The sequence below is a fragment of the Jannaschia marina genome (genome assembly GCF_013404595.1).
Lineage (GTDB): Bacteria > Pseudomonadota > Alphaproteobacteria > Rhodobacterales > Rhodobacteraceae > Jannaschia > Jannaschia marina.
Genome location: NZ_JABVAX010000001.1, coordinates 554231 through 609117 on the forward strand (window position 1 = coordinate 554231; position 54887 = coordinate 609117).

At 69.1% G+C, this 54887-nt stretch carries 55 protein-coding genes, 1 tRNA gene and 1 riboswitch (2 of these 57 running past the window's edge); of the genes, 29 read left to right on the top strand and 27 right to left on the bottom strand.

Features of this window, described 5'->3' with window-relative positions:
* The 3 genes in view from HSX43_RS02870 to HSX43_RS02880 are tightly spaced (at most 3 nt apart) and all read left to right on the top strand, a layout consistent with a single transcriptional unit that may run on beyond the window.
* Positions 1-33, top strand: the end of a protein-coding gene (locus HSX43_RS02870) for a PaaI family thioesterase (RefSeq protein ID WP_179378570.1). Its footprint begins 441 nt before the window's first position; only the last 33 of its 474 coding nucleotides appear in the window; its start codon lies off the left edge, out of view; it ends in the stop codon at positions 31-33.
* Positions 34-36: 3 nt separating this feature from the next.
* The gene (locus HSX43_RS02875) at positions 37-234 is read left to right on the top strand and encodes a hypothetical protein (protein ID WP_179378571.1); all 198 of its coding nucleotides are present in this window, start codon (positions 37-39) and stop codon (positions 232-234) included.
* The gene (locus tag HSX43_RS02880) at positions 231-635 is read left to right on the top strand and encodes an ACT domain-containing protein (RefSeq protein WP_179378572.1); all 405 of its coding nucleotides are present in this window, start codon (positions 231-233) and stop codon (positions 633-635) included. Before HSX43_RS02875 ends, HSX43_RS02880 begins: the two co-directional genes overlap by 4 nt.
* A 4-nt stretch (positions 636-639) precedes the next feature.
* On the opposite strand, the gene HSX43_RS02885 is transcribed toward HSX43_RS02880, so the two are convergent.
* Positions 640-1365: a DsbA family protein gene (locus tag HSX43_RS02885; RefSeq protein WP_179378573.1), complete on the bottom strand. Its 726-nt coding sequence runs from the start codon at positions 1363-1365 to the stop codon at positions 640-642.
* Positions 1366-1522: 157 nt separating this feature from the next.
* Here HSX43_RS02885 and HSX43_RS02890 point away from each other — a divergent pair, with 157 nt between their 5' ends.
* Entirely contained in the window at positions 1523-3526 is a 2004-nt protein-coding gene (locus tag HSX43_RS02890) for a protein-disulfide reductase DsbD family protein (RefSeq protein ID WP_179378574.1), read from the top strand.
* Between the two features lie 6 nt (positions 3527-3532).
* Here HSX43_RS02890 and HSX43_RS02895 read toward each other — a convergent pair whose 3' ends face one another.
* On the bottom strand, positions 3533-4057 hold the full coding sequence (locus HSX43_RS02895) for a gamma-glutamylcyclotransferase family protein (protein ID WP_179378575.1): 525 nt from the start codon (positions 4055-4057) through the stop codon (positions 3533-3535).
* 54 nt (positions 4058-4111) lie between these two features.
* Positions 4112-4201, top strand: a riboswitch (glycine riboswitch).
* Positions 4202-4310: 109 nt separating this feature from the next.
* On the opposite strand from HSX43_RS02895, the gene gcvT reads away from it, so the two are divergent.
* The 3 genes from gcvT to gcvP all read left to right on the top strand — a co-directional run bounded on the left by gcvT (position 4311) and on the right by gcvP (position 8699).
* Positions 4311-5420 carry a glycine cleavage system aminomethyltransferase GcvT gene (gene gcvT, locus HSX43_RS02900; protein ID WP_179378576.1) on the top strand — a complete coding sequence of 370 codons (1110 nt, stop codon included), beginning with the start codon at positions 4311-4313 and terminating at the stop codon, positions 5418-5420.
* A 15-nt stretch (positions 5421-5435) separates the two neighbouring features.
* Complete coding sequence (gene gcvH / locus HSX43_RS02905) at positions 5436-5795, top strand: glycine cleavage system protein GcvH (RefSeq protein ID WP_179378577.1); 360 nt, start codon at positions 5436-5438, stop codon at positions 5793-5795.
* Between the two features lie 72 nt (positions 5796-5867).
* Complete coding sequence (gcvP, locus tag HSX43_RS02910; RefSeq protein ID WP_179378578.1) at positions 5868-8699, top strand: aminomethyl-transferring glycine dehydrogenase; 2832 nt, start codon at positions 5868-5870, stop codon at positions 8697-8699.
* Between the two features lies 1 nt (position 8700).
* Here gcvP and HSX43_RS02915 read toward each other — a convergent pair whose 3' ends face one another.
* Entirely contained in the window at positions 8701-9921 is a 1221-nt protein-coding gene (locus HSX43_RS02915; RefSeq protein WP_179378579.1) for a DUF2254 domain-containing protein, read from the bottom strand.
* Positions 9922-10025: 104 nt separating this feature from the next.
* Here HSX43_RS02915 and HSX43_RS02920 point away from each other — a divergent pair.
* Positions 10026-10101 (top strand) — tRNA-Ala (locus HSX43_RS02920).
* 56 nt (positions 10102-10157) lie between these two features.
* Here the strand turns inward: HSX43_RS02920 and rsgA are convergent.
* From rsgA to HSX43_RS02950, 6 genes are all read right to left on the bottom strand, one after another.
* A complete protein-coding gene (gene rsgA, locus HSX43_RS02925) occupies positions 10158-11231 on the bottom strand; it encodes a ribosome small subunit-dependent GTPase A (protein ID WP_179378580.1) in 1074 nt (357 codons plus the stop codon).
* Between the two features lie 231 nt (positions 11232-11462).
* A complete protein-coding gene (locus HSX43_RS02930; protein ID WP_179378581.1) occupies positions 11463-12401 on the bottom strand; it encodes an ABC transporter substrate-binding protein in 939 nt (312 codons plus the stop codon).
* 35 nt (positions 12402-12436) lie between these two features.
* Entirely contained in the window at positions 12437-13405 is a 969-nt protein-coding gene (locus HSX43_RS02935; RefSeq protein WP_179378582.1) for an ABC transporter permease, read from the bottom strand.
* Positions 13402-14898 (bottom strand): sugar ABC transporter ATP-binding protein, encoded by a 1497-nt coding sequence (locus HSX43_RS02940; protein ID WP_179378583.1) that lies wholly within the window; start codon positions 14896-14898, stop codon positions 13402-13404. The genes HSX43_RS02935 and HSX43_RS02940 overlap by 4 nt, the downstream gene beginning before the upstream one ends.
* Positions 14895-16022, bottom strand: coding sequence for a Gfo/Idh/MocA family protein (locus HSX43_RS19540; protein WP_179378584.1), 1128 nt, complete (start codon positions 16020-16022; stop codon positions 14895-14897). Before HSX43_RS19540 ends, HSX43_RS02940 begins: the two co-directional genes overlap by 4 nt.
* Positions 16019-17077 carry a sugar phosphate isomerase/epimerase family protein gene (locus tag HSX43_RS02950; RefSeq protein ID WP_179378585.1) on the bottom strand — a complete coding sequence of 353 codons (1059 nt, stop codon included), beginning with the start codon at positions 17075-17077 and terminating at the stop codon, positions 16019-16021. Before HSX43_RS02950 ends, HSX43_RS19540 begins: the two co-directional genes overlap by 4 nt.
* A gap of 109 nt (positions 17078-17186) precedes the next feature.
* Here HSX43_RS02950 and HSX43_RS02955 point away from each other — a divergent pair, with 109 nt between their 5' ends.
* Both HSX43_RS02955 and parA read left to right on the top strand, forming a co-directional pair.
* Positions 17187-18185, top strand: a complete 999-nt coding sequence (locus tag HSX43_RS02955) for a LacI family DNA-binding transcriptional regulator (RefSeq protein WP_179378586.1) — start codon at positions 17187-17189, stop codon at positions 18183-18185.
* A 56-nt stretch (positions 18186-18241) separates the two neighbouring features.
* The gene (gene parA / locus HSX43_RS02960) at positions 18242-18880 is read left to right on the top strand and encodes a ParA family partition ATPase (RefSeq protein ID WP_179378587.1); all 639 of its coding nucleotides are present in this window, start codon (positions 18242-18244) and stop codon (positions 18878-18880) included.
* 105 nt (positions 18881-18985) lie between these two features.
* Here the strand turns inward: parA and HSX43_RS02965 are convergent, their stop codons facing one another.
* The 3 genes from HSX43_RS02965 to HSX43_RS02975 all read right to left on the bottom strand — a co-directional run bounded on the left by HSX43_RS02965 (position 18986) and on the right by HSX43_RS02975 (position 23472).
* Positions 18986-20959: a capsular polysaccharide biosynthesis protein gene (locus HSX43_RS02965; RefSeq protein ID WP_179378588.1), complete on the bottom strand. Its 1974-nt coding sequence runs from the start codon at positions 20957-20959 to the stop codon at positions 18986-18988.
* 1 nt (position 20960) lies between these two features.
* Positions 20961-22106, bottom strand: coding sequence for a polysaccharide biosynthesis/export family protein (locus HSX43_RS02970; RefSeq protein ID WP_179378589.1), 1146 nt, complete (start codon positions 22104-22106; stop codon positions 20961-20963).
* 82 nt (positions 22107-22188) lie between these two features.
* Complete coding sequence (locus tag HSX43_RS02975; RefSeq protein ID WP_179378590.1) at positions 22189-23472, bottom strand: capsule biosynthesis protein; 1284 nt, start codon at positions 23470-23472, stop codon at positions 22189-22191.
* Positions 23473-23604: 132 nt separating this feature from the next.
* Here HSX43_RS02975 and HSX43_RS02980 point away from each other — a divergent pair, with 132 nt between their 5' ends.
* The 6 genes from HSX43_RS02980 to nusB all read left to right on the top strand — a co-directional run bounded on the left by HSX43_RS02980 (position 23605) and on the right by nusB (position 28188).
* On the top strand, positions 23605-24207 hold the full coding sequence (locus HSX43_RS02980; RefSeq protein ID WP_179378591.1) for a riboflavin synthase: 603 nt from the start codon (positions 23605-23607) through the stop codon (positions 24205-24207).
* 330 nt (positions 24208-24537) lie between these two features.
* Positions 24538-25098, top strand: a complete 561-nt coding sequence (locus HSX43_RS02985; RefSeq protein WP_208454443.1) for a hypothetical protein — start codon at positions 24538-24540, stop codon at positions 25096-25098.
* On the top strand, positions 25095-25871 hold the full coding sequence (locus tag HSX43_RS02990; RefSeq protein ID WP_179378592.1) for an SDR family NAD(P)-dependent oxidoreductase: 777 nt from the start codon (positions 25095-25097) through the stop codon (positions 25869-25871). Before HSX43_RS02985 ends, HSX43_RS02990 begins: the two co-directional genes overlap by 4 nt.
* A gap of 79 nt (positions 25872-25950) precedes the next feature.
* Positions 25951-27069 (top strand): 3,4-dihydroxy-2-butanone-4-phosphate synthase, encoded by a 1119-nt coding sequence (ribB, locus tag HSX43_RS02995; protein ID WP_179378593.1) that lies wholly within the window; start codon positions 25951-25953, stop codon positions 27067-27069.
* Positions 27070-27072: 3 nt separating this feature from the next.
* Positions 27073-27618, top strand: coding sequence for a 6,7-dimethyl-8-ribityllumazine synthase (locus HSX43_RS03000; RefSeq protein ID WP_179378594.1), 546 nt, complete (start codon positions 27073-27075; stop codon positions 27616-27618).
* Positions 27619-27699: 81 nt separating this feature from the next.
* Entirely contained in the window at positions 27700-28188 is a 489-nt protein-coding gene (gene nusB / locus HSX43_RS03005; RefSeq protein WP_235962452.1) for a transcription antitermination factor NusB, read from the top strand.
* Positions 28189-28283: 95 nt separating this feature from the next.
* Here nusB and HSX43_RS03010 read toward each other — a convergent pair whose 3' ends face one another.
* The 5 genes from HSX43_RS03010 to HSX43_RS03030 form a co-directional block, all read right to left on the bottom strand.
* The gene (locus HSX43_RS03010) at positions 28284-31901 is read right to left on the bottom strand and encodes an efflux RND transporter permease subunit (protein WP_179378595.1); all 3618 of its coding nucleotides are present in this window, start codon (positions 31899-31901) and stop codon (positions 28284-28286) included.
* Positions 31902-33353, bottom strand: coding sequence for an efflux RND transporter periplasmic adaptor subunit (locus HSX43_RS03015; protein ID WP_179378596.1), 1452 nt, complete (start codon positions 33351-33353; stop codon positions 31902-31904).
* A 90-nt stretch (positions 33354-33443) separates the two neighbouring features.
* The gene (gene moaB / locus HSX43_RS03020) at positions 33444-33974 is read right to left on the bottom strand and encodes a molybdenum cofactor biosynthesis protein B (protein WP_179378597.1); all 531 of its coding nucleotides are present in this window, start codon (positions 33972-33974) and stop codon (positions 33444-33446) included.
* A gap of 58 nt (positions 33975-34032) precedes the next feature.
* The gene (gene yghU, locus HSX43_RS03025) at positions 34033-34851 is read right to left on the bottom strand and encodes a glutathione-dependent disulfide-bond oxidoreductase (protein ID WP_179378598.1); all 819 of its coding nucleotides are present in this window, start codon (positions 34849-34851) and stop codon (positions 34033-34035) included.
* 97 nt (positions 34852-34948) lie between these two features.
* The gene (locus HSX43_RS03030) at positions 34949-35752 is read right to left on the bottom strand and encodes a uracil-DNA glycosylase (RefSeq protein ID WP_235962453.1); all 804 of its coding nucleotides are present in this window, start codon (positions 35750-35752) and stop codon (positions 34949-34951) included.
* Positions 35753-35850: 98 nt separating this feature from the next.
* Here HSX43_RS03030 and HSX43_RS03035 point away from each other — a divergent pair, with 98 nt between their 5' ends.
* The 9 genes from HSX43_RS03035 (at position 35851) to HSX43_RS03075 (ending at position 42922) form a co-directional block, all read left to right on the top strand.
* Positions 35851-37209, top strand: a complete 1359-nt coding sequence (locus tag HSX43_RS03035) for a hypothetical protein (protein WP_179378599.1) — start codon at positions 35851-35853, stop codon at positions 37207-37209.
* Positions 37210-37240: 31 nt separating this feature from the next.
* Positions 37241-38170, top strand: a complete 930-nt coding sequence (locus HSX43_RS03040; protein ID WP_179378600.1) for an aspartate carbamoyltransferase catalytic subunit — start codon at positions 37241-37243, stop codon at positions 38168-38170.
* 68 nt (positions 38171-38238) lie between these two features.
* The gene (locus HSX43_RS03045; protein WP_179378601.1) at positions 38239-38781 is read left to right on the top strand and encodes a hypothetical protein; all 543 of its coding nucleotides are present in this window, start codon (positions 38239-38241) and stop codon (positions 38779-38781) included.
* Positions 38782-38939: 158 nt separating this feature from the next.
* A complete protein-coding gene (locus tag HSX43_RS03050) occupies positions 38940-39515 on the top strand; it encodes a hypothetical protein (RefSeq protein ID WP_179378602.1) in 576 nt (191 codons plus the stop codon).
* 35 nt (positions 39516-39550) lie between these two features.
* Positions 39551-40816, top strand: coding sequence for a dihydroorotase (pyrC, locus tag HSX43_RS03055; protein WP_179378603.1), 1266 nt, complete (start codon positions 39551-39553; stop codon positions 40814-40816).
* 111 nt (positions 40817-40927) lie between these two features.
* Positions 40928-41530: a glycerol-3-phosphate 1-O-acyltransferase PlsY gene (gene plsY, locus HSX43_RS03060; RefSeq protein ID WP_179378604.1), complete on the top strand. Its 603-nt coding sequence runs from the start codon at positions 40928-40930 to the stop codon at positions 41528-41530.
* Positions 41527-41967 carry a DUF805 domain-containing protein gene (locus HSX43_RS03065; RefSeq protein ID WP_179378605.1) on the top strand — a complete coding sequence of 147 codons (441 nt, stop codon included), beginning with the start codon at positions 41527-41529 and terminating at the stop codon, positions 41965-41967. The genes plsY and HSX43_RS03065 overlap by 4 nt, the downstream gene beginning before the upstream one ends.
* Positions 41964-42443: a hypothetical protein gene (locus HSX43_RS03070; RefSeq protein ID WP_179378606.1), complete on the top strand. Its 480-nt coding sequence runs from the start codon at positions 41964-41966 to the stop codon at positions 42441-42443. The genes HSX43_RS03065 and HSX43_RS03070 overlap by 4 nt, the downstream gene beginning before the upstream one ends.
* A gap of 98 nt (positions 42444-42541) precedes the next feature.
* Positions 42542-42922 (top strand): DUF805 domain-containing protein, encoded by a 381-nt coding sequence (locus HSX43_RS03075; RefSeq protein WP_179378607.1) that lies wholly within the window; start codon positions 42542-42544, stop codon positions 42920-42922.
* Positions 42923-43066: 144 nt separating this feature from the next.
* On the opposite strand, the gene HSX43_RS03080 is transcribed toward HSX43_RS03075, so the two are convergent.
* Genes HSX43_RS03080 through HSX43_RS03100 form a run of 5 tightly spaced genes read right to left on the bottom strand, consistent with a single transcriptional unit; the run spans position 43067 to position 46887 of the window.
* Positions 43067-43345: a hypothetical protein gene (locus HSX43_RS03080; RefSeq protein ID WP_179378608.1), complete on the bottom strand. Its 279-nt coding sequence runs from the start codon at positions 43343-43345 to the stop codon at positions 43067-43069.
* Between the two features lie 57 nt (positions 43346-43402).
* Entirely contained in the window at positions 43403-44773 is a 1371-nt protein-coding gene (locus HSX43_RS03085; protein WP_179378609.1) for a glutamate--cysteine ligase, read from the bottom strand.
* A 55-nt stretch (positions 44774-44828) separates the two neighbouring features.
* On the bottom strand, positions 44829-45341 hold the full coding sequence (locus HSX43_RS03090) for a hypothetical protein (RefSeq protein WP_179378610.1): 513 nt from the start codon (positions 45339-45341) through the stop codon (positions 44829-44831).
* A complete protein-coding gene (locus HSX43_RS03095) occupies positions 45338-46153 on the bottom strand; it encodes a GNAT family N-acetyltransferase (protein ID WP_179378611.1) in 816 nt (271 codons plus the stop codon). The genes HSX43_RS03090 and HSX43_RS03095 overlap by 4 nt, the downstream gene beginning before the upstream one ends.
* Positions 46150-46887 (bottom strand): 16S rRNA (uracil(1498)-N(3))-methyltransferase, encoded by a 738-nt coding sequence (locus tag HSX43_RS03100; RefSeq protein ID WP_179378612.1) that lies wholly within the window; start codon positions 46885-46887, stop codon positions 46150-46152. Before HSX43_RS03100 ends, HSX43_RS03095 begins: the two co-directional genes overlap by 4 nt.
* Before the next feature lie 15 nt (positions 46888-46902).
* Here HSX43_RS03100 and ubiA point away from each other — a divergent pair, with 15 nt between their 5' ends.
* From ubiA to HSX43_RS03115, 3 genes are read left to right on the top strand one after another with little or no spacing between them, the layout of a single operon-like run.
* Complete coding sequence (gene ubiA / locus HSX43_RS03105; protein WP_179378613.1) at positions 46903-47844, top strand: 4-hydroxybenzoate octaprenyltransferase; 942 nt, start codon at positions 46903-46905, stop codon at positions 47842-47844.
* 57 nt (positions 47845-47901) lie between these two features.
* The gene (locus HSX43_RS03110; protein ID WP_179378614.1) at positions 47902-49866 is read left to right on the top strand and encodes an OmpA family protein; all 1965 of its coding nucleotides are present in this window, start codon (positions 47902-47904) and stop codon (positions 49864-49866) included.
* Positions 49863-50186: a hypothetical protein gene (locus HSX43_RS03115; protein WP_179378615.1), complete on the top strand. Its 324-nt coding sequence runs from the start codon at positions 49863-49865 to the stop codon at positions 50184-50186. The genes HSX43_RS03110 and HSX43_RS03115 overlap by 4 nt, the downstream gene beginning before the upstream one ends.
* Before the next feature lie 7 nt (positions 50187-50193).
* On the opposite strand, the gene HSX43_RS03120 is transcribed toward HSX43_RS03115, so the two are convergent.
* The 3 genes from HSX43_RS03120 to HSX43_RS03130 form a co-directional block, all read right to left on the bottom strand.
* Positions 50194-50964 carry a hypothetical protein gene (locus HSX43_RS03120; protein WP_179378616.1) on the bottom strand — a complete coding sequence of 257 codons (771 nt, stop codon included), beginning with the start codon at positions 50962-50964 and terminating at the stop codon, positions 50194-50196.
* A gap of 5 nt (positions 50965-50969) precedes the next feature.
* On the bottom strand, positions 50970-51242 hold the full coding sequence (locus HSX43_RS03125; RefSeq protein ID WP_179378617.1) for a hypothetical protein: 273 nt from the start codon (positions 51240-51242) through the stop codon (positions 50970-50972).
* A 110-nt stretch (positions 51243-51352) separates the two neighbouring features.
* Complete coding sequence (locus HSX43_RS03130) at positions 51353-52114, bottom strand: DUF1013 domain-containing protein (protein ID WP_179378618.1); 762 nt, start codon at positions 52112-52114, stop codon at positions 51353-51355.
* Positions 52115-52242: 128 nt separating this feature from the next.
* Between HSX43_RS03130 and HSX43_RS03135 the strand changes: the two genes are divergently transcribed.
* Positions 52243-52875, top strand: coding sequence for a ribonuclease T2 family protein (locus HSX43_RS03135; RefSeq protein ID WP_179378619.1), 633 nt, complete (start codon positions 52243-52245; stop codon positions 52873-52875).
* On the opposite strand, the gene HSX43_RS03140 is transcribed toward HSX43_RS03135, so the two are convergent.
* On the bottom strand, positions 52872-54206 hold the full coding sequence (locus HSX43_RS03140) for an EAL domain-containing protein (protein ID WP_179378620.1): 1335 nt from the start codon (positions 54204-54206) through the stop codon (positions 52872-52874). The two genes, HSX43_RS03135 and HSX43_RS03140, sit on opposite strands and share 4 nt — an antisense overlap.
* A gap of 87 nt (positions 54207-54293) precedes the next feature.
* On the bottom strand, positions 54294-54887 hold the 3' portion of the coding sequence (gene recR, locus HSX43_RS03145; RefSeq protein ID WP_179378621.1) for a recombination mediator RecR. It continues 3 nt past the right edge of the window; the window shows 594 of its 597 coding nt (coding positions 4-597); its start codon lies beyond the right edge, outside the window — the gene reads right to left on this strand; it ends in the stop codon at positions 54294-54296.

Genomic DNA, 54887 nt, shown 5'->3' on the forward strand with positions numbered 1-54887 from the left:
GGCTCGACCACCTGCCTGGTGATGGCGGGCTGACGCATGGACCTGCGGGCAAGGATCGAAGCGAGCTTCGCGCGGCAGGGTATGATGCGCACCCTCGGGGCGGAGCTTCTCTCGGTCGAGGCGGGCGAGGTCAGGGTCGGTGCGGACGTGACGGAAGGCAGCGCGCAGCAGCAAGGGGCGGGCCACGCGCAAGTGGCCACGGCGCTCGGCACGATGGTTCCGGTCCGGGCATGACGGGTGAGCGCGACATCGACGTCCTGATGGCGACGCTGGAACCGGTCCTCGACCCGGAAATCTGGGTTTTCGCCACGCTGACCGACCGGGCGCGCGCCCACGACATCGAGGCGATCCTGCGGTTCGAGGAGGCGGAGGGCACCACGCTCGTTGTCACGGAAACCACGGCGCAGAGTGAGGGTCTGGACGCCGTCTTCCGGTCGCGGCGGATCACGCTGAACGTGCACTCGGCGCTCGACGCGGTGGGGTTCCTCGCGCCGATCGCGACGCGTCTGGCGGCGGCTGGGATGGGTGTGAACCCGGTTGCCGGGTTCTTCCACGATCATCTGTTCGTGCCGGCCGACCGGGCGGAGGATGCGATGCACATCCTTCACGAGATGCGGGACGCCGCGCGGCGCTGAGGCGTCAGCCCTCCTCGCGCGCCGCGTCGACGATGCTCTGCAGGCGGTCGGCATCCACGAAGCCCGGCACCAGCGTTTCGCCGATGACGAAGCTCGGCGTGCCGGTGAAGCCAAGAGATTGCGCCAGCTCGCGCGTCGTGGCGAGGTGTTCCTCCACCGCGTCGCTGTCCATGTCGAAGCGCAGCTTCTCCGTGTCGAGGCCAAGCTCCGTCGCGATCTGCATCACGCTCGCCTCGTCGATGCGCGCGGAACTACTCATGAGCGCCTTGTGCATCTCGTCGTACTTGCCCTGCTCGCGGGCGGCGAGTGCGGCGCGGGCTCCGAAGATCGAGCCTTCCGACAGGATCGGCCATTCGCGGTAGACGATCCGGACGTCGGTATCCGCGGCCAACAGCGCTTCGACCTCGGGGCTGGCGCGGCGGCAGAAGCCGCAGTTGTAGTCGAAGAACTCGATCAGGGTGACGGAGCCGTCGGGGTTCCCCGCGACCGGGGCGTTCGGATCGTTCTCCAGCACGTCGCGGCTCGACGACAGCGTCGCCTCCGCCTGAGCCTCGGCATCGGCCGCGTCGCGCGCGCGCAGGATCTCGACCGCCTCCATGATGATCTCCGGGTTTTCCAGGATCGCTTCGAGTGCGAGCTTCTTGACGTCGTTGGGCGTCAGCTCCTGCGCCGTCGCGGGAAGCGGGACGGCGAGCGCGGCAAGGAGGGGCAGGGCGAGAAGGGGGCGCATCGGTTGTCCTTTGCGAGGGATGGGTCACGTGTTCGTGAAAAGGTGACGTGCCCGGCCACCGGGTGCAACCGGGCCCGAGCGGGACAGATGGTCACGTTCCCGTCAAATAGGCGCGCTGGCGCTCGCCCCCGCCCGGCGTCTCGCCTATTCGTCCGGCATGTTGCGCGCGCTGTCCTTCCTGCTCTGCTTGGCCGCCGGCCCCCTTTCGGCCGCAACCTCCGAGGTGGCCCAGGGCAATGTCGCGACAGCCCGGCTCATTTCCGCCGAGAACGGCATCGGACCGGGCGGCGAGACGATTTCGGCCGGGCTCGACGTGCGTCTCGAAGACGGCTGGAAGACCTATTGGCGCAGTCCGGGAGAGGTCGGCCTCCCGCCCGAGCTGAACTGGGAGGGGTCCGAGAACATCGCGTCCGTCGAACTCGCCTATCCCGCCCCGACGCGCTTCGTGGCCTTCGATATCCAGAATTTCGGCTACGGCGAGGAGGTCGTCTATCCGCTCACCGTCCGCCTCGAAGAGCCGGGCGCGCCGGCGCGCCTGTCGCTCAGCGCGACGCTTCTCGTCTGCGAGGAGATTTGCGTGCCCGAAACGCTGGACCTCGTGCTCGACCTCCCCGCCGGCGGAGGGCTCGACGCGGAGGCGGCGGCGCGGCTGGCCGACTGGATCGCACGGGTGCCCGGCGCGGGACCAGAGGCAGGCTTCGCGCTCGATACCGTGCATCTCGACGAGACCGCGCTGACGGTGAAGGCCCGTGCCGATGTGCCCTTCGCAGACCCCGACATCTTCCCGGAACAGGGCGACTGGGCATCCTTCGGGGCCCCTGAGATCACGCTCGCCGAGGGCGGGCGCGCGCTCCATGCGGTATTGCCGGTCATCGCGCCGGGGCAGGGCGATCTGGCTCTCACTCTGGTGGATGGCGACCGGGCCGCGACCCTGCCCGCGACGCTTGCCGCGAGCCCGCCGCCCGCTCCGGCGACGGGCGGCGGGCTCGCCTGGACCCTCCTGATCGCGGCGCTCGGCGGGCTCATCCTCAACGTGATGCCCTGCGTCCTGCCGGTGCTGTCGATGAAACTCGCCGGGGCACTGCAGGCCCGCGACCGCCCGCTGCGACAGGTGCGCGCGGGCTTCCTCGCCTCGGTCGCCGGAGTGCTGACGTTCTTCGTCGGTCTGGCCGGCGTGATCGTCGCGCTCAAGGCCGCGGGCGTGTCGGTCGGCTGGGGCGTGCAGTTCCAGCAGCCGGTGTTCCTCGCGCTGATGATCGGCCTGATCGTTCTCTTCGCCGCGTCGATGTTCGGCTGGCTGGCCTTCGGCCTGTCGTCCGACGCGATGACGCGGATGGCGCGGACGGAGGCGCGCGGTGGCCTCGGCGGCGACTTCGCGACGGGCATGTTCGCGGCGGTCATGGCCACGCCTTGCTCGGCCCCCTTTCTCGGCACGGCGGTCACCTACGCGCTGACCCGGGGCGCGGTGGAGACCTTCGCCGTCTTCGCGGCCATGGGCGCGGGGCTGGCGCTCCCGTACCTGCTCGTCGCGCTCAGACCCGCGCTGATCCGGCACTTGCCGCGCCCGGGGGCCTGGATGCGGACGGTTCAATACGTCCTGGGCGGGCTTCTCCTGCTGACGGCCGCGTGGCTCGTGACCGTGCTGGCGGCGACTGCCGGCTGGCGCGTCGCTGGCGTGGTCGGGGGGCTTGGGCTGGGTCTGCTCGGGACGTTGGCCTGGCGGCGCGGATCCTGGTCCCTGGCCGCGACGGGCCTTGCCACTGTGACGGCGGCGGCGCTCCTGCTGCCGGTGGCGGAGCGGGGTCCGGGCGCGGTGGACGCGGGCTGGGAGGTCTTCGCGATGGATCGGGTCACCGCCGAGGTCGCGGCCGGGCGCGTGGTCTTCGTCGACGTGACGGCGGACTGGTGCCTGACCTGCAAGGCGAACAAGCGCCTCGTCCTCGACGGCGAGACCGTCTCCGCGGCGCTTGCGCAGACCGTCGCGCTGCAGGCCGACTGGACGCGGCCCGACGCGGCGATCGCCGCCTACCTGCAGTCGAACGACCGCTTCGGCATCCCCTTCAACGCGGTCTACGGCCCCGGCGCGCCCGACGGCATCGTCCTGCCGGAGCTCTTGACCGAGGCGGCGGTTCTCGACGCGCTCGACCGCGCCGGGGGCTGACGCGGCTCAGGCGCGGCGCTGTCGCATCCGCTCGACATAGCGGTCGACCAGCGCCATCTCCTCGGCCGACAGCGTTTGCGCGCGGGGATATTCGGGGGCACCCCTGTCGTTACGGATCGGCGTCTCCCATCCGGCGGTCGTGTCGAAGAACCGGGCCACGCCCTCTTCGCCGAACTCCCGCAGGAAGCCCTGCACCACCACGTCGAGATAGCTCTGCAGGATCGGGCGCGGCCCGTCTGCCGGGCCATGCAGGTCGTGCGGGATATGGTAGATCTGCGGCCCTTCGGGCAGCTTTGCGCGCAGATAGCCCGTCTCCCGTAGGTCGAGCGCGGCCCAGTCGCCCATGGGCACATCCGCCGAAAGACCCTCGATGACGCTGCCCTCGCAGGGTTCCCCGGTCAGGAAGGACACGTGGTTGATCGGCGTCGCGCGCCAGACCCTGCGCCAGCCTGCTACGCGCATCCGTTTCGCGCCCGGGTAGACGTGCGTCTGCCGGTTCACGAGGCTGCCATATCCGAAAAAGCGATTCATCGTCGCCTTCCGTAATCTTCCCTTGCCTGCGGGTCGAGTGTTTCGTATCGGAAACATGCACGCCCGGGAGACTCTGTCGTACCGACAGGGCCGAAGGAGCAACCGCCCCGGTAAACTCTCAGGCAAACGGACCTGGCGTGCGAAGAACTCTGGAGAGTGCCCCCATGCGGGGCCGCCGAAGGGATAGCGATCTCAGGCGAAAGGACAGAGGGGGCATCGAAGCGGGCCGGTCCGGCCCCATGGAGGTGCCGTGATGTCCGACCCGATCGACCTGCCGCTTGCGGCGCTTCACACCGAACTTGGCGGCAAGATGGTACCCTTCGCGGGCTATTCCATGCCGGTGCAATACTCGCTTGGCGTGATGGCGGAGCATCTGCATGTGCGCGCGAAGGCCGGGCTCTTCGACGTGTCGCACATGGGTCAGGTGATCCTGCGCGGGACGGGCGCGGCGGCCGCGCTGGAAGCACTGCTGCCGATCGACGTGATCGGGCTTTCCGAAGGACGGCAGCGCTATGGCCTTCTGATGCTGCCCGACGGAGGCGTGGCCGACGACCTCATGGTGGCGAACCGGGGCGATCACCTCGTCGTCGTCGTGAACGGCGCGATGAAACACGCCGACATGGAGATCCTGCGTGCGGGGCTGCCGGACCTCTCGGTCGAGCTGCAGGAGGATCGCGCGCTCCTTGCCCTGCAGGGGCCCGCGGCCGAGGGCGTGCTCGCCGCCCTCGTCCCCGATGTCGCCGCGATGCGGTTCATGGATGTCGCCACCTTCGACTGGTCGGGCACAGACCTCTGGGTCAGCCGGTCGGGCTATACCGGCGACGACGGTTACGAGATTTCGGTGCCGGTCGCTGAGGTCGAGGCGCTGGCCCGTGCGCTCCTGTCGCATGAAGATGTCGAGCCCATCGGCCTCGGCGCGCGCGACTCGCTCCGGCTCGAGGCGGGGATGCCGCTTTACGGACAGGATCTGACGCCAGAAATCTCTCCGGTCGAGGCGGGCCTCGGCTGGGCGATCCAGAAGGTCCGCCGCACGGGGGGCGAGCGTGCCGGCGGCTTCCCCGGAGCCGACCGCGTGTTACGCGAGTTGGCAGAGGGCACCGCGCGTCGCCGAACGGGCCTCCTGCCGCAGGGCCGCGCACCGATGCGCGCCGGCGTGATGCTCTACGATGCGCCCGGTGCGGTCACTCCCGTGGGCACCGTGACCTCCGGCGGCTTCGGCCCGTCGGTGGGCGCACCCATAGCGATGGGCTATGTTCTCGCGGGGGCGGCCGCCGGCGCGACGCTTTACGGTGAGGTCCGCGGCAAGCGGCTGCCGGTCACCGTGGCCGACCTGCCGTTCCACACACCCCGATACAAGCGCTGAAGACCAGGAGGTTCCATGAAGTACACCGAAGATCACGAATGGCTCGACAACGACGATGGCGTCGTCACCGTCGGCATCACCGAACATGCCGCGACGCAACTCGGCGACGTCGTCTTCATCGAGCTGCCCGAGGTCGGGCGCACGGTGACGAAGGGCGAGGAGATCGTGGTGATCGAAAGCGTCAAGGCAGCCTCCGACATCCTGTCGCCGCTCGACGGGGAGATCACCGAGGTGAACGAGGCGCTGTCCGATACACCGGGTCTGGTGAACGAGGACGCCGAAGCGGCGTGGTTCTTCAAGATGACGACGACCACCCCCGAGGAGATGGACGGCATGATGGACGAGGATGCCTACAAGGACTTCGTGGGCGACTGAGGCACCGCCCTCGCCGTGCCCGCAGGGCGGGTCGAACCCCGCCCTTACCTTCGCGAAAACCCGGAGCGACCGATGCCCCTGACCGACTACGACACCTACGATTTCGCCAACCGCCGCCATATCGGGCCCTCGCCCGACGAGATGGACGAGATGCTCTCCGTCGTCGGTGCCGACAGCCTCGACGCGCTCATCGACGAAACTGTGCCGAAGTCGATCCGGCAGGCCGAGCCGCTGCCCTGGCCGCAGATGACCGAACACGCGATCCTCGGGCGGATGCGGGCGCTGGCCGCGAAGAACCGGGTGACCGTGTCGATGATCGGGCAGGGCTATTCCGACACGGTGACGCCGCCCGCGATCCAGCGGAACATCCTCGAAAACCCGGCCTGGTACACGGCCTACACTCCCTATCAACCCGAGATCGCCCAGGGCCGGCTCGAGGCGCTGCTGAACTTCCAGACGATGGTGAGCGACCTGACGGGCCTGCCCGTCGCCAACGCCTCGCTTCTCGACGAGGCCACGGCCTGCGCCGAGGCGATGGTCATGGCGCAGCGGGTGGCGAAATCGAAAGCCACCGCGTTCTTCGTGGACGAGAACTGCCACCCCCAGAACATCGCGGTCATGCGCACGCGGGCGGAGCCCTTGGGCATCGACCTGCGGGTCGGTCCGATTTCGGAGCTCGTGCCCGGCGACGCCTTCGGCGCGATCTTCCAATACCCGGACACGACCGGGGCATTGCGCGACCTGACGCCCCAGATGGAGGCGCTCCACGCCGAGAAGGCGCTCGGCATCGTGGCGACGGATCTGCTGGCGCTGTGCCTGCTGAAGGAGCCGGGCGCGATGGGGGCCGACATCGCCGTCGGCTCCGCGCAGCGCTTCGGCGTGCCGCTGGGCTACGGCGGTCCGCACGCCGCCTTCTTCGCCTGTGCCGATGCGTACAAGCGGTCCATGCCCGGCCGCATCGTCGGCGTGAGCGTTGACAGCCATGGCAACAAGGCCTACCGCCTGAGCCTGCAGACGCGGGAGCAACACATCCGACGGGAAAAGGCGACGTCGAACGTCTGCACCGCGCAGGCGCTGTTGGCCGTGATGGCGAGCTTCTACGCCGTCTTCCACGGGCCGAAGGGCCTGCACCACATCGCCACCCATGTTCATGCCCACGCCGTTGCACTCCGCGATGCGCTTCGCGGGGCCGGGTTCGAGGTGGCTGCGGGGTCAATCTTCGATACTCTGACGGTCCACGTCGGGCCGATGCAGGGCGTCATCTGGCAAGCGGCCCGGGCCGCCGACATCACGCTGCGCCGGGTTGGCACCGATCGGCTGACCATCGCCTGCGACGAGGTGACGGACGCTGACATCCTCGCCCGCCTGCTCGGGGCCTTCGGTGTGGACGATGTGCCGGAGCCGCGCACCGACATTCCCGCCGATCTGGCCCGCACGACAGAATACCTGACCCACCCGATCTTCCACATGAACCGGGCCGAGGCCGAGATGATGCGCTACATGCGTCGTCTGGCCGACCGCGATCTCGCGCTCGACCGCGCGATGATCCCGCTCGGCTCCTGCACGATGAAGCTGAATGCGGCCGTCGAGATGATGCCCGTCACCTTCCCCGAGTTCGGGCGCATCCATCCCTTTGCGCCCGCCGAGGATGCTGCCGGTTACCGCGAGATGATCGAGGAGCTCTCCGACCGGCTCTGCGTCATCACCGGATACGATGCGATGTCGATGCAGCCGAACTCCGGCGCGCAGGGCGAATACGCGGGGCTTCTGACCATTGCCGCCTATCACGCCGCCAACGGTCAGGAGAACCGGCGCGTCTGCCTCATCCCGACCTCGGCCCATGGCACCAACCCGGCTTCGGCGCAGATGGCGGGGATGAAGGTGGTGATCGTCAAGGCGGCGGAGAACGGTGACGTCGACCTCGACGACTTCCGCGCCAAGGCCGAGGCGGCGGGCGATGACCTCGCCGCCTGCATGATCACCTATCCCTCGACCCATGGCGTCTTCGAGGACACCGTGCGCGAGGTCTGCGAGATCACCCATGCGCATGGCGGGCAGGTCTATCTCGATGGGGCGAACCTGAACGCCATGGTCGGCCTGTCGAAGCCCGGCGAGATCGGCGCGGACGTCAGCCACCTGAACCTGCACAAGACTTTCTGCATCCCCCATGGCGGCGGCGGCCCGGGCATGGGGCCGATCGGCGTGAAGGCGCATCTGGCCGCGCATCTTCCGGGCCATCCCGAAACGGGTGGCGCGACCGGGCCGGTTTCGGCCGCGCCCTTCGGCAGTGCGTCGATCCTGCCGATCTCCTATGCCTACGTGATGATGATGGGCGGCGCGGGTCTGACCCAGGCGACGAAGGTCGCGATCCTCTCGGCGAACTACATCGCGCGCCGGCTCGAAGGGGCCTACGACGTGCTCTATAAGGGGCGGAACGGGCGGATCGCGCACGAATGCATCCTCGACACCCGCCCCTTCAAGGAGGCGGCGGGCGTCACCGTCGATGACGTGGCGAAGCGGCTCATGGACAATGGATTCCACGCGCCCACGATGTCCTGGCCGGTGGCCGGTACGCTGATGGTCGAGCCGACCGAGAGCGAGCCAAAGCCCGAACTCGACCGCTTCATCGACGCGATGCTTGCCATCCGCGAGGAGGTGTGGGCGATCGAGACCGGCAAGATCGACGCCGTGAACAATCCGCTCAAGAACGCGCCGCATACGATGGAGGATCTCGTCCGCGACTGGGATAGGCCCTACACGCGCGAGGCCGGGTGCTTCCCGCCGGGGGCCTTCCGGGTCGACAAGTACTGGCCGCCGGTCAATCGCGTCGACAATGTCGCGGGCGATCGCAACCTGATCTGCACCTGCCCGCCGGTCGAGGACTACCTGGAGGCGGCGGAATAGGTCACGGGGCCGCGGCGCGCACGGTGTCGCGGTCTTCCTGCAAGGCGAGCGCCGCATCCGATCGCTCCAGCGCGCGGACGGAAATGCGCTCGGCGGCCAGGCGCATTTCCGGGTCTTCGTGATCCATCAGCCGTGCGAGCGCGGCTTGCAGGGCGTGCTGCACTTCGACGAGGGTGGCCCCGTCGCGCGCGATGCGGTCGAGCGCGACTTCGACCGCTTCGGTCGGCGAGGTCCGCGGCACCCTCAGGCCGGGCAGCGGATCCTCGGCCTCGGCCCCCGTCCAGAGGTGCAGGAGGCGCGACTGCCGCTTGATGACATCGACGGCCGTCTGGGGGTCGTTCAGGCCGGGTGAGAGTGCACGCTGGCCGATTTCCGACATGACCTGCAGTCCGAAGATCGGATCCTGGTCGAAACTGCGAAGGTCCCCGACCACGATGTCGTCGAGCAGCTCCTCGTCGTCGACCTGCGCCGCCCCGACGCGCAGGACGGGGTCGCCCGGCCCCACCCAGTCGCCCGGCCGGACGAGAACGTCGACTTGGCCCTCGGGGCCCGCGTGCTCCGAGAGCTTCTCGAAGTCGACGTAGCGCACGTAGCCGAATTCCTGCGCCGCGACGGGGCGGCCGCGGGCGGCCTCGTCGGTCGGGATGGTGGCGCAGCCGAAATTCGGGTTCGCCGCCATCGTTTCCATTGCCGCCCGCGTCGCGGCCTCGACCCGGCCCGTCGTCTTTTCCATCGACCCGAGGGCGGCGAGTTGCTGCACCCAGCGGATGAGCGCGACGATGACGGCCAGGAGGACGAGGATCGTGGTGCCGTAGATGATGGGGAAGTCCTGCGCGTCATAGGCCCCTGCATTCACCAGCACCCGGGACACGATGGCGAAGACGAACGCCCCGATGAAGGTGGCGAGTACCCGCTGCGTGCGCCCGTCCTCCCGCAGGAGGCGGTGGGAACGCGGCGTCGCCTGGCTTGCGGCAAACTGGTGTGCGGCCACCATCACCGACAGGGAGAAGGTCGAGACCGTCAGCATCGAATTGGTCAGGACCGAGAGGAGCTGCAAGGTCGGATCGCGACCCATGAGATCACGCAGGCTATCGGGCATCAGCGGCCCGAGGAGCGGTGCGAGCCCGGCGCTCGCGACGGCGAGCAGGGAGTAGAGAGCGACCCGCACCCAGACCTGACGCAGCAGATCGCGCAGGAACCACAGGCCTTTGGACAACGTCATTACATCGGAACTCCGGGTTATGCCCGGAGTAACGCGCAGGCCCGCGATTCGGGTCCGCCCATCCGCTTGACACGCCTTTCGCCCGCCGCCATACGCGTCGCGTTGGGGTCGTAGCTCAGTTGGTAGAGCGCGTCGTTCGCAATGACGAGGTCAGGGGTTCGATTCCCCTCGGCTCCACCAGGTTTCTTCCTGATGCCCGACGAACGGCCCGCCGCCCGAAGGCGACGGACCAGGCCTCACCGCCTGTTCGGCTTCTCCTTCATCACGCGCCGCACCATCCGAGTGAAGTCCCTGTCGCTGGCCCGGCGCTCCGCGAGGGACGCCGCATTGAACCGCTCCTCCGCCTGAAGCTTGCGCCACCGGGCCAGTCGCGCGGCATCGAGCGTTCCCTCCGCGATGGCCGCCCGGACGGCGCATCCGGGCTCGCTTTCGTGGGCGCAGTCGCGGAAGCGGCACTCGGCGGCCAGCGTCACGAGGTCGGCAAAGAGATTCCCGATCCCGTCGGCGACATCGGTCAGGCGCAACTCCCGCATGCCCGGCGTATCCAGCACGCAGCCGCGGCCCGGGATGCGGTGCAATTGGCGCGCCGTGGTCGTGTGGCGGCCCTTGGCGTCGTCTTCCCGGATGCCCTGCGTCGCGAGGGTGGCCCGCCCCAAGAGCGCATTCGTCAGGGTCGATTTCCCCACCCCGGAGGAGCCGAGGAAGGCGACGGTTCGCCCGGGCTTCGTCCAGGGGGCGAGCCGGGTGTCCGGGTCCGTGCCCCGCGCGTCGAGCGTGACGACGGGGACCCGCTCCGAGATCACACCGGCCTCGGCCGCGTAGCGGTCCGCGTCTTCGGCCAGGTCAGCCTTCGTCAAAAGGATGACCGGGTCGATCTCGGCCTCGAAGGCGAGGGCGATGTAGCGTTCCAGCCGTGCAACGTTGAAGTCGGCGTTGCAGGAGGTAACGACGAAGAGCGTGTCGATATTGGCGGCGATCAACTGGACCTGCCGTCCCGTTCCGGGCGCGCGCCGCCGGAGGAGACTGCGCCTTTCGAGGAGTTGGCTGTCGCCCGGGCGCTCCGGATCGAGGAGGAGCCAGTCGCCCACGGTGGCATCGGGGCGCGGGGGCAGGGTGGTCTCGATCCCGTCGCCGGCGACGGTCAGGCCGCTGCGCTGCACCTCGGTCACGCGGATCGGCGGGCGGGCGTCGAGGTCGCCGCTTTCGATCTGCGAGGCGAAATGGGGATGCCAGCCGAGGGCGAGCAAGGGGTTTGCGGTGGCGGGCGTCTGCGCCGCCTTGGGAAAGAACTGGGAATAGTCCCGTGTCATCGGATCTGCTTTCATGTCGTGCCGTGCGGGCACTGGTCAGTGTGAGGAGCACAGTAAGACCCTCGCCACGCGGGCGAGTGCGGCGGTCGATCTGCACCGGGAGGACATCGGCCTCCCCACATTACCGGGACATGAAGACTCCGTGTTGGGTGCTGTGGGCCTAGCAGGCCCGGTCGCCAACGCAAAGGGCCGCCCCCGAAGGTGCGGCCCCCGTGTTGCAATCCCGTCCGATCAGAACGGGCTGTCGGGGTAGTAGAACTCCATCGCGTTGTCCTGCGTCACGAGGACGGAGCCGATGGTGAAGGTGCCCGCGACGGGGGCGGTCGAGGTCAGGCCCACGGCCGTCATCTCGATCGCGGTGGCGATCATCGAGGGCGGATAGGTGACGTTCGCCGGGATCATGGTGTCGCCGTCCGCTGTGCGCTTGATCATCTCCTTCATGCCGGCCCCACCCAGCACGAATTGGATGTCGTCGCGCCCCGCCGCCTCGATCGCGGCCAGCACGCCGATCGCCATGTCGTCATCCGAGGCCCAGACGGCGTCGAGCTCGGGGTGCTTCGACAGGAAGTCCTGCATGACGGTGAAGCTGTCGTCGCGGTTCCAGTTGCCGTGCTCCATGTCGAGGATCTCGATGCCCGAACCTTCGATCGCCGCCTGGAAGCCCTCGACCCGCTCGTTGTCGATGGTCGTCGGGATACCGCGCAGGGCGACGATCTTGCCGCCCTCGGGCAGGGCCGAAACCATGTATTCGCCCGAGACGCGGCCGAAGCCGGGGTTGTCGCCCGCGACGTAGAGATCCTCGATCCCTTCCTGCGCCAGGCCACGGTCCACCACGGTGACCCACGCCCCGCTGTCGGCGACGGCCTTCACGGGGCTCGTCAGCGGCTCGCTCTCGAAGGGCAGGACGACGAGCGCGGAGATGTTGCGCGTGGCCAGCATGTCCTCGATGTCGTTCACCTGCTTTGACGGGTCCGAGGCGGTCGCGAGCACGAAGTCGAGCTCGGGATAGACCTCCTCCAGTCGATCCACGGCCTCCTGCGCGTGGAAGTTCATGCCGCCGGCCCAGCCGTGGGTCGCCGCCGGGATCGAGACCCCGATGACCTTCGTGTCCTGGGCGAGCGCGGGCAGGGCCGTCGCGGCCATCAGGGTCGCCAGTGCGAGATGTTTCATGGTCTTTCCTCCCTTGGTGTGTCCCGGGGGCCTCCTCAGCTCCCGGCTTTGCGTTCCCGCTGCAGGATCACGGCGAGAATGATGATGACCCCCTGGATCGCCCCGTTGAGATAGGGACTGACCCCGTCGGTCAGGTTCAGGATGTTGTCGATGAGGCTCAGGATCAGGACGCCGATCACCGTGCCCCAGACGCGGCCGAAGCCGCCCTTGAGCATGGTTCCCCCGATGATGACGGCGGCGATGGCCTCCAGTTCCCACAGGACGCCCGTGCTGCTCGACGCGGAGCCGAGGCGGGGGACATACATGATCGTCGCCACCCCAACGAGGAGCCCGAGGAAGACGTAGGTCAGCATCCTCACGCGGTCCACGTTGACCGATGAATAACGCGCCACCTGATCGTTCGAGCCGACGGCCGCCGCGTGCCGCCCGAAGGCCGCGCGCCGCATGACGATCTCGCCGGTGATGGCGACGAGGGCGAAGACGATGATCGGCCAGCTGATGCCGAGGATGCCGCCGAAGTAGATCGGCCGGATCACGGTGCGCATCCCGAAGTCGAGCGAGAGCGTGCCGCCGTCGGCGAGCCAGGTCACGAGGCTGCGGTAGATGCCCATGGTGCCCAGCGTGACGATGAAGGCCTCGATCCGCATGGTCGTGATGAGGAAGCCGTTGACGAAGCCCGCCACCGTCCCGGCCAGAAGCGCGGCCAGTATTCCGACGAGGACGAGCGCGACGCCCGGCCCGAGCGTCGGCAGAAGCCCGTTCATCACGAGGATCATCAACCCCGCGATGAAGGCCGCCATGGACCCGACGGAGAGGTCGAGCCCTCCGGACGTGATGACGAAGGTCATGCCGACCGCGATGATGCCGATGAAGGCCGAGCGCGAAAGGACGTTGGTGACGTTGCCCGCGCTCAGGAAGTTCGAATTGAGCAGCGCGCCGACCACGATCAACGCCACCAGGGCGAGGATCGGGCCCAATACGCGCAGGTCCAGCTTGGCCATCATGCTGCGGCCCCCTTCAGCCCATCGAGCCCCGTGGCGAGGCGGATGATGCGGTCTTCGGTGATGTCGTCGCCCGAAAGCTCGCCCGTGATGCGGCCCTCCCGCATCACGAGGACGCGGTCGGAGAGGCCGATGACTTCCTGCATCTCCGACGAAATGACGATGATGGATTTGCCCTCGGCGGCGAGGGCGTGGATGAATTCGTAGATCTGTTGCTTGGTGCCGATGTCGATGCCGCGCGTCGGCTCGTCGATGATGACGATCCGGGGTTCGGCCAGCATCGTCTTGGCCAGAAGCAGCTTCTGCTGGTTGCCGCCCGAGAGGTTGCCGACGTCCACGCCCCGGTGCGGCGCACGGATGTCGAAATCCGCGATGGCCTTGGTCAGCGCTGCGTCTTCGGCGGACTCGTCGATCAGGAGGCGGGTGAAGTCCGACAGCGATTGCAGCGTCAGGTTCTCGCGCATTCCCTTGCGCAGCAGCAGGCCGCGTTCCTTGCGGTCTTCCGTCAGGTAGGCGACGCCCGCGTCGAGCGCGGCGCGCGGGGTCTGGAAGGACGCGGGCCGACCGTCGACGGCGATGTCCGCCGTTGCCGTCCGCAGGCCGACGAGGCCCTCCATCGTCTCCGTCCGGCCCGAGCCGATCAGGCCGGCGAGCCCCAGGATCTCCCCGACGCGCAGTTCGAACTCGATGTCGCGCGCATGGCCCGGCACCTGGAGATTGCGCACGCTCAGAACCACCTCCGATCCCACGGGTCCGGCCCGCTCGGGGTAGAGCGAGGAGACGTCGCGCCCGACCATCGCCGTCGCCATGTCGTCCTCGCTGAGGTCCGCCGTCGCGTGCTGACCCACGACGCGCCCGTCCCGCAGGATCGTCACGCGGTCCGAGATACGCTTCACCTCGTCGAGCTTGTGCGAGGTGAACAGGATCGCCACGCCGTCCGCGCGCAGCCGGTCGACCTGCGTAAAGAGGCTCTCGGCCTCCCGCTCGGTCAGCACGGCGGTCGGCTCGTCCATGATGAGGACGCGCGCATCGCGCGACAGAGCCTTGGCGATCTCCACCATCTGCTTGTCGGGGTTCGAGATGTCGCGCACGGTCGCCGTGGGCGCCACGTTGCAGTCGAGCCGCTTCAGGAGCGCGGCCGCCTTCTCGCGCATCGCCGCCTTGTCGAGGAGAAACCCGCGTTTCAACTCGTGGCCGAGGAAGATGTTCTGCTCGACCGTCAACTGCTCGGCGAGGTTGAACTCCTGGTGGATCAGCACGACGCCCCGTGCCTCCGCATCCTGGCTGCCCGCGAAGGTGACCGGCGCGTCGTCGAGCGCGACCTTACCGGCCGTCGGCGCGAGATAGCCCGATATGATCTTCATCGTCGTCGACTTGCCGGCCCCGTTCTCGCCGATGAGGGCATGGACCTCGCCTGGCTGCAGCGTGATGCCGATGCCGTGCAGCACCTGCACGGCTCCGAAACTGCGGTCGATCTGCGAAAGGGTAAGCTTCACAGATCGACCCAGGCTGCGTTCCGGCGGGAGGACCGGACGCAGGCGTCGATGAACTGCACGCCCTTCAGGCCATCCTCCACCGTCGGCAGCAGATGCGCGGGGGTCTTGCCGTCGCGGTGCGCCACGATCAGATCCGCCGCCTGATCGTAGAGGTTGGCGAAGCCCTCGAGATAGCCTTCGGGGTGGCCCGGGGGAATGCGGCTGCCGGTGGTCTCGGTGAAGCCGGCACCGCCGCGGGTGAGCTTGCACTTCGGCTCGCCGAAGGGTGTGTGCCAAAGGTAGTTCGGGTCTTCCTGCGCCCACTCCAGCCCGCCGGTCTCGCCGTAGACCCGCAGGCGCAGCGCGTTCTCGTTGCCCGGCGCGACCTGGCTCGACCAGAGCATCCCGCGGGCCCCGCCCGCATAGCGGAGCAGGACGTGCACGTTGTCGTCGAGCCGTCGGCCCTCGACGAAGGTGTGCAGGTCGGCGGCAAGGCTCTCGGCCTCGAGCCCGGTCACGAAGCCCGCGAGGTTGTAGGCATGGGTGCCGATGTCGCCCACGCAGCCGCCGGCACCAGAACGCTCCGGGTCGGTGCGCCATTCGGCTTGTTTGAGCCCCTCGGTCTCGGCGGCCTCGGTCAGCCAGTCCTGCGGATATTCGACCTGAACCACCCGGATCTTGCCGAGTGCACCGGACGCCACCATGTCGCGGGCCTGCCGCACCATCGGGTAGCCGGTGTAATTGTGCGTCAGCACGAACAGCGCGTCGGATTTCCCCGCCACCTTCACCAGCTTCTTCGCGTCGGGCAGTGTCGAGGTCAGCGGCTTGTCGCAGATGACATGGATGCCGCGCTTCAGGAACTCGCGGGCGGCAGGATAGTGGACGTGGTTCGGCGTCACGATCGCGACCGCCTCGATCCCGTCTTTCAGCCGCGCCTCGCGCTTGGCCATTTCGGTGAAATCGCCGTAGCAGCGCTTCTCGTCGATCCCGAGCTCCGCGCCGGAGGCTTTTGACTTGTCTGCCGTTGAGGAAAACGCTCCCGCCACCAATTCGTATCGGTCGTCCAGTCGCGCGGCGATGCGATGGACGGCCCCGATGAAGGCACCGGCCCCGCCGCCGACCATGCCCAGACGGATCCGGCTCATCGGTCGATCCCCAACATCCGGCGGTTGGCCGCGTCGTCGGCCCCGCCGTCGGCGAAGTCGTCGAAGGCCTTGTCGGTAACGTGGATGATGTGCTGGCGGACGAACTCCGCCCCCTCGCGCGCCCCGTCTTCCGGATGCTTGAGCGCGCATTCCCATTCGACCACGGCCCAGCCGTCGAAATCATTGGCCGCCATCTTGGAGAAGACCGCCCCGAAATCGACCTGACCGTCGCCGAGGCTGCGGAAGCGCCCCGCGCGGTCCACCCAGCTTTGATAGCCCCCGTAGACACCCTGCCGCCCGGTCGGATTGAACTCCGCGTCCTTGACGTGGAACATCTTGATGCGGTCTCGGTAGATGTCGATGTTGTCGAGATAGTCGAGACACTGCAGCACGTAATGCGACGGATCGTAGAGCATGTTGCAGCGGGCGTGATCGTCGACCCGCTCGAGGAACATCTCGAACGTGACACCGTCGTGCAGGTCCTCGCCGGGGTGGATCTCGTAGCAGACGTCGATGCCGTGTTCTTCGGCATGGTCGAGGATCGGCCGCCACCGCTTCGCCAGCTCGTCGAAGGCGGCCTCCACGAGGCCCGCCGGGCGCTGCGGCCAAGGGTAGACATAGGGCCAGGCCAGCGCGCCCGAAAAGGTGACGTGCTGATCGACGCCGAGGTTGCGCGACGCGGTGATCGCCATCTTCACCTGATCGACTGCCCATTCCTGCCGCGCCTTCGGGTCGCCGTGGACGCTCGGGTCGGCAAAGCCGTCGAAGGCGGTATCGTAGGCGGGGTGGACGGCGACGAGTTGGCCCTGGAGGTGGGTCGAGAGGTCCGTCACCTCGATCCCGTTCTCCGCCGCCTGACCCTTGAAGGTGTCGCAGTAGTCCTTGCTCTCGGCGGCGGTCTTCAGGTCGAAGAGCCGCCCTTCCCAGCTCGGCACCTGCACGCCCTCGTAGCCGCAATCGGCGGCCCACTTCGTGATCGCATCCCAGGAATTGAACGGTGCGTCGTCGCCGGCGAACTGCGCCAGGAACAGGCCGGGGCCCTTGATCGTCTTCATGCTGTCCTCCCGCGTCGGCCGACCACTCCCCGAGTCGGCGCGTTCATGTAATCGTTTACATAGGCGCTTTCGGCTGGCAATTGTTTTTATCCGAACCAGACAGGCGCGAATGAAACCGACCGCACGTATCGCAGATGTCGCCCGCGCCGCAGGCGTGTCGACGGCCACCGTCAGCCGCACGCTCTCTTCGCCCGACCGGGTGGGCAAGGAGACGCGGGACAAGGTGCTGCGCGCTGTCGAGGCGATCGGATATCGCGTCAACGCCGCCGCGCGCGATCTGCGTTCGCGCCGGGCGCGGGCGATCACCGTTCTGGCCCCGAACCTCGCCAACACCTTCTTCAGCCGCATCTTCGCCAGCGTGCAGGAGGTGGCGGGCGCTGCCGGCCTGACGGTGCAGATCTCCGACAGTCTGGTCGAGGGAGAGCGTCTTGCCGTTTTCGGCCGCGACGGGCGATCCGACGGCATCCTGCTCTTCGACGGCGGGCTCGACGCGGAAATGGTGACGGGATGGGGCGTTCCGGTCGTCATGGTCTGCGAGTGGATCGACGCGGCCGATCTGGCCTGTGTCGGCACCGACAATGCCGGCGGCCTCGGCCTCGCCGTCGACCATCTCGTCGCCCTGGGTCACCGGCATCTGGCCTTCGTGGGCGGACCCGCGTGCAACGTCCTCTCGCGCGAGCGGTTGCGGGGGTTCCGTGAGGGGCTCGCGCGCCACGGGTTGACCGCCGACCCGGCGAGCCTGCTGTCCGGCGACTTCACGATGGAAAGCGGCGCGCGGGCCGCTCGGGTCTGGGCCGCGCAGCCTGCGCGGGCGAGCGCGGTGATCTGCGCGTCCGACGAATGCGCCTTCGGCTTCATCAGCGAGGCGGATCGGATGGGCCTGCGCTGCCCCGCCGATGTGAGCGTCGTAGGGTTCGACGACGTGGAGTTCTCGGAGCGCTATATCCCGCCGCTCACGACCGTCCACCAGCCGCGTGCCGCCCTCGGCCGGCAGGCCGCCGAGATGCTGATCGGGGGACTTCGCGCCGGCGGCACGCTCGCGGCGGCGCGGCACGTCCTGCCCTCGCGCCTGGTGGTGCGCGGCTCCACGGCCCCGCCGCCGGATTGACCTTCGCGGCCCGCTGACGCAGTGTTATGCCGCAATGCAGCATCGGTGGAGGCCCCATGGCCACGATCATCACCATCGCCCAGCAGAAGGGCGGCTCGGGCAAGACCACCTTCACCGCGCATGTCGCGACGGAGCTTGCGCGGCGCGGCCATCGGGTCGCGCTTCTCGACGTCGATCCGCAGGGCTCGCTCGGGCGCTGGTTCATGACGCGCTACGAGCGGACGAGCGGATTGAAGGGCGACATCACGTTTTCGACCTCCTCGGCCTGGGGTGTGACGTTCGAGTGTTCGAAGTATCAGGACGACTACGACTTCATCCTGATCGACACGCCGCCCAAGATCGACAGTGACCTGAAGCCGGCCCTTCGCATTGCCGATCTGGTCGTTGTGCCGGTCTCCGCCTCCGAAGTGGACCTCTGGGCGACCGAGGGCGTGCTGGAACTGGCGGCGCGCGAGGGCAAACGGCCCCTCGTCGTCCTGAACCGGGCGCGGGCGGGTACGAAGCTTTCGGGCAAGATCCGCGCGGCGCTGTCGGGGCTCGAAGCCGATACCGTCGAGACCGTCATCGGCCAACGCGTGGCCTACGCCGAGGCGCTCGGTCAGGGGCAGGGGGCCTGCGAATACCCCGGGGCCAAGGCCGCCTCCGACGAGATGACGGCGCTTACCGACGAAGTCTTGGCACGGCTTGACCGGTAGGTGGGCTGTCGTCCTGGTCGGGCTCGAACCGACCATCTTGCAGCAACCTGAAAGACGGTCTGGCCGGAGATCGTCGGGTCGGGCCCGACGATGACAGCGGCGACGCTATCGCCAGAGATGCGCGTAGGAGGCCAGCGCCCCCTGTGCCTTCGCCAGAAGACGATTGCCTGGTCCGCGCCGCGGGTCCGGGCCGTAGGCGAGGCGGTGGACGATCGCTTCCGGCGGGGCCGCCGTCCCGGTGACGGGATCGAAGTAGCGCGGGTAGTCGATCAGCACCGCCTGGACCAGTGCATCGAGAGAGGGTCGGGCGGCGCGGCGGCGGGCGGGCGTGCGGCCGAGGTCGGTCGTCAGGCCCCAGCCGGCGTAGAACGGCGCGCCGAGCGTGGTGACGGGAACGTCGCGCAGGAGCGCCTCGAACCCGAGCAGCGAGGTCATCGTCCAGACCGACGCGGCCCGCGCGATGAGCGCAACCGGGTCGGCCGCCCGCGCGATCACGTCGGCCTCGGCGGCGTCGATCTCGCCGTCGCGCAGGCCGGCTTCCACGTCCGGGTGCGGTTTGTAGACGATGCAGGCGTCGAGGTTCGCCGCGCGGGCCGCGCGCAGGAGGGTGGCGTTGTCGGCCACCTCCGATGTGCCGAGGCGGATCGACGCGTCGTCGGTGACCTGGCCGGGGACGAGCACGAAGCGCCCCTCCGGCAGATCGGGCGGGACGTCTCCGACGTTGTATTTCGACAGGCCCGCCGCCACGATCGCCTGCCGCAGCGCCCGCGCCCGGCTGAGCGCACGCGGGTCGAGTTGGCTGGCCGCGATAATCTTTTCCTCGAGGTCGGAGGGTCGGGTCGGGTCGAAGTACATGCCGCGGCCGTCGAGGACGAGCGAGAGCGGCGGCACGAGATCCGCGCCGAGCCCGCGGGACCGCAGGAAGCCGTCCTCGAGCCGGGTCGCGGCCTCGTCCTCATCGGCGGGCGCACCCCAGACAAGGGCCCGCCGCGTCGCGTCCTCCGTGTAGCGCACCTGTCCGGACAGGAACCGGCGCAGCGGCGCGCGCTTCCAGAGCCGCATCCCCGGCGCGGCCCAGCCCGCCCGGTCCTCGCGCCAGGCACGGGCGCGGGCTTCGAGGATGCGGACGACGTCGACCGGGTCGCAGAGCCGGTCGCGGTGCGGATCGTACCACTTCGGATAGAGCGTCATCGCGCCCGCAAAGAGCTGCGTGCGCGTGAGTTTGCGGTGCCGCCGGTCGAGGGGCATCCGGTCGTCGTCGAGACCCCAGCCGGCGTAGAACGGCTGCCCGAAGGTGACGGGACGGTGGCCGTGCAGGATGGCCTCGAAGCCCATCTGGCTGGAGACCGTATAGACCTTCACCGCACCGGCCAGCAGCGCCTTGGGCGGCAGGGGCCGGGTCTCGAGTTCCGCGCCGAAGACGGCATCGGCCTCGCCGTAGTGGCCCGCGCGGTGGCCGGCCTGAGTTTCCGGATGGGTCTTGATGAGAATGCGCGCGCCCGGGTTCTCCTCCCGCGCGATGAGGAGCATCTCCCGGAAGGTGGCGTCCGACGCGCCGCCGAGACGGATGGACGCGTCGCCTCGGGTCTGGTCGACGACGAGCACGTAGCCCGGGTCGGGAGGCACGAGGTCTGCCCGCGTCGCCGCGTATTTCGTCACGCCCGAGCGCGCCCATTCCTCCATCAGGTGACGGGTGCGCCCGATCAGGTCCCCGTCGTCGAAAGGATGTGTCGCAAGGAGTGTTTCGAGCTCGGAGGGCGTGCGGCTGTCGAAATAGGCGGCGGAGCGGTCGAGCGTGAGCGACAAGGTGGGTTCGCGCGTGCGACCGGGATGGAGGGAGCGCAGGAACCCGTCTTCCACCCGCAGGATCGGGGCCCTGAAGCGCGCCGCGACGGCCTCGGCCCGTGCGGCGGTGCCGGCATGTCCCCATGCCGCGACGGCTTCGCCCCGGCGCGGCAGGCCGGGACGCAGGTCGACGCCCGCGAGCCAGGCGATGCGACGGATGCGGGATGAGAGGAAGCCGCCCGAGACGAAGCGCGCCACCGTCGGCGGCGGGCCTGTCTCGGGCGGCGGGGTCACGTCAGTTGCCGAGCGAGGAGACCGTGGTGGCGGCACCGGTGATCTGGCCGAGCGAGCCGAAAAGGGCTGCGACCGAACGGTTCCAGGCGACGATCGGTGCCTCGGTCACGTAGATCGTGTCGCCGTCGCGAATGATGAAATCTCGCGCGTCGAACATGCCGTTCGGCTCCGTCAGGTCGAGGACGTAGACTACCCGCTGCGTCCCGACGAGATCGTCGCGGCCCATGACGGCCTGCGCGATTTCCTGCGGCTCATTGCGGAAGACGAAGACGCCCGTGGGATTGGCCAGCACCGGGTTCAGGCCTCCGACCTGCGCCAGCGCCTCGATCGCGGTGATGACCTCGGTCTCGAATTCGAGCCGCGTCTGCGTGCCGGTCGCCCCGAGGACGGAGAAGGCGCGTGTATCCTGCTCCACGAAGATCGTGTCGCCGTTGCGCAGCGCGATGTCCATGCCCGGGTTCTTGAAGAGATCGGAGAGATAGGCCGTCTCGGTCCGGCTGCCGCGCTGCACGTTGACGAGCGCGACGTCGGGCGGAATCGCCACGCCGCCGGCCGCGGCGATCATACCGGTCAGTGTGCGGGTCGGGCGCTCGATCGGGAAGACGCCCTGCTGGCCGGTCCCGCCCACGACGTTGACGGTGGCCCCGTCGCCGGCCAGCCGGCGGACCACGACCTGCGGGTCGGGCGTCTGCTCGTCGAGGCGGCGGGTGATGAGACGGCGCAACGCCTCGGGCGTGCTGCCCGCCGCGCGCAGGCGTCCGGCGTAGGGGATGAAGATCATGCCCGAGGCGTCGACCTGAACCTCGTCGATGAGCGATGCCGAGGCACCGGCATTGGTCAGGAGGCCGTCCTCGACGTTTTCGTAGATGATGAGGCCCAGCGTGTCGCCCGGGCGGATGGTGTCTGCCCCGAGGAGCCCGGCGTGACGGAACTCGGACGAGAAGCCAAGCGCCGGGGTCACGGCGGTCGCCGCGGTGACCCGCGGGTTCACGCTGACGATGAAGGCGTCGCCGCCGTTCAGGACCGAGCCCTGGAAGATCTCGCGTTTGTTGGGCCCCGACCGTGGCAGCGTCCCGCAGGATGCCACCAGGGTCACGGCCAGGAACAGTGCGATGGATTTCGCCGTCCGGGTTACCTGTCTGCTCACTTGCTCTGCCTTTCACTCTGCCGGCCGGTCCTCTTCGCGGGGGTTTGCCCCCGTCCGGGCCCTTGGGCTCTGGTTTTCGCGCCTATCCTGACACGAGTTTCAAGTTCTGCCGGGGCGCGGGTTTGCCCGTCGCCAGCCGGTCGTACGGGTCGAGGTCCGACAGCATCATGTCGACGACCTGGCGCAGAAGCTGCCGCCGTCCCCGCGAGGAGTAGAAGCCGCCGGCGACCTGCGAGGTTTCCAGAAGGTAGTGGCGGTAGTCGCGGTAGGCGCGGCTGTCGGGGCGCTCGGGGTCGGCGAAGAACTCGGCGATGGGCTGATCGCTGACGAATTCCGGCTTGGAATAGACCGACCGGCCGAGTGCCTTGACCGGCAGCCCGCGCCAGAGCGCTTGCTGCGCCGCGGTGGAATTGACGGTGATCGCGCTGCGCGCCTCGTTCATCAGCCCGGCGAGTTTGCCGCCGCGCAGGTAATGCACGCGGCCGTCCAGACCGTAGTCCTCCACCAGACGCCGGATCGTCCCCAGGACCGGCGCGCGGCCGTCCTCGAGCGGATGCGCCTTGAGGACGAGGTGGTGATGCGTCGGTGCGCCCTTGGCGAAGCCTTCGATCACCTCCTCGAGGAAGTCGGTCATCGAGGCATAGGGCGAATGGGCGCGGAAGCTCGCATCGTGCTCCAGCTGCATCAGGCACAAGTGGTAGGGGAAGCCGCCATGGGTGATCCGGTAGGTCGAGATCTTCCGTTGCAGCGCCGTGACCGGCATCGTCAGGAGGCGGCGCAGGTAGAGACGGAACTCCTGCATCACCGTGATGGCCCGATGGGGGCGGTACTTGCGATAGCGGCCTGGGCGGGACACGACGAACCAGTGGTAGAGCATCCCGTAGAAGACATGGTGGCGCATATCGCCCCAGTGCGCGGGTGCATCGGGCAGGTCGAGGTCGAGCTCGGCCAGAGCGGCCTGCATTTCCGGTACCGACTTGTCCATCAGGCGCGAGTGGGCGTTCGACCCGCCGCGCTCGTAGCTGACCCACCAGGGCCGCAGATAGCCTTCCTCGAAGACGTGCACGGTGATCCCCTCGGCGCGGGCCACCTCGATCGCCTCGGCGTGGATCGCGCGCACGTCGCCGTAGAGCACGAGATCGGTGATCTCTTTCTCGGCCATGATCGCCGCACAGCGCGCGGGCCATGCTTCGGGCGCGTCCTGATATGGAATGTAGCTGGCGCGATCGAACCAGAAGGACTCGTCGCCGCGGTTGAACCCGACACGCCACGTCCTGCAGCCGGCCGCGCGCAGGAGCGCCCCCAGCCGGTGGAAGAAGGGCCCGTGCGGCCCTTGCAGGAACAGGAATCGACGCGCTGGACGCATTTCGCCCCTCGGATTGCTTCCCCCCCTTATCCGGCGTCGCGTGGGCAGGGGAAAGGCGCGATTGTGTCACGATTGGGGCACTTGCGGCCTCCGGGACACGGGACTAGCTGGGAGGAAAGCACCGGAGGCCGCATGTTCACAGGCATTGTCACCGATATCGGAACCGTTCGCGCGCTCGAGCGACGCGGCGACCTGCGGGTGCGGATCGGAACGGTCTACGAACCGGCGACGATCGACCTCGGGGCCTCCATCGCCTGCGACGGTTGCTGCCTGACGGTCGTGGACCGCGGCACGGGCGACGACGGACATTGGTTCGACGTGGACGTCAGCGCCGAGAGCCTGTCGAAGACGGCGCTCGGGGCCTGGACGGAGGGCGCGCGCGTGAACCTCGAACGGGCGCTGCGCCTCGGCGACGAACTCGGCGGACACATCGTTTCGGGCCATGTGGACGGCACGGCCGAGATCCTGTCGATCGCACCCGAGGGCGACTCGATGCGCTACCGTTTCCAGGCCCCCGAGGCGCTGGCCCGCTTCATCGCCCCCAAGGGTTCGGTCGCCTTGCAGGGCACGTCGCTCACCGTGAACGAGGTCGAGGGCCGCGTCTTCGGCGTCAACCTCATCCCGCATACGCAGGAGGTGACGACCTGGGGCGACCGCGCGGCGGGCGATCTGGTGAACCTCGAGATCGACACGCTCGCCCGCTACGTCGCGCGTCTGGCGGAGACGGCATCCTGAGCGGCCGCCCTCTCGTCGTCGCCTCGCTGGAAGACGGCACCGGCGACCGCTGCATCGACATCCTGCGGACGGGTGACGGCTTCGGCTGGGTCGAATGCCGCCGTGACCCGGAGGATGCACACGGCTGGCGACACCTGCATCCGCCGCGCACGGGGTTCGCCGATGCCGGCGCGGCCCGGGCCGATGCGACGCGAACGGCCGGCTGGCTTGAACCGGACTGAGCCCGGAACCCGGGCCGATACGATGAAATGCGCGGCAGGTCCGGGCCGACGGACGCCTGCCGGGCGACGGACCCTTGCGCCGGCCGCGGTCCCATGCACGACTTGTCGGATGACACAGCACAGACCCGGTATCGGCCACAACTCCGGCCAGGATTTCAACGGCTACTCCGCTCGGCTCCATCAGTGGCGCAGGGCCCGGAAGGCCCTCATCCCGAACACGATTCCGGTCGAGGTTGTGAGGATGCGGGTTCGGCGCGCGGCGGCCATCGGCCTCGACTACGGCACCTATGCCTCGATCCGGGCGGGCACGGGGCGCGACATCGCGGCGCTTCTCTTCTCCTCGAACGCGCTCGGCATGATCCGACGGGCCGAGATGGAGGCCGCCCGTGCCGCCAAGATCGCCGTGGTGGAGGCCCGGCGCGGCGGGCTGATGCACGCGCCTCTGCCGGCGGATCCCGTTGCGCCGCTCGATTTCGCGGCTCCTGCGCCGCGGTTCACGGCAAGCTGGACCGACCTGCGCGCCGAGTTGCGCGCCCTGCTGGAGCGCGAGAAACTTCCCGCGGATGCCGTCCTCCTGATCGGCGAGACCGACTTCGAGCAAAGCTGGTGCGCGGCCCTGCGCGCGGGTGGCTACCTGAGCGGGGCACGCTACTTCGGGGCGGCGGCATGACGCTCGCGCTCGTCACCGGAGCCTCGGGCGGGATCGGCCGGGCCATCGCGGAATACCACGCGGCGCAGGGCGGCGACCTGATCGTCACCGCGCGCCGCCTTCCGCAACTCGAGGCCCTGAAGGTCGAGCTCGAAGCCGCGCACGGCATCTCGGTCACGCCCGTCGCGGCCGACCTTGGGACCGCCGAGGGGGTCGATGCCGTCCTCGCGGCCTGCGCCGAGCGGGACATCGGCATTCTCATCAACAACGCCGGGTTCGGCGGGCGCGGCCCGTTTCTAGAAGGCGAGGTCGCGGACGACCTGGCGATGATCGACCTCAACATCGAGGCCGTGGTCCGCCTCTGCCACGTGATGGGCCGTGCGATGGTTGCGCGGGGCGGGGGGCGCATCCTGAACGTCGGCTCGACCGCGGGGATGATGCCGGGGCCGCTGCAGGCGACCTACTTCGCGACAAAGGCCTTCGTGAACAGCTTCAGCCTCGCACTGGCGGAGGAGCTGCGCGAACATCGAGTGACCGTGACCGTCCTGGCACCGGGCTACGTGGAGACGGATTTCGCCGACCGTGCCGACATGCGCGACATCCCCCTGACCCGCGAGGGGCAGACGCCCGCGTCCGTCGCCAAGGTCGGCTACGACGCGATGATGGCGGGCAAGCTGCATGTGGTGAACGAGGCCAAGCTGTCGTTCCTCGTGAACTGGGTCATCCCCTTCCTGCCGCGCCGCATGGTCCTGAAGATGGTGCGCGACATGCAGACCCGCGGCGGCGGCACCTGACAGGACGCCGCGTTTCGCGCGCGGCCTCTGGCCCTCGCTGCCCCGGCGGACTAGACCCGGCACGAGCAGGAGGTGTTCCATGGCCGATCCCATCCCCTTCGAGGCCCCGGGCCCCGTCGAGACCGAATTCCGCGAGGTGATCTCCTCGATCGAGGAGATCATCGAGGATGCGCGCAACGGCCGGATGTTCATCCTCGTCGATCACGAGGACCGGGAGAACGAGGGCGACCTCGTGATCCCCGCACAGATGGCGACACCGGATGCGATCAACTTCATGGCGACCCACGGGCGCGGCCTGATCTGCCTGACGCTCACGGGCGAGCGGATCGACGCGCTCGGCCTGCCGCTGATGGCGTCGCAGAACTCCTCGCGCCACGAGACGGCGTTCACCCTCTCGATCGAAGCGCGTGAGGGTGTCAGCACGGGCATCAGCGCTGGCGACCGCGCCCGCACCGTCAGCGTGGCGATCGACGCCACCAAGGGCGCGGCCGACATCGCGACGCCGGGTCATGTCTTTCCGCTCCGGGCGCGGGACGGCGGTGTTCTTGTGCGTGCGGGCCATACCGAGGCGGCGACCGATATCTCCCGGCTGGCGGGGCTTAACCCCTCGGGCGTGATCTGCGAGATCATGAACGAGGACGGCACGATGGCGCGCCTGCCCGACCTCATCGCCTTCGCGCAGCGGCACGGCCTGAAGATCGGGACGATCAGCGATCTGATCTCCTATCGCCGCCGCCACGACAACCTCGTGCACGAAGGGACGTCGCGGACCGTCACGTCGCTCTACGGGGGCGAGTGGGAGATGCGCGTCTTCACCGACGAGACGCAGGGGGCCGAGCATATCGTGCTCTCGAAGGGCGACATCGCGAGCGACGCGCCGGTGCTCGTGCGGATGCATGCGATGAACCCGCTGCCCGACACGCTCGGCATCGGCGACAGCGACCTCGCCGGCGCGATGCAGGTCATCGCCGAGGAGGGTCGGGGGATCGTCGTCCTCCTGCGCGACACCGAGATGAAGCTCGACGCCGACGGCGTGAGCCCGCGCAAGCTGCGCCAGTACGGCCTTGGCGCGCAGATCCTCGCGGCGCTGGGGGTACATGAAATGGAACTCGTGACGAACTCCGGCGCGCCCCGGGTCGTGGGTCTCGAAGCCTATGGCCTGAGCATCACCGGCACGCGCCCCATTCCGAAAGGCTGATCCATGGCTGGACACTCCGACAACGAACTGCCGCTCCCGTCCTTCGACAAACCGTGCAAGGTGCTGATCGTGATCGCGCCATACTACGGCGCGATCTCGAAGGCCCAGCTCGCCTCGGCCCGCGCGGTGATTGAGCGGGCGGGGGCCACGCACGAGACGGTGGAGATGCCCGGCTCGCTCGAGATCCCGACGGCAATCGGCATCGCCCACCGCCAGAGCGACTATGACGGTTATGTCGCGCTCGGCTGCGTCATCCGGGGGCGAACGTCGCATTACGACGTCGTCGTGAACGAGAGCGCACGGGCCATCGCCACGCTTGGCCTCGGCGGGGCCTGCATCGGTAACGGCATCATCACGGTCGAGAACATGGAGCAGGCCGAGGAGCGCGCCGACGCCGAACGTCTCGATACGGCGGGGGGCGCGGCGCAGGCGGCGCTGCATCTGATCGCGTTGCAGCGGTCGATGAAGAAGGCCGATACGGGCGTGGGCTTCAAGCCCGGCAGCTTCCAGTACGACGCGGCGGGCAAGAGCGGGCCGACGGTCGCCTGAAAGGGGATCGGGCGAGACCGCCCGATGCAACTCCGTTCGAACGGAGTTGTCATCCCGCCCGACTGCCACTAGGTCGCGCCCATGGATCAGATGACCCCCGACGAGAAACGCGCCCTGAAGCGCCGGATGAAATCCGCCGCCCGGCTCTACGCCGTTCAGGCGCTCTTCCAGATGGAGGCTGCCGGCCAGACCGTCGATGCCGTGCGGGGCGAGTTCGAGACCCATCGCTTCGGCATGGTCGTCGAGGAGGGGGCGTTCGAGGAGGGGAACGTCGATCTCTTCCGCCGCCTGCTCGAGTCGGCGGTGAACCTGCAAACGCGGATCGACCAGCTGACCGACCGCGGGTTGGCCGAACGCTGGCCGCTCGGCCGGATCGACCCGACGCTGCGCGCGCTCTTCCGTGCGGCAGGGGCGGAACTTCTCGACAGCGAGACGCCGCCGAAGGTCGTCATCAACGAATTCGTCGAGGTCGCGCGTGCCTTCTTCCCCGAGGGCAAGGAATCGGGTTTCGTGAACGCCGTCCTCGACTTCATGGCCCGCGAGGCGAAGCCCGAGGCCTTCACGGGCTGACACGCGCCTCCGTCATCGTCGGGCTCGACCCGACGATCTCAAGCCGAACGACGGGAGATGGTCGGGTCGAGCCCGAACATGATACTATGCGGGCGTCAGGCCGTTCGCTGCCGCGGCATCAGCATCGCCGCCAGAAGCCAGACCGCGAGGAGCGCGGCACCTGTCCCGGCGAGGAAGGTCGCGAAGACCGCGCCGATGCTGTCGCCGGGCAGGACGGGCGAGAGCGGGCCCCAGACCTCCCCGGTGATGAGCCGGTGACCCAGCGTCGCGAAGCCCCAGACGAGGATCGCCGTGCCGAGCAAAAGCCCGCCGAGCCCCGCGCCGCGTCCGCGCCGGCGACCGGGCAGGCGGGCGAAGCGACGCAGCGCGGTCGTCAGCCGGCCGATGTCGTGGCCCATCAGCAGGATCGCGGGCACGAGGAAGAGCACGAGCACCATTCCGAACCCGAGCCCGTAGGCCAGCGTGATGACCGTGGGCCGCAGGAACTGCGCCTGACTCGACGTCTCGTAGAGGAGGGGGGCGAGACCCAGCACCGTCGTCAGCGTCGTCAGCAGGATCGGGCGTAGCCGGTCGCAGATCGCGTCCACGATCGCCGGGCGGAGCGCGCGGGTGCGGGCGTAGTCGTCCACCGTGGTCACGAGGACGATGGAGTCGTTGATGATGATCCCGGTCATCCCGATCAGACCCACGACCGAGAACATGCTGAGCGGCACGTCCCACCACCAATGCCCCCAGATCGCGCCGATGAGGCCGAAGGGAATGACGGCCATGATGACGGCGGGCCGCGTCCAGCTGGAGAAGATCCACGCCAGCACGAGGTAGATGCCCAGAAGACAGGCGACGAGCCCGAGGGTCGCATCCGTCAGGAACTCGCGTTCCTGCTCGGCGAGGCCGCCCTGTTCGTACCCGACCTGATGGACCGCGGCGATCTCCGGCAGGATCTCCTCGGCGAGGCGGGTCCGGATCTCGTTCGCGCGGGCCGCGTCCTCCTGCGCGATGTCGCCCGAGACGGTGACGACCTGCACGCCGTTCTGGCGCTCGACGGTGGCGAAGCCCGAACGGACCTCGACCGTGACGATATCCGACAGCGCGACGTCCCCGCCCGAGGGCGAGCGCAGGCGAAGGGTGTCGAGGAAATCCGCCCGGATCTCGCCGCGCGGCAGCTCCACCCGGATCGCGCCCGTGCGGGGGCCGGCGGGGAAGGTGGCCGCCTCGATCCCGTTCAATCGGTTGCGCAGCGTCCCGCCCAGCGTGTCGATGTCGAATCCGAGCGCCTCGCCCTGGGGGGTGAGGTTCAGGATCAACTCGTCCTTGTCGAAGGGCAGGCTGTCCTCGACGCCCGAGACCTCTGGAAATTCGAGCACCGCGGTCTCGAGCGCCTCGGCCGCGGCCTTCAACGTCGCGGAATCGGCTCCGTAGAAGTCGACCGACAGCGCGTCGCCGCCGGGCCCCGAACGCCAGCCGCGAAAGCTGATTTCCTCGGTGAGGGGCAGCTGCGCCGCGCGCTCCTGCAGGCGTGCCACGAAATCGAAGCTGGAATAGGGGCGCAGGTCGGCGTCGATCAGCTCGATCGAGATCGCGCCGAGCTGGTCGCTCTCCTTGTCCTCGGCCGAGGGCAGGGGGCGGCCCGAGTTGCCGCCGATTTCGGCCAGCACATAGGCGAGCGGGTTGGTTCCGTACTCGGCCTCGTACTCCGCGCCGACCGCGAGCGTCGCCTCCTGCAGGGCGCGCATCTGTTCGAGCGTGTCGGCCCGCGTCGCCCCGTCGGCCATCGCGAAATTTCCGGTGACCGAGCCGCGTTCGGGCGCGTTGAAGAAGCGCCACTGCACGTCGCCGGTGAGGAACAGAGCGGCTTGCGTCGACAGAAGGACGACGGCCCCTGCCGCAACCGGATAACGCGCGTGCAACGCCAGCCGGACGAGGGGACGGAAGAGCCGCTCCCGCGTCCAGTCGAAGCCGAGCCCGACCCCGTGTGAGACAGTGTCGATCCCGTGCCGCGACAGGTGATCGAGTGTCCGCCGCGCGGCCCCCGGCGCGGCAAGGAACCCGAAATAGAGGAGCATCCCCAGGAGAACTGCGAGAAGCGGCGTCGCGATGCGGAAGACGTTGGCCCGCGTGGCCAGATCGGTCGCGAGCCCGAGAAGCTCCGCCGCGAGCAGAAGGCCGAAGACGAGAGTCGGGGTCAGCGCACAGATGACGAGGACCGCGGCCAGGCCCCCCACCGCCGCACGCAGGGGGCTGAACCCTGGTCTGGCTCGGTTGGTCAGGGCCCCCGCCATGTGATGCGGCAGGATGAGGAAGCACTCGACGAGCGACGCGATCAGGACGACGATCACCGTGAAGGGAATGTCGATGATGAGATCGCCGAATCGACCGCCGATGGCGACGAGGCCGAAGAAGGCGATCACCGTGGTCAGCGTGGCCGAGAACACCGGAGTGAACATGCGCCGTGCCGCGTTCTCGGCGGCGCTCTTCGGATCCTCGCCGAGTTTGCGGTGCCGGAAGTCGGCGTGTTCGCCCACCACGATCGCGTCGTCGACCACGATGCCGAGCGTGATGATGAGCGCGAAGAGCGAAACCATGTTGATCGTGATCCCCGCCCCCCACATGAGCGCGATCGCCGAGAACATGGCCACCGGGATGCCCGCGGCGACCCAGAAGGCTGTACGGGCATTCAGGAACAGGAACAGCAGCGCCACCACGAGAGCGAGGCCGACGAGTGCGTTGTCGACGAGGATGTCGATACGTCCGGTGATGGCTTCCGTCCGCGTTCGGATGAGTTCGATCCGCGTGCCCTCCGGGGCGTCCTGCAGCACGTCATCGGCGACGCGCTCTACCGTGGCCTGGAGCGCGATGGCGTCGCCCTCGGCCGAACGGTCGACGCGGACGCTGATCGCCGCATCCTCGCCCACGAAATAGGCGCGCTCCCGGTCGACCCCCTCCGAGGTGACGCGCGCGACGTCGCCGATCGTCAGCGTCGCGCCGTCGCTCCCCCTTCGGAGCACGATGGAGGCCACGTCGACGGTGTCGCGCCGGGCCGTGCCCGTGCGCACCCGCGCGTTGGCCCCGGTCACGTCGCCGGCCGGATCCGCCTGCGCCTCGGCGGCGATCGCCTCGGCGATCCGGGCCATCGTCAGGTCGTGCCGCAGGAGGTTCGCCGTCGGCACCTCGACCATGACCTCGGGGTCGGCGATGCCGCGGATCGTCGTGCGCGTGACGCCGGCGGCGAAGAGGTCGAGGACGAAGGCATCGGTGATCCGGGCCAGCTGGTCGATGCCGAGCGGGCCGGTCACGATCACATCCGTCACCCGGTCGCGCCAGCGGCCCTGACGGACCTCGGGGTCTTCGCTGTCCTCGGGCAGTCCGGTCACGCCGTCGATGGCGGCCTGCACGTCGTCGGCCGCGGCGGCGACGTCGATGCCCGGCTCGAACTCCAGCGTGATTTGGGCGCTGCCCTCGCGCGAGGCGGAGGCGCTGTCGCTCACCCCGTCCACGGCCAGAAGCGCAGGTTCGAGGAGTTGCACCACGCCGCGGTCCACGTCCTCGGCGCCCGCACCGTCCCAGACGACGGAGACGGTGATGTCCTCGACGATCACGTCCGGGAAGAATTGCGCGCGCATGTTGGGCAGCGCCAGCACGCCGGCCGCGAGCATCAGCACGAGGAGAAGGTTGGCCGCCGTGCGGTGCCGCGTGAAGTATCCCAGGAGGCCCATCTAGCCGTCGATCCGGGATTCGAGGCGCTCGACCATCGCGGCGGGGACTTCCTCGCCCTCGAGGTCGGCGAGGATGCGGGCCTTGCGCGCGTCGGGGATGCGGGTGTTCGCCTCGACGAAGGCCTTGAGCCTCGCGCGCCGCGCCGGGTCGAGCGTCACGTACTCCGGCAGATCCTCCGTCACCTGACCCGACCGCAGCGGACGCACGCGGATCCCCGCGCCGAGGGCCGGCGTGCGCTCGGCGACGATGTCACGGCCGTCGATCGGGCCCGAGACGAGCACCTCCTCCCCCTGACGGCGCAGGAGGGTGACGGCCACCTCCTCGAGCCGCTCGTCCTCGCCCAGGGCCAGAACCGTGGCCTGTGCCGAGAGCGCGGTCGCCGGCAGGCGGATGGCCCCGGGCAGGGGCGGCTCCTCGACCTCGACGCGCAGGAAGTCGCCCGGTCGGAACCCGACCGTCGCATCGAGCGTCGCGAAGAGGCCGCGGCCCGTCTCGCCGTCGCCCACGGCCGCCGTTTCCCGCGTGATGGTGCCCGTCGTCTCGAGCGTCAGCCCCTGCACATCGAGCACCGCGCGGATCGGGGCTCCGATGAGTTGCCCGCGCTCGTCGAGAAGGCGCGCATGCTGCGCGGCCGACAGTCGGAACGCCACCTCCAGGTCGTCCGGGTCGATCAGCGTCCCGACGCGCTCGTTCGCCGAGACGAGCCCGCCCGGCAGGACGGAGACGTCGGACAGCTGACCGTCGAAGGACGCGACGAGCGTGCGATCCTCGAGCGCGCGTTCGGCATTGGCGACGGCGATGGCGGCGCGGTCTATCCCGAGGCGCGCGGAGTCGATCCGGGCCTCGGACTGGGCGATGGCCCCCTGCCGCGTCAGGATCGTCTGCTCCGCCGACGACAGGGACAGCTCCGCCGCCTCGACCGCGGCGGTCGACCCGACGCCCCGCTCGGCAAGGTCGACCTGCCTTTGCAGAGCGGCGGCCTGGATGTCGCGCTGCGCCTCCGCCCCCCGCAGCTCGGATCGGGCAAGGTCGAGGCCTCGCTCCGCGTCCCGCAGCTCCGCCTCCGCGCCCGCCAGATCGGCCCGCGCGACGGCGAGATCGGCCTGCGCATCCGCGGGGTCGATCCGCAGAAGCACGAGCCCGGCTTCCACGCTGCCGCCGTCCTCGAAACGCTCCGCACGTTCCACGATCCGCCCGGCCGAGGGCGCGCGCAATTCCAGCACGCGCCGCGCCCGGACGTCGCCGAAGGTGGTGAGGACGGGCGTGATCGTCTCGCGGGCCGCGGCAATCACGTTCGCCGCCAGCACGCGCTCCCGCGCCGGCGGCCCGCCGGCCTCGCGCGCCCGGCGTTCGTCGAGAGCGGCGAGGGTGATCTGGGCGGCCCATGCCATCAGGCCCAGTGTCAGGGCAAGAAGGAACAGACCGACAAGGCTACGACCGAGAAAGCGCATCAGGACTCCGGACGACTGGCTTCCCGGAAAGATAAGGGTTTCCCGGGCGCTGCCAACTCACACGTTCGAAACGGCGGTTTCCGTCGCGCCCTACTTGCGGCGCAAATGTTCGTCGAGCCGCGGCATGATCTCGACGAAGTTGCAGGGCCGGTGCCGGTAATCGAGCTGATGCACGAGAATTTCGTCCCAGGCATCCCTGCAGGCCGACGGCGAGCCGGGCAGCGCAAAGAGATAGGTGCCGCCAGCAACCCCGGCACAGGCGCGGGATTGCACGGCGGAGGTGCCGATCTTCTTCATCGAGACGATCGTGAACATCGTGCCGAAGGCGTCGATCTCCTTTTCGTAGACGTCCCGATGGGCCTCGACCGTGACGTCCCGACCCGTGAGACCGGTGCCACCGGTCGAGATCACGACGTCCACCTCCCCATCCGCGCACCATTCGCGCAGCTGGGCGGCGATGGCCTCCCGGTCGTCGCGCAAGATCGTGCGTGCCACGAGCCGATGACCGGCCTCCTCCAGCCTCGCGACGAGTGTGTCGCCCGAGCGGTCGTCGCCCGCGCCGCGCGTGTCGGAAACGGTGAGCACCGCGATGCGGCAGGGCAGGAAGGATCGGTCGGCCATGGCGCGATCCAACCGGCTTCGCAGCCGGTTGGCAACTCCGTTCGAACGGAGTTCGGGCTCAGCGGTCGAAGTCGGCGCGGGAGTGGCGCTCGGGGAGCTTCAGGCTCTCGTCGTCGCCGAAGCTGCGGTTGACCATCCGGCCGCGCCGCACGGCCGGGCGGGCGTCGATCCGCTCGGCCCAGTCGACCACGTTCGTGTAGCTCGCCACGTCGAGGAACTCCGCCGCATCGTAGAGCCGTCCGAGCACCAGTTGCCCGTACCAGGACCAGATCGCCATATCGGCAATGGAGTAGCTGCCGGCCATCCACTCGGAATCGGCCAGATGCCGGTCGAGCACGTCGAGCTGCCGCTTCGCCTCCATCGCGTAGCGGTTGATCGGGTATTCGAACTTCTCGGGCGCATAGGCATAGAAGTGGCCGAAGCCACCACCGAGGAACGGCGCGCTGCCCATCTGCCAGAAGAGCCAGGAAAGCATCTCGCGCCGGCTGTCGCCGAGGAAGGCGTCGTGCTTTTCGGCCATGTGCAGCATGATCGCCGCGCTCTCGAAGATTCGCACGGGCTCGGTGCCCGACCGGTCCATAAGCGCCGGGATCTTGGAGTTGGGGTTCACCTCGACGAAGCCCGAGCCGAACTGGTCGCCCTCGCCGATGTTGATGAGCCACGCGTCGTAGTCGAAGTCGTGCCCGGCCTCGATCAGTTCCTCGAAGAGGACCGTGACCTTCACGCCGTTCGGCGTGGCGAGCGAATAGAGCTGGTAGGGGTGTTCGCCCACCGGCAGATCCTTGTCGTGGGTCGGGCCGGCTTCGGGGCGGTTGATGTTGGCGAACTGTCCGCCGGAGGCGGTGTTCTTCCAGACTTTCGGGGGAGTATAGGTCATCGGGCGTCCTGTCGGTTGTATCGGACGGAACATGGCACCTGATCGTCACGGGTCCAACCGTGCGGTCTGCGGCCCTGCTGTGCGCTGCCGCACGGGATCAGGCGTCGAGCCGCGCCGCGAGTTCGAGGAGGTCGGCCCAGGCATCGCGCTTGGCGGCAGGCTGACGCAGAAGGTAGGCGGGGTGCAGCATGGGCAGGACGGGGCGGTCGAAGCCGGTCGTCCACTGCCCGCGCAGCCGCGTGATCCCGCGCCTGCCGAGGATCGCGTTGCAGGCGTGGTTGCCCATGCAGATCAGGATCTCGGGATCGGCCAGGTCGATGTGCCGCCGCAGGAACGGCAGCATCATCGCGACCTCCGCCGGCTCCGGATCGCGGTTGGAGGGCGGACGCCAGGGCAGGACATTGGTGATGTAGACGGCGCGGCCCGGGCCTTCTGCGTCGCGGGCAAGGCCGATCGCGGCGAGCATCCGGTCGAGGAGCTGACCGGCGGCCCCGACGAAGGGCTTGCCCGCGCGGTCCTCTTCGCGGCCCGGAGCCTCGCCCACGATCATCACGCGGGCGCGCGGATCGCCGTCGGAAAAGACGAGCGACTTCGCCCCGAGTCGCAGGTCGCAATGGGGATAGCCCGCGAGCGCCGCGCGCAGTGCGTCCAGCGTCTCCGCCCCGGCGGCGGCCCGTTCGGCATCGTTGACCGGATCGGAGTCCGCCGCGGCCGGGCCTGCGGCCTCCGGCTGGGGCGGCGCAGAGCGCGCGGCGGGCGGCTTGGCCGGTGTCGGCATCCGCTCGGGCAGGGCGTAGCGGTTCAGCGGCTGCGCGGCGATCGCCTCGTCGCACCCCATCTCTACCAGCCATTCGAGCGTGGCGGCGGCGGTGAAGGCGTCCATGTCGGCGGCGTCGGGCATGGGGCAGGGGTAGCGTGGCGGGCGCGGTGAGGGAAGGGGCCACGGGAATTGCGGGGTTCGGTCAGGGTTCGGTCATCTTTTGTCGGTAGGTGGCGGGCATGGCCCGTCTGCTCTTCGTCCTCCTGATCATGTCCCTGACCGCAGGGCCGCTGCGGGCGGCGACCGACTGCGCGGCGGCTCCGTCCGCCCGGACTTGCCTGGTCGACGAGGCGATGGCGCAGGCGGCGTTGACGGTGAATGCGCAGTCCTTCATCCACGACCTCACGGAGATCGCAACGCTCGTCGAGAAGGCCGGTGCCCTGCCCGCGCGCGACCTCGTGACGATGTTCTTCGCACAGCTGGACCGCGAAGCACCCTATGGATCGGAGCAGCTTCACCTGCTGACGCGTTTGGCCTGTAGCAGGTCGAGCGTGGAGCTTGGACCAGCCGTCGCGGCGGCGGTCGCGGACCGTCTGGAAATCTTGCAGCCGCAGGTCACCCGGGAAGACCGGCGCATCTTCGACGACGACCTCGATGCGACAGCCACCATCGTGAAGTGCCGTGCGCGGGCGGGTGATCTGGTCGCGGTGGACGCGATCCTGCGTGCCCACCCCGACCGGGCGGCCGATCTTGCCGCGATCGCAGGCCAGATACTTGCGCTCGCAGGGGACGGTGCCGCCGCGCGCCGTCTCCATGTGGCTTACCCCGGAGCGAATTGGGGTTTTGATGGACTGAATTACTGGCTCTTCCGGGGTGCCGCGCAGACCGGAGACATCGCGAACGTCATGGCGACGCTGCGGGAGCCGTCGAGCCCGGCCGACCTCCTCCGTCGCTTGAGAAACGCGCTGCGCTGGATGCCCGATCCGTCCCATCAGGCCGAGTTGCAGGCCTTCGCTGAGGAGCTGGCCTCCGATCGGACGAGGCCGCTCCCTCTGGGGCTGTTTGGTATCGTGGTCACGGAGCCAGCAAAGGCCGGAGACTGGGCAGACGTGCTAGGCCTGATCGAGCGATTGGAGCCGGGCGGCAGCAACGAAGGCGCAACCGTCCGCGCTCTCGCGATGCTGGCCGGCGCGAGCGGGACTTATGAGGTGATCTTCGATCTGCTGGGGCAACCCGAGCCATTCTCCGCATGGAGGAGGCGGGTCTCAAGGATCTATGCGGCCGCCTTCGAGGGGGGTGTCGCGGCGGGGCGGGACGACCTTGACCGGATCGTTGACGCGACACCGGAACCCTGGCGCAATACGGCGTTGCTCGCCCTCGGTTCGGCGCGGGCCAAGGCGGGCGATCTGCGTGGGGCCTTCGACGTCCTGACTGATCTTGCGGACCGCTCCATGCAACAGAGGGACATCAGGCCCTTTCTCGAGGAGTTCGCGCTGGCGCTGGCCCACGCCGGACACTGGCAGGAGGCCGCGCGCCTCGCCCGCCGGTCCGGCGATCCGGTTCTCTTGGCGCGCGTCGCGCTCCACGCGCCCCATTGATCGCGCGAGCCGGCTCCGGCATGTAGCGGCCATGTTCACGCAGCGCCACCTTCTGGGCATCGAGCCCCTGCATCCGACCGAGATCACCACGCTTCTCGACCGCGCCGAACACTACGCCGAGGCGCAGCGGCGGGGCGACAAGCACGGGGATGCGCTGGCCGGGCTCACGCAGATCAACATGTTCTTCGAGAACTCCACCCGCACGCAGGCGAGTTTCGAGATCGCGGGCAAGCGGCTCGGGGCGGATGTGATGAACATGGCGATGCAGGCGTCGAGCCTGAAGAAGGGCGAGACGCTGATCGACACGGCGCTGACTCTCAACGCGATGCGGCCCGATCTGCTGGTGGTGCGTCACCCGCATTCGGGGGCGGTCAACCTGCTGGCCGAGAAGGTGAATTGCGCCGTGCTGAACGCGGGCGACGGGCGGCACGAGCATCCGACGCAGGCCCTGCTCGACGCGCTGACGATCCGGCGCGCGAAGGGACGGCTGCACCGCCTGACCGTCGCGATCTGCGGCGACATCGCGCATAGTCGGGTCGCGCGGTCGAACCTCATCCTGCTCGGCAAGATGGAAAGCCGCGTCCGGCTTGTCGGGCCGCCGACGCTGATGCCCTCCGAAGTGGCCGAACTCGGCATCGAGGTGACCGACGATATGGCCGAGGGGCTGCGCGACGCGGATGTCGTGATGATGTTGCGCCTTCAGAAGGAACGGATGGACGGCGGCTTCATCCCGTCCGAGCGCGAATACTACCACCGCTTCGGCCTCGATGCGGCCAAGCTCGCCCATGCGAAGCCCGATGCCATCGTGATGCATCCCGGCCCGATGAACCGCGGCGTGGAGATCGACGGGACGCTCGCCGATGACATCAACCGATCCGTCATCCAGGAGCAGGTGGAGATGGGCGTCGCGGTGCGCATGTCGGCGATGGACCTGCTGGCGCAGAACCTCGCCCGCGCCTGAGGGTGTCAAACCGCTCCGGCGGGGCTAGATCACGCCGGGACTTGCTTTCAGACGCTCGGAAACGCGCCATGACCCTGACCCTGCGGCCGAACGACGGCCGGATCCATGTCTTCTCCGTGAGCGACGGGCCCGTCCGGCTCGCGCATCAGACCTATCTCTCGCAGCTGAGCGACGAGGGCGACGCGACGCCGCTCCTCGAAGCTCTCGGCGCGGAGATCGACCCGACCTACGTGGAGGTCTTCGCGGTGCAGGACGTAGAGCCGATGGGTCTGCGGACCTACCTCGCGCAGGCACACGACATCCCCGACGAGACGCTCGCCGCAGACGCCGCGCGTCTTGATGCGCTCTCGGGCGATGTGCTGGTGCTGGCACCGCTCGCCGTCGAGGGCGTTGCGGAATTGAAACCGGTGGCGGAGCTTACGCATATCGGCAGCTACGCCCCCGCCGAGGCCGACAACACGCCCGTCGACCTGCCCCCCGCGGTCAAGGATCCGGGGCAAGCCGCCCCCGCCGCGCCGGCGACCGGCGTGCTCTCCCGGGGCGCCATCATCGCGATCGTGGTGGTGGCCATCTTGCTCGCGGCGGCGCTTCTTCTCCTCTGGGCCCTCTAGGGCAGGCAGGGCGCGGTCGCGACCGAAAGATCACGCGGCGCGCCAATGGATCCGGTGCCCTTGCCGCGGCCGGTCCGTGTGGAGGAGACTGGTCTCCACGTTTGACGCGGCTCTACAACGCGGTGGTAAGGGTGCGTCCCGAGGGGAGCGGGCGGAAAATGGCGGACATTGATCTTCAGGACGGCGAACGGCTCTTGTGGTCCGGGCGGGGGCGGCCGCCGCCCATGATCGGGCCGGAACTGGTCGCGGTGGGGGTCTTCACCGCGATCATGGCGCTGGTCGCAACGGGGCTCGGCCGGGCGCTCGCCCGCGACCTGGGCACGCCCGTCTGGACCTGGACGCTCGGCGCGCTTGTCGTCGGCGGGCTGATCGCGGTGCTGCTTGTCGGGTTGCTGCGCTGGCGCGCGGGGCGGATCCGTTATGTGCTGACCGACAGGCGGGCGCTCGTGCTCGGGGCGTCGCCCGGCGTGCGCCTGCCGCAGGACGACACCGGCTGGCCGCTGGACGAGATGACGGAGCCGCGCCTCGTGTCCCATGCCGACGGCAGCGGATCTATCCTCTTCGGACGACGGCCGGTCGCGCGCGTCCGGCGCGCCCGGGCCGGTCGCAGCCGCTCCGACGGGGGCCGGGGCCTTCGGCCAACGGGGGCCGGCAAGCACAGGAGCACCGACGTCGGCTTCGAACGGATCGACGGGGCGGCGGAGGTCTTTGCCCTCCTCGAGGCGCATCGCTGATGGACAGGCCGGCACCGCTTGAGTAGGTCGGCGGCATGACTTCGACGCTCCTGACGAACGCGCGGCTGATCGACCCGGAAGCCGGCACCGATACCCTGGGCGAGCTGCGCATCGAGGCGGGGCGGATCACCGCGCCCGGCCCCGCCGAGCAGGTCGTCGATTGCGGCGGCAGGTGCCTCGCCCCCGGCATCGTCGACCTCGGCGTCAAGGTGGGCGAACCGGGCGAGCGCCACAAGGAGAGCTTCCACACCGCGGGGCAGGCCGCGGCGCGCGGCGGCATCACCACCATGGTCTGCCGCCCCGACACGATCCCCGTGATCGACAGCCCCGAAACGCTGGAACACGCGCGCACCCGCGCGACGCATTCCGCCGTCAGGGTTCATCACATGTCCGCGCTGACACGTGGCCGGGCGGGGCGGGAGATGGTGGAGATCGGTTTCCTGCGCGATGCGGGCGCGGTCGCCTTCACCGACGGCACCCACGTGGTGACCGACACCAAGGTCCTGTCGCGGTGCCTGACCTACGCGCGCTCGCTCAGGGCGCTCGTCGTCGGGCATCCGCAGGAGCCCGGGCTCGCGCGCGGGGCGGTCGTGACGAGCGGCAAGTTCGCGTCGCTCCGGGGGCTGCCCGGCGTCTCGCCGCTCGCCGAACGGATGGGGGTCGAGCGCGACCTGGCGCTCGTGGAGGCGACGGGGGTGGCCTACCACCTCGACCAGGTGACGACGGCGGCGGGCCTCGCGCCGCTGCGCCGGGCAAGGGCCGCGGGCCTCGACGTGACGGCCGGCACCTCGATCCATCACCTGACACTGAACGTGCTCGACGTGGCCGACTACCGCACCTTCTTCAAGGTCACGCCGCCCCTGCGCACCGAGGATGACCGGCTCGCTGTGGCCGAGGCGCTGGCCGATGGCACGATCGACATCATCAGTTCCATGCACACGCCGCAGGACGAGGAATCGAAGCGCCTCCCGTTCGAGGAGGCCGCGCCGGGGGCGGTGGGGCTCGAGACGCTCCTGCCGGCGGCGATGCGGCTCGTTTCGGCAGGGCATGTCGATCTGCCGACGCTCTGGCGCGCGCTGTCGCTCAACCCGGCGCGGCGGCTGGGCCTCGCGGGGGGCACGCTTGCAAAGGGCGCACCGGCCGATCTCGTGCTCTTCGATCCTGACGCCCCCTTCGTCCTCGACCGCTGGACGCTCGCCTCGAAGTCGAAGAACACGCCCTTCGACGGGGCCCGGATGGAGGGTCGCGTCCTGCGGACGTGGGTCGGTGGCGAGACGGTCTACGACCGCGCGGACGGCTGACACCCCGGGGGGTGCAGCGCGACAACACCTTTTTCCGAGCGCGTGATCGCATGTGGCCCGCCGCGCGGCGGAATGGCATCGTCATCGCGGGGAAGGGGAACGGAGAGCGCCATGCCCGAGATGACAACGGCCCTGCCGCTCCTGCTGACGGTGGCGGCGCTGGCCTACCTGTTGGGCTCCGTGCCCTTCGGCATCGTCATGGCGCGCATCTTCGGCCTGGGCGATCTGCGGCAGATCGGGTCGGGGAACATCGGCGCGACCAACGTGCTGCGCACCGGGAACAGGCCGGCGGCGGCGCTCACCCTGATCGGCGACGCGGGCAAGGGCGGGGCGGCGGTGCTGCTGGCCCGCGCGCTCGTCGGCGAGGATGCGGCGCAGGTGGCGGGGCTGATGGCGTTTCTCGGCCATTGCTTCCCGGTCTTCCTTCGGTTTCACGGCGGCAAGGGGGTGGCGACCTTCCTCGGCACGCTTCTTGCCCTGTCCTTCCCGCTTGGCGTCGCGGCCTGCCTTACTTGGCTTGCCACGGCGGTCGTCTTCCGCATCTCCTCGCTTTCCGCCCTCGTCGCCGCGGCGGCGGCCCCCGCCTGGGCGCTCTGGCTCCGGCCCGACAGCGTGGCGCTCTGCGCGGGGCTGGCGGCCCTCATCTTCTACCGCCATGCCGCGAACATCCGCCGGATCGCCGACGGCTCAGAGCCCCGGATCGGGCGGAAGTGACCTTCGCCGCCGCGGTCGTCTCGGCCTATCGGGGGGCCTTCGACGCGACGGGCCGCGCCGATCGGTCGGAATACTGGTGGTTCGTCGTCTTCGGCGTCATCGCCGGATGGTTCGGCATGACGCTCGTGCTGGCCTTCGACGTGCCGGCCGGGGTTCTGCTGCCGCTGTTCCTCTCAGTCTTCGTCCCGAGCGTGGCCCTGACCGTCCGGCGGCTGCATGACATCGACCGCAGTGGCTGGTGGTATCTGATCGGCCTCGTCCCCTTCGGTGGGCTTCTGCTGCTGATCTTCACCGTCCTGCCGGGAACGCCTGGTGACAATCGGTTCGGACCCCCTCCGAACGGGGGGCGGCGTGCGCTCGTCGGCTATGATGATCTCGACGTGAGTTACGACCGTACCGGCATTCCCCGCGTGCGCCCGGAGGACGAATACCTGTGACACGATATCTGACGATCCTTCTCACGCTCCTTGCGGCCCAGACGGCGAGCGCGCAGCATCTGCCCGACAACCCGGTCGCCCGCGCCATCGTCGGGGCCTACGCCGACGCCTGCGCCACCGAGACCGGGAGCCCCGACATGACCTTCGAGCCGGGGGCCTTCGTTCCGGTCGACCTCGACGAGGATCCGGCGACCGAGGACATGGTCGTCGACATGCGCTTCGCCACCTGCGACCGGCTACCCGCGCTCTTCTCGGGCTCTGGCGGCTCGCCCATCCATCTGATCGTGGGCGAAGACACGGCGGAGTTCTTCGGCGGTCACTGGCAGATCGTGGACTTCGGCGACGATGGCTTCCGGAGCCGGATCTTCCTTCTGGGCGTGCACGGTCTCTACTGCGACGGCTACGGCAGCCAGCTCTGCGTGCGCGCGATCGGCTACGCCGACGGGGTTTTCTCGACACAGCCGGTTCTGGAATAGGCCGCTTTCCGCGCAGGGGGCTTGCCACGCCGATCGGGCCTGCCCCAACGTCCGCGCGTGTCCCATCGTGTGGACAGTATTTTAAGGAATGGAACGAGATGACGTTTGGTGAAGCCGTAAACACGTGCCTGAAGCAGAAATACGCGACCTTTCAGGGGCGCGCCGCGCGCAGCGAGTACTGGTGGTTTACCCTCTTCTCGATCCTGGCCCAGATCGGGGCGCAGATCGTCTTCGCGGTTCTGGCAAGCATGGGCGAAGCGGCCGCGCTCCTGGGCATCGTGATCCTTGCGGTCGTCGTACTCGGCCTCATCCTCCCCGGCATCTCGGTCCTGGTGCGGCGCCTGCACGACACCGACCGCTCGGGCTGGTGGTTCTGGATCGCGCTCGTGCCGCTCGTCGGCTCCATCATCCTGCTCGTGTTCCTCGTGACGAAGGGGACCGAGGGCGAGAATACTTTCGGCGCTGATCCGCTCGCCTGAGCGGGACGCGCGCGGCCCCGTGACCGCGGCCGCGTCGAATGATCGGCGGAAGCGCTCCCTGCGCTTCCGCCTTTTTCCGTGCATCGTCGGGATGAGAGATGGTCGGGTCTGGCCCGACCATGACAGCAGGCCGGTGGCGCGCCTCTAGCGCCGCAGCGTTATCAGGAGTTCGAGCGCGTCTGCCGTGCGGCGGGTGTTGGCGTAGATGCCGAGCCCGAGATAGAGCGCGCCGCCGATCACCAGAAGGCCAAGGTATCCGCCAAGCGCGACGACCGCCGCCATGGCGGGCCCCTCGATCCTGAATTCACCTACGGGCACGCCTCCGAAAAGCGCACCGATCGCCACGACCGCGATGCCGACGGCGGCGAGGATCAGCACGACCGTGATGACAATCTCGAGACCCTTGATGAAGAAATCGCGCATGATCTTTCCCTTTTGGGTACAGGATCAGGCGTCCGGCGGCCCGGCGCAAGCCTGTCCTCAGTAGCTGCGCTCCGCGTAGACGCGCGTCAGGTCGCCCTGCCAGGCACCGTGATAGTCGTCGAGCATCTCGTCGGCCGGGGATTTGCCGGTCTCGACCGACTCGCGCAGGGCGTTGAGGAAATGCGTCTCGTCTGGGACGAGGCCGCCGGCCCCCGCTTTCGCCCGCGCCTTGAGGCCGGCATGGCTGATTTCCACCAACTCGCGCGCGAGGTCGTGCATCCGGGTCCCGTCGACCTCCGCCGCGAGCCCCTCGCGGGAGGCGGCGACGCGCAGGGCGAGGCGCGTTTCCTGATCCCAATCCTTGGCGATGTCCCAGGCGGCATCGAGGGAGGATTGGTCGTACATCAGCCCGACCCAGAAGGCCGGCAGCGCGCAGAGCCGACGCCACGGGCCGCCGTCGGCTCCCCGCATCTCCATGTATTTCTTGATCCGGGCCTCGGGGAAGAGCGTCGTCAGGTGGTCGGCCCAGTCCGACATCTGCGGCGTCTCGCCCGGCAGGGCCGGCAGCTCTCCGCGCAGGAAATCGCGGAAGGACTGGCCGAGCGCGTCGATGTAGGTGCCGTCGCGGTAGACGAAGTACATCGGCACATCGAGCGCGTAGTCCACCCATTGCTCGAAGCCGAAGCCCTCGTCGAAGACGAATTCCGGGATGCCGGTGCGCGCCGCGTCGAGGTCGCGCCAGACGCGGCTGCGCCAGGACTTGTGGCCGTTCGGCTGCCCCTCGAAAAAGGGCGAGTTGGAGAAGAGCGCCGTCGCCACCGACTGCAGCGCCATCGCGACGCGCAGCTTCTGCACCATGTCCGCTTCGGAGGCGAAGTCGATGTTGACCTGCACCGTGCAGGTGCGCCGCATCATCACCTTTCCCATGGTGCCGACCTTGTCCATGTAGGCATCCATCAGCTTGTAGCGGCCCTTGGGCATCAGCGGCATGTCGGCGTGCGTCCACTCCGGTGCTGCGCCGAGACCGATGAAGCCGGCCCCGATCCCGTCGGCCACGGCCTTCACCTCGGCGAGATGGGTGTTCACCTCGTCGCAGGTCTGGTGGATCGTCTCGAGCGGCGCGCCCGAAAGCTCCAGCTGCCCCCCCGGTTCGAGCGAGATGTTCGCCCCCGCCTTCTCGAGCCCGATCAGCAGGCCACCCTCGGTCACCGGCGTCCAGCCGAAGCGGTCGCGCAGACCCGAGAGGACAGCGTTGATGGAGCGCGGGCCGTCGTAGGGTAAGGGTTGCAGCGTGTCCTGGCAGAAACCGAACTTCTCGTGTTCCGTCCCGATGCGCCAGTCGTCCTTCGGCTTGCAGCCGGAAGCCAGGAACTCGGCCAGCTGCGTCGTGTCGGTGATGGCGCCGCCGCCGGACTGGGGAATGGACATCTGGACGCCTCCGGGCTCCGTGGTCTGGAACGTCACGAGTGATCCGCAGGGCTCCTCAAGTCAAGGCGCGCAGCGGCGTCCGTCGCCATACCGTGATCGTCTGGGGTGTGCGCGTCTGCACGGCCCGCACCATCGCGCCAGCGTCGAGCCCGGGCAACGGGGCAAGCGCATCGAGAAGCCGCTCCGCTCCGGTCGCGCGCTCCGGAATGGCGAGCGGCGACTGCCCGGGCTGCGCGAGGTGCCATTCGCCGCTGCCGTCCGCGGCGCGGACGAAGGTGACCTGGCTCAACTCGGTCAACGCCACGACGCCACCGGTCTCCGGCCCCATGTACGTGATCCGCCCCTCCACCGTCTCGACGATGCCGGGCGACTGTCCGTCGCCGCGAAACCGGGCGGCGCGGAGGCCCGAGACGGTCAGCACGACGCCGACCGCCATCGACGCCGCGCCGAAGAGCGCCGGCAGGCCCGAGGTGCCGAGCCAGAGCCACAGCCCGATCAGGACGGCACCCGCCCCGACGAGTGCCTCGCGCCAGCGCAGGAGAGCCGCGCGGACTTCGGGGCGGATCACGGGGTCACCTTGGGCTCGAAGAAGAGAAGCGTGAAGGTGCCGGTCCGCTGGAATCCGAGCGGAGTGTAGCAGGCGACCGCCGCGTCGGAGGCGGCGAAGAGGGTCGCTGTCTCGACGCCGGTGGCTCTTGCTTCGGCCAGGTGCAGCGCGAGCGCGCGCCGGGCAAGGCCCCGCCCCCGCGTCTCTGGCGGAGTATAGACGCCGCCGACCTGCACGATCTCCGGTAAGGTGGCGTTGAACCCGGTCATCGCGGCGGGCCGGCCGTCGACCACGAGGAAGCGATGGCTGTCCTCCGCGATCCAGCCTTCGACCTCCCGCGTCGTATCCTCCAGCGTTCTGCTGCCGGTTTGAAGCTCCGCGTTGTAAGCCTGTCGCCAGCAGATGGCGCGCTCGGCATCCACCGAGACCGGGACGAGGTCGCCCGGTCCCTCCGGCACGATCAGCGCGTCCAGCGACAACTCGAACTGCGGCTCGTCGGCGTCGAGGGACTTCGGGGCCTCGGTGAGCCCGAGCGCGTCGAGAAGCGGGCGCACCATGCGGGCGGGCCCCGCCGCGCCTCTCAGGCGCTCGCCCCGCAGGATTTCGGCCGCCGCAGGGATGTCGGACGGGTCGGGAAGATAGGGCAAGATCATCCCGTCGTTGCCGAGCGCGAGGACCGCGCGATCGCGCACCCCCCAGAGCCGGAGCGCCCGCATGTGCGTTCCGCCGAAGCCGTGCGTGCGCAGGTTCGATTGCGGGAACATCGTGTCCGTCCGCGCGCTGTCGAGGAGTGCGACGATCCAGTCGCGGTCCGGCGGGCCAAGCGTCTTCATCCCCAGTCTCCCCGCCCGGCCTGCCAGAGTGTCAGCGCCGCAACGGCCGCCGTGTCCGCGCGCAGGATGCGGGGGCCGAGGGCGATGGCATGCGCCTGTGGATGGGCTCGCAAGTTGGCCCGTTCTTCGGGCGAGAAGCCGCCCTCCGGCCCGATAAGGATCGCGGCGGGGGCCGGGGGCAGGGCGGTGGAGCGGCCACCCTCGGCCCAGTCGGGGTCGTCCGAGAGCGTCTCGTCGCAGAAGATGAGTGCCCGGTCGGTGGGCCAGTCGGCGAGGAGGCGTTCGAGCGGCACGATATCGTCGACCGGGGGGACGAAGGTGCCGCCGCATTGTTCGGCCGCTTCGAGGGCATGGGCCTGGAGCCGATCCTGCCGGATGCGCTCGGAATTGGTGTAGCGCGTCGAGACGGGCCGGATGCGCGCGGCCCCGAGCTCGGTCGCCTTCTCGACGATGAAGTCGGTGCGCGCCTTCTTGATCGGGGCGAAGAGGAGCCAGAGGTCCGGCGGATCGCATTGCGGCGCGACCTGCGCGCCGATCTCGAGTTCGCCGCCCCGCTTGGAGGCCGCGCGGATGGTCGCGCGGAAGGCTCCGCTCGTTCCGTCGAACACGGTCAGCGTGTCGCCAGCGGCAAGGCGCATGACGCCGCCGAGGTAGTGGCCCTGGTCCCTCGACAGCGCGACGCATTGCCCCGCCGCGAGCGGACCGGCTATGTGCAACCTGACCTTACTGTCCATGGGGAGAGCCCTTCGATGACCGACACCTCCGATCAAGGACAGGTGGCCGACGCCGTCAAGGGCAACTGGGTCGACACGCTGGCCCCGCCGTCGACGCGCCCCTACCTGCGGCTCAGTCGCGCGGACCGGCCGATAGGAACCTGGCTTCTGCTTCTGCCGTGCTGGTGGGGTCTTGCGCTTGCGGTTTCGGCCACGGGGTTCCGTCCTTTCGATCTCTGGATCGCCGGGGCGGTCGCGGTGGGCGCGTTCCTGATGCGCGGTGCCGGCTGCACCTGGAACGACGTGACCGACCGTGACATCGACGGGTCGGTCGCGCGGACCCGGTCGCGGCCCCTCCCGTCGGGGGCGGTCACGCTGCGACAGGCGCTGGGCTGGATGGCGGCGCAGACGGCGCTGGCCGCACTCATCCTCTTTACCTTCAACTGGGCAGCGGTCGGCCTCGGAGTGCTCGCGCTCCTGCCGGTGGCGGTCTATCCCTTCGCCAAGCGATTTACCTGGTGGCCGCAAGTCTTCCTCGGTCTCGCCTTCAACTGGGGCGCGCTTCTGGTCTGGGCGGCGCAGACCGGGTCGCTCGGCTGGCCGGCGGTGCTGCTCTATCTGGGCGGGATCGCCTGGACGCTCTTCTACGACACGATCTACGCCTATCAGGACGTCGAGGACGACGCGCTCATCGGGGTCAAGTCCACCGCGCGCCGCTTCGGACGTCGCCCGCTCCCGTGGCTTCGGGGCTTCGCGGCGGCGACAGTGATCCTGCTGTCCCTGGCTGCCGTCACCGCGCTGCCCGTGGGGCCGGCGATGGTCGCGCTCGTCGGCGTCTGGCTGATGGGCTGGCACCTCGGCTGGCAGATGACGCAGCTCGACATCGACGATCCCGACCTCTGCCTGCGATTGTTTCGGACGAACCGGACGGCGGGACTGATGCCCGTGCTGTTTTTCGCCGTGTCGGCTTTCGTCTGATTGCCCCCGGCGGGCTCTGCCGCTAATCCAGTGCCCGGGGAGAAGATCTGACGGTTCATGTCAAGAAAACGCATCATCAGTACAGCGGTGGCTTTCGTGGCGGCGGGCGCGGTCTCGGTCGCAAGCGCATGGTTCGCGGCCAACTATGTCGAGGCCACCTCCAGAGCGGCGGTGTCGCGGGCGCTCGAGGAAAGCGACCTGACCTGGGCCGTGGCCGCCACCGATGGGTTGCAGCTCATCCTGACGGGCACGGCCCCGGACGAACCGGCCCGGTTCCGGGCGGTGACGCGGGCCGGCGCGATCGTCGATCCGCGCCGCATCGTCGACGCGATGGAGGTGGAGCCGAGCCGCCCGGCGACCGCGCCCCGCTTCTCGCTCGAGGTTCTGCGCAACGACGACGACGTCTCCGTCATCGGCCTCGTCCCGACGCAGGGCGGGCGCGAGATGCTCGACGGGCTCTTCGCGCGGGTGGCCGAGGGCGATGATCTGGAGGTGACGAACATGGTCGAGACGGCGGATCACGCCGTCCCCGAAACCTGGGAGGCCGCGCTCGGCTTCGGAATCGAGACGCTCTCGGACCTTCCGCGCGCGAAGGTCTCGATCGAGGCGGGCCGCGTAGGCGTGACCGCCGTGGCCGACAGCGATGCCGAGCGCGTACGCCTCGAACGGGAGCTGGCGCGACGGGCACCGGAGGGCGTGACGCTCGCCCTCGACATCGGGGCCCCACGTCCGGTCATCACGCCCTTCACCCTCCGCTTCGTGATGGTGCCCGACGGGCGGGCGCGGTTCGAGGCCTGCGCCGTCGACGACGTGGCCGCGCAAGCGAAGGTGCTGGCCGCGGCCGAGACAGTGGGCTTCACCGGCCGCGCAAACTGCGTGATCGGCCTCGGGGTGCCCTCCGCGCGCTGGTCCGATGCCGCCGCCGAGGGTATCGCGGCCATCGGGCGGCTGGGCGGCGGGGCGCTGACGCTCTCGGATGCCGACGTCTCGCTCATCGCGCCCGAAGGCACGAGCCGGGTTCTCTTCGACACCGTCGTCGCCGAGCTCGAGACCGCGCTGCCCGACCTCTTCGTCCTCTCCGCCGTCCTGCCGGATCCGACGCGGGTGGACGGCACCGGCGACTCCGATGACGGACCGCCGGAGTTCGTCGCCACCCTCTCGCCCGAGGGGCAGGTGCAGTTGCGCGGCCGGCTCTACGATGCCGCGCAGGAGGCGGCGGTCCTCAGCTACGGGCGCGCGCTCTTCGGGGTGAACGATACCTATACCGCCACGCGGGAGGACGAGACCCTGCCCGAGGGCTGGCCCGCGCGGGTGCTCGCCGGGCTCGAGGCGCTGTCTCGGCTCGAGAACGGTTCGGTCGTCGTGCAGCCCGACCTCGTCGTGTTGCGCGGCCTGACCGGCGATACGCAGGCGGAGGCGACGATCTCGGGGCTTCTGTCGGCGAAGCTCGGGGCGGAGGCCGACTTCCGCATCGACGTGACCTACGACGAGGAGCTTGATCCCCTCCTCAACATCCCGACCCCCGAGGAATGCGAGACCCGGCTCAACGACATCCTCGTCACCCAGAAGCTCACCTTCGCGCCCGGCGAGGCCGTGATCGAGGAGGCGGGCGACGGGCAGCTGGGCCGTCTGACCGACATGCTGCGCGAGTGCCGGCGCGCGGTCTTCGAGATCGGCGGCCATACCGATAGCCAGGGACGCGAGGAATCGAACCTCGCGCTGTCCATCGGGCGGGCCGAGGCGGTGCGCACGGCGCTCATCTCGCGCGGGGTGCCGCCGAGCCAGCTGGTCGCGAACGGATATGGCGAGAGCCAGCCCATCGCCGACAACGAGACCGAGGAAGGCCGGGAGATCAACCGCCGCATCACCTTCACGCTGCTCGGACGCCGCGACCGTGCCGAGCTCGAAGCCGAGGACGCGGCGGCCGTGCCGGCAACCGAACAGCCCGAGTTTCCCGAGGGCGAGGCGGCGACGGCCGAGGACACAGAGGCGGAGACGCCAAGCGAGGAACCCGAGGAATGAACCGCACCGAATTCGTGATCGCGATCGCCGTGATCCTCTTTGTCGCCTTCGTGCTCGGCTGGTTCGCGTCGTGGCTCGTCTATCGTTTCAGCCGGGTGACGATTTCGGATGTGGCCGAACTCGAGGACATGGCGAAGTCCCTGCACGAGGCGGAGGAGCAGCGGGACGAGGCGATCACCTATTACCAGTATCGCGAGAACGAGCTCACGACCCAGCTGACGCAGACGCAGGCGGAGCTGTCGGCCGCGATGGACGGTCTGCGCGAAGCGCGGCAGGAGGCGGGCGAGCTGCGCCGCTACATCGAGAAGATGAACGCCTGATGCCCGCCTAGGGCGTCAGCACCATGCGCGCCGGCAGGCTGACCGTGACGCCCTCGCAGGGCGCGCCGGTCAATGTGACCGTCCACCATCCCTGCATCGGACTGTTCTGTTTGCCCGTGGCTGTCAGGGCATCGGGGTAGGGCATCGGACAGGCCGCCGAGAGCGCGGAGACGTAGCCGGCCCAGCCGCCGGTGAGGCTGAGGGTGACCGGCACTCTTCTGTCGGGGTCCTCCTTGCCGATACCGTGGAGGACGGTCGCTGCGGCGGCCAGTGCGAAGACGATGCCGAAGACGACGAGGAGCCTGCGCTTCGCCGGTTCCACCCGGTCCCGAAGCGCGATCAACTCGGCAAAGCCGTAGTAGGCGACCTTGGCCTGCGTCAGCCGGTCGATGTCGGCGACGATCCCTTCGGTCTGCGGACGCTTGGCGACGAGGGCTTCGATCCTGTCGTCGATGCCCGAGAGCGACGTGATGTCGGGAGGCAGGAGGATCGGCTCGAAGGGCGTCACCTTCTCCTTGAACGCCGGATCGGCCAGCGCCGTCGGGTCGAAGGGATGACCCCGCAGGACGTCGACGACCGTCCAGAGCCCGAAGAGAAGCGCGGCGGCCGCCGCCACGGCACAGGCAATGGCCGCCCAGAGGAAAGGGCCGCTCAGGTCGGGCAGAAGCGCAAAGGAGAGACCGGCGAAGAACGCGCCGCCGATCGCCGTCAGCCCCGCGATGTAATATTCGAGAACGCCACGCTCGTGCTTGCGCGCGGCCGCGTAGGGATCGGACATGTGCCCTACTCCCGCTTCAGGGACGCGATGGCGTCGTCGAGGGCCCCCCGGACGTCCATGCTCGGCACATAGCCGCCCCCCGGGCCCGCGACGTGGTCGGGGGCGGTCGGAGTGTCGTCACCGTCGCTCTTCTTGGCCCCGCCCGCGGCTTCCCGGAGTGCATAGCTCAAAAGGACTTCCACGGCGGTATCGCGGTCGGGGAAGGGCGTCGGGACAAGATGGTCTATCGCGTCGAGAATGTCTTGTTCGAGATCGAGGTCGACTGAAATCTGGGGCACTGGAAAATCCGTTCTGCGAAAAGATCCGGAAAGTCTTCCCGATCCCCCGATTCGCCGCAACGAAAAGGCCGCCCCGGAGGGCGGCCCGTTTGCTCTCCCGACAACGCCTCTCAGCGGTTGTCGTCGTCTTCTTCGCTGTCCTCGGGCAGGTTGAAATAGCTCTCTGCGTCGCGCAGGTCGCCGTCCTTTTCCTCCTCGTCCTCCTCGGCATCGTTGCCCGAGAGGCTGAACGTCTCGAGGCCTGAGATGTTGGACGGGATCTTGGGCTCGTCCGGATCCGCCCCGAGGCTCTGTTCGGTCGAGACGAGCTTGCGCCGCTCGTCGTCGCTCATCACGTTGCCGGCGGCGGCGGCCTTGGCGGCGGCCTTCTGCACTGCTGCGTCGAGTTCGGTCTGCTTGCAGAGCCCGAGCGCGACCGGGTCGATCGGCTGGATGTTCTGGATGTTCCAGTGCGTGCGCTCGCGGATCGACTGGATCGTCGGTTTGGTCGTGCCGATCAGCTTGGAGATCTGCGCGTCGGTCAGCTCGGGATGGAACTTCACCAGCCAGAGGATCGAGGCCGGACGGTCCTGACGCTTCGAAAGCGGCGTATAACGCGGACCTCGGCGCTTCTCCTCGCCCTGGGCGGCGGCGTTGTATTTCAGCTTCAGCTTATGGAGCGGGTCCTTCTCGGCCTTCTCGATCTCCTCGGCCGTCAGCTGGTTGTTCGCGATCGGGTCGAAACCCTTCACGCCGACCGCAACGTCGCCGTCGGCGATCCCCTGGACCTCCAGCTCGTGCAGTTCGCAGAAGTCGCCGATCTGCTTGAAGCTGAGCGTGGTGTTGTCGACCAGCCAGACGGCGGTGGCCTTGGCCATGATGGGTTTGTTCATCGCGTGTCTCCTTCAAGACATGACTTCCTCGTCGCCCGGATCGGGGCTGCGGCCGGGCCGCCTGTTCTCGCTTTCAGGGAACTTGACGCGCTATATAGGCCGGGTCGCCACGATACGGAAGACCCTAGATGAGACGCCTCTTCGCCGCCCTCTCGCTCTTTGCCGCGCCCGTCTTCGCCGAGGGAGAGGCGGCCGGCGACTTCGACTATTACGTCCTCGCGCTCAGTTGGACGCCGACTTGGTGCGCGCTCGAGGGCGACGATCGCGAGTCACCCCAATGCGACGCGGGCCGGGGCTACGGGTTCACGCTGCATGGGCTCTGGCCCCAGTACGAAACCGGTTGGCCGAGCTATTGCCGCACCTCCGAGCGTCCGGCGACGCGGGGCCAGACCGGCGCGATGGTCGACATCATGGGTTCGTCGGGCCTCGCCTTTCACCAGTGGCGCAAGCATGGCGTCTGCACGGGCCTCGACGCGCGGGACTATTTCGATCTGTCGCGCCTCGCCTATGAACGCGTCGCCCGCCCGGGCGTCATCCGTGAACTCGGCCGCGAGGTCACCTTGCCGGCCCATGTGGTCGAGGCCGCGTTCCTTGAGGCGAACCCGGATCTCGGCGCGGACGGCGTGACGGTGACCTGCCGGTCGAGCCGGATCCAGGAGGTGCGCATCTGCCTGACGCGGGAGTTGGAGCCGCGCCGCTGCGGCACAGATGTGGTCCGGGATTGCACGCAGACCAACGCGCTTCTGTCGCCGATGCGCTAGGCCTCGGCCGGGGCGGGGCTTGCGCGCAGCCTGTCGCGCCAGTCCGACGGGGCCGCGGGACGCCCGAGGTGGAAACCCTGCCCGTAGGGAACGCCGAGGTCGCGTAGGACCCGAAGCTGGGCCTCCGTCTCGATCCCTTCGGCGATGAGGTCGATGTCGAGCCCCGCCATCAGCGCGACGAGGCTCGCGAAGATCGCTTCCTCCCGTCCACCTCGGCCAAGACCGGCAACGAAGACGCGGTCCATCTTGACGATGTCGACCGGGTAGCGACGCAGGCGGTCGAGGTTCGACAGGCCGGTCCCGAAGTCGTCGAGCGCGATCCGCACGCCTCGGGCGCGGAGCCGTTCCAGTTGCGCGGTGGTCTCGGACGGATCGACGATAAGTGCGGTCTCCACCACTTCGAGGACCAGATGCTCGGGGGGCAAACGCTCAAGCAGGGCATCGAGCCAGCGGTAGGCCGCCGGCGCGCTACCGTCCAGGATGGATCCGGTCACGTTGACGCTGAAATAGAGCGCCGGATCGGCCGTCACGAAACGCTCGGCGGCGTTGAACGCCATGTCAGACAGCGGCGCGATCTCGCTTTCGGGCAGCCGTGCGAGCGTGTCGATGAAGCGGTTCGGGCCGAGGATCTCCCCGTCGGCCCTCGTCCAGCGCAGAAGCGCTTCGATGCCGACGGGCACGCCGTCGCTCAGGCGGCAGATGGGCTGCACATGGTACTCGATCGCGCGCTCGTCGATCGCCGCGACGACCTCGGTCGGTTTCGGAACCGGGTCGCCGGGCAGGGCGTCGCCGCCGATTTCGGTGCGCCGCCCGCCCGCGCGCTTCGCCGCCTCGAGCGCTTCCGAGGCGCGCAGCAACGCGTGGCCCGTCCGCTCCCCGGGGGAGAGACGCACGACGCCGGCCGACAGGGGGCGGCAGAGCGAGATGTCGCGGCCGCTGACGACGGTGGAGGAGGCGAGGCTCCGCAACTCCTCGATCGTTCCGCCGCAGTCCTCGAGCGTTTCCGATGGCAGCCAGATCAGGAAGCGCCCGCGATCGAGCGGTCGGACCCGGGCTTCGGACGGAGCCGCGCGGGTCAGAACGTCCGCGATCCCGTGGATCAGCCGATCGCCGGCATCCACTCCTTCGCGGGCGTTCAGTCCGCTGAGCCCCTCGATATCGAGAAGGCCGATACAGCCCGCGCCCGGAAGGCAATCGTCGGCGGGAGGTCCCGCCTGCGGCTCGGACGCGACCGCGGACGCACCATTTGCCCGAACCTTGCGGAAAACGGTTAATAATGCCCCGCCGAGCAATGCTCCGAGGCAGAGAAACAGAAAGTCTGTCAGGTCCAAACGAACGCGGTCCCGTACCGGTGCGATAAAGTCGTCGGCGACATTTAGCCCAAGTCCCGGCCGAGACAACAGAGGCGTGGGTGCCGGTCAGAAGGATTTACGGGCGGTCAGCGCCGCACGCAGCGTCCCGTCGTCGAGATAGTCGAGTTCGCCACCGATCGGGACGCCCTGGGCGAGGCTGCTGACGCGGACGCCCGTGGGCGCAAGCTCGCTGGCGACGTAATGCGCCGTGGTCTGGCCCTCGACCGTGGCATTGAGGGCCAGAATGACCTCGGCCACGTCTTCCGCGGCGATCCGGTCACGCAGCTTCGGGATGTGCAGATCGTCCGGTCCGATGTCATCGAGGGGCGAGAGCGTTCCGCCGAGAACGTGGTAGCGCCCGTCGAAGACCTGTGCGCGTTCCATCGCCCAGAGGTCGGCCACGTCCTCGACCACGCAGATCACGCCCGTCGCCCGCTTCGGACTGTCGCAGAGGGCACAGATGTTGCCGGTCGAGAGGTTTCCGCAGTTCAGGCAGGCGCGCACGCTGCGGCCCACCCGGTCGAGAAGCTGCGCGAGCGGCAGCAGCTGCCCGTCGCGCTTCTTCAGAAGATGCAGCACGGCACGACGGGCAGACCGGGGCCCGAGCCCCGGCAGCCGCGCCATCAACGCGATCAGCTCCTCGATGTCGCGGGTGGCGTC

Excerpts from the sequence above, each read along its gene's own strand:
- HSX43_RS02875 (WP_179378571.1), top strand. The coding sequence starts at position 37 with ATGGACCTGCGGGCAAGGATCGAAGCGAGCTTCGCGCGGCAGGGTATG.
- HSX43_RS02880 (WP_179378572.1), top strand. The coding sequence starts at position 231 with ATGACGGGTGAGCGCGACATCGACGTCCTGATGGCGACGCTGGAACCG.
- HSX43_RS02885 (WP_179378573.1), bottom strand. The coding sequence starts at position 1,365 with ATGCGCCCCCTTCTCGCCCTGCCCCTCCTTGCCGCGCTCGCCGTCCCG.
- HSX43_RS02890 (WP_179378574.1), top strand. The coding sequence starts at position 1,523 with ATGTTGCGCGCGCTGTCCTTCCTGCTCTGCTTGGCCGCCGGCCCCCTT.
- HSX43_RS02895 (WP_179378575.1), bottom strand. The coding sequence starts at position 4,057 with ATGAATCGCTTTTTCGGATATGGCAGCCTCGTGAACCGGCAGACGCAC.
- gcvT (WP_179378576.1), top strand. The coding sequence starts at position 4,311 with ATGTCCGACCCGATCGACCTGCCGCTTGCGGCGCTTCACACCGAACTT.
- gcvH (WP_179378577.1), top strand. The coding sequence starts at position 5,436 with ATGAAGTACACCGAAGATCACGAATGGCTCGACAACGACGATGGCGTC.
- gcvP (WP_179378578.1), top strand. The coding sequence starts at position 5,868 with ATGCCCCTGACCGACTACGACACCTACGATTTCGCCAACCGCCGCCAT.
- HSX43_RS02915 (WP_179378579.1), bottom strand. The coding sequence starts at position 9,921 with ATGACGTTGTCCAAAGGCCTGTGGTTCCTGCGCGATCTGCTGCGTCAG.
- rsgA (WP_179378580.1), bottom strand. The coding sequence starts at position 11,231 with ATGACACGGGACTATTCCCAGTTCTTTCCCAAGGCGGCGCAGACGCCC.
- HSX43_RS02930 (WP_179378581.1), bottom strand. The coding sequence starts at position 12,401 with ATGAAACATCTCGCACTGGCGACCCTGATGGCCGCGACGGCCCTGCCC.
- HSX43_RS02935 (WP_179378582.1), bottom strand. The coding sequence starts at position 13,405 with ATGATGGCCAAGCTGGACCTGCGCGTATTGGGCCCGATCCTCGCCCTG.
- HSX43_RS19540 (WP_179378584.1), bottom strand. The coding sequence starts at position 16,022 with ATGAGCCGGATCCGTCTGGGCATGGTCGGCGGCGGGGCCGGTGCCTTC.
- HSX43_RS02950 (WP_179378585.1), bottom strand. The coding sequence starts at position 17,077 with ATGAAGACGATCAAGGGCCCCGGCCTGTTCCTGGCGCAGTTCGCCGGC.
- HSX43_RS02955 (WP_179378586.1), top strand. The coding sequence starts at position 17,187 with ATGAAACCGACCGCACGTATCGCAGATGTCGCCCGCGCCGCAGGCGTG.
- parA (WP_179378587.1), top strand. The coding sequence starts at position 18,242 with ATGGCCACGATCATCACCATCGCCCAGCAGAAGGGCGGCTCGGGCAAG.
- HSX43_RS02975 (WP_179378590.1), bottom strand. The coding sequence starts at position 23,472 with ATGCGTCCAGCGCGTCGATTCCTGTTCCTGCAAGGGCCGCACGGGCCC.
- HSX43_RS02980 (WP_179378591.1), top strand. The coding sequence starts at position 23,605 with ATGTTCACAGGCATTGTCACCGATATCGGAACCGTTCGCGCGCTCGAG.
- HSX43_RS02985 (WP_208454443.1), top strand. The coding sequence starts at position 24,538 with ATGACACAGCACAGACCCGGTATCGGCCACAACTCCGGCCAGGATTTC.
- HSX43_RS02990 (WP_179378592.1), top strand. The coding sequence starts at position 25,095 with ATGACGCTCGCGCTCGTCACCGGAGCCTCGGGCGGGATCGGCCGGGCC.
- ribB (WP_179378593.1), top strand. The coding sequence starts at position 25,951 with ATGGCCGATCCCATCCCCTTCGAGGCCCCGGGCCCCGTCGAGACCGAA.
- HSX43_RS03000 (WP_179378594.1), top strand. The coding sequence starts at position 27,073 with ATGGCTGGACACTCCGACAACGAACTGCCGCTCCCGTCCTTCGACAAA.
- nusB (WP_235962452.1), top strand. The coding sequence starts at position 27,700 with ATGGATCAGATGACCCCCGACGAGAAACGCGCCCTGAAGCGCCGGATG.
- HSX43_RS03010 (WP_179378595.1), bottom strand. The coding sequence starts at position 31,901 with ATGGGCCTCCTGGGATACTTCACGCGGCACCGCACGGCGGCCAACCTT.
- HSX43_RS03015 (WP_179378596.1), bottom strand. The coding sequence starts at position 33,353 with ATGCGCTTTCTCGGTCGTAGCCTTGTCGGTCTGTTCCTTCTTGCCCTG.
- moaB (WP_179378597.1), bottom strand. The coding sequence starts at position 33,974 with ATGGCCGACCGATCCTTCCTGCCCTGCCGCATCGCGGTGCTCACCGTT.
- yghU (WP_179378598.1), bottom strand. The coding sequence starts at position 34,851 with ATGACCTATACTCCCCCGAAAGTCTGGAAGAACACCGCCTCCGGCGGA.
- HSX43_RS03030 (WP_235962453.1), bottom strand. The coding sequence starts at position 35,752 with ATGCCCGACGCCGCCGACATGGACGCCTTCACCGCCGCCGCCACGCTC.
- HSX43_RS03035 (WP_179378599.1), top strand. The coding sequence starts at position 35,851 with ATGGCCCGTCTGCTCTTCGTCCTCCTGATCATGTCCCTGACCGCAGGG.
- HSX43_RS03040 (WP_179378600.1), top strand. The coding sequence starts at position 37,241 with ATGTTCACGCAGCGCCACCTTCTGGGCATCGAGCCCCTGCATCCGACC.
- HSX43_RS03045 (WP_179378601.1), top strand. The coding sequence starts at position 38,239 with ATGACCCTGACCCTGCGGCCGAACGACGGCCGGATCCATGTCTTCTCC.
- HSX43_RS03050 (WP_179378602.1), top strand. The coding sequence starts at position 38,940 with ATGGCGGACATTGATCTTCAGGACGGCGAACGGCTCTTGTGGTCCGGG.
- pyrC (WP_179378603.1), top strand. The coding sequence starts at position 39,551 with ATGACTTCGACGCTCCTGACGAACGCGCGGCTGATCGACCCGGAAGCC.
- plsY (WP_179378604.1), top strand. The coding sequence starts at position 40,928 with ATGCCCGAGATGACAACGGCCCTGCCGCTCCTGCTGACGGTGGCGGCG.
- HSX43_RS03075 (WP_179378607.1), top strand. The coding sequence starts at position 42,542 with ATGACGTTTGGTGAAGCCGTAAACACGTGCCTGAAGCAGAAATACGCG.
- HSX43_RS03080 (WP_179378608.1), bottom strand. The coding sequence starts at position 43,345 with ATGCGCGATTTCTTCATCAAGGGTCTCGAGATTGTCATCACGGTCGTG.
- HSX43_RS03085 (WP_179378609.1), bottom strand. The coding sequence starts at position 44,773 with ATGTCCATTCCCCAGTCCGGCGGCGGCGCCATCACCGACACGACGCAG.
- HSX43_RS03095 (WP_179378611.1), bottom strand. The coding sequence starts at position 46,153 with ATGAAGACGCTTGGCCCGCCGGACCGCGACTGGATCGTCGCACTCCTC.
- HSX43_RS03100 (WP_179378612.1), bottom strand. The coding sequence starts at position 46,887 with ATGGACAGTAAGGTCAGGTTGCACATAGCCGGTCCGCTCGCGGCGGGG.
- ubiA (WP_179378613.1), top strand. The coding sequence starts at position 46,903 with ATGACCGACACCTCCGATCAAGGACAGGTGGCCGACGCCGTCAAGGGC.
- HSX43_RS03110 (WP_179378614.1), top strand. The coding sequence starts at position 47,902 with ATGTCAAGAAAACGCATCATCAGTACAGCGGTGGCTTTCGTGGCGGCG.
- HSX43_RS03115 (WP_179378615.1), top strand. The coding sequence starts at position 49,863 with ATGAACCGCACCGAATTCGTGATCGCGATCGCCGTGATCCTCTTTGTC.
- HSX43_RS03120 (WP_179378616.1), bottom strand. The coding sequence starts at position 50,964 with ATGTCCGATCCCTACGCGGCCGCGCGCAAGCACGAGCGTGGCGTTCTC.
- HSX43_RS03130 (WP_179378618.1), bottom strand. The coding sequence starts at position 52,114 with ATGAACAAACCCATCATGGCCAAGGCCACCGCCGTCTGGCTGGTCGAC.
- HSX43_RS03135 (WP_179378619.1), top strand. The coding sequence starts at position 52,243 with ATGAGACGCCTCTTCGCCGCCCTCTCGCTCTTTGCCGCGCCCGTCTTC.